Below are 54,726 nucleotides of genomic sequence, written 5' to 3' on the forward strand. Positions count from 1 at the left end.
GCGCGCTCAGTTCCACGGCGGCCTTGAGGGCTTCGTCCGTGTACTTGATCTTGTGGAATTCCTCGAAGTAAGGGCGCAGGCCCTTCACGATCTCGATGGCGTCCGGAACGGTCGGCTCGTTGACGTCGATCTTCTGGAAGCGACGGACGAGGGCGCGGTCCTTTTCGAAGAACTGGCGATATTCCTTGTAGGTGGTCGAGCCGATGCAACGGATCGCGCCTGATGCCAGAGCGGGCTTCAGGAGATTCGAGGCATCGAGCGCGCCGCCGGAAGTAGCGCCGGCGCCGATCATGGTGTGGATCTCGTCGATGAAGAGTACCGCATTCGGCATCTTCTCGAGTTCCTTCATGACGGACTTCAGACGTTCTTCGAAGTCACCACGGTAGCGGGTGCCGGCGAGGAGCGAGCCCATGTCGAGGGCGTAGATGACCGCTTCCTTGAGCACTTCGGGCACGTCGCCTTCGATGATCTTGCGAGCTAGGCCCTCGGCGATGGCGGTCTTGCCGACGCCGGCGTCACCCACATAGAGCGGGTTGTTCTTGGAACGGCGGCAGAGTACCTGGATGGTGCGGCGCAGTTCGCTGTCGCGACCGATCAGGGGATCGATCTTGCCGGCGCGGGCCTTCTCGTTGAGGTTGACGCAGAAATCGGCCAAAGCCGAGCTCTTCTTGCCTTCGGCAGCGCCACCTTCCCCATTGCCTTCACCTTCTTCGGTGCCGCGGACCTTGCGGTCTTCGGCGGGGCCGGACTTGGTGATGCCATGGGAGATGAAGTTGACGGCGTCGAGCCGGCTCATGTCCTGCTGTTCGAGGAAATAGGCGGCATGGCTCTCGCGCTCGGCGAAGATCGCAACGAGCACGTTGGCGCCGGTCACTTCCTCGCGGCCGGATGATTGGACGTGGATAACGGCGCGCTGGATGACGCGCTGGAATGCGGCTGTCGGGCGCGCATCCTGGCCGTTCTGGACGACAAGGCTGTCCAGTTCCTCATTGATGAAGTCTTCAAGATCGCTCTTGAGCGCGTCGATATCGACATCGCAGCCATTGAGCACGGCGATCGTTTCGCGGTCGTCGGTCAGGGCCAGCAAGAGGTGCTCAAGCGTGGCGAACTCATGGTTCCGCTCGCGCGCCAGGTTCATCGCCTGATGCAGAGCCTTTTCGAGTCCGCGAGAGAATGAGGGCATATGATGTTCCTATTGCTTTTCCATCACGCATTGCAGCGGATGCTGGTTCTTGCGTGCCGTATCCATGACGCGGGTCACCTTGGTTTCGGCAACCTCGTATGGATATACGCCGCACTCACCGACCCCCTTCTGGTGAACGTGCAGCATGATCTGCATGGCGTCTTCGCGTGATTTGTTGAAGACGTCCTGCAGGACCAGAACGACGAATTCCATCGGCGTGTAGTCGTCGTTGAGCAGCAGAACCCGATAAAGGTTCGGCCGTTTGGTTTTGGGACGAGTTTTTGTGACAGTCCCGGTCTCGAAGCTGTTTCCGCCGTCTCCCTTACGTCCGCCATCATCGTCCTTCGGGCCGCCCACAAGCTTTCCGAGGGGCAGCTCGAAGCCTTTGGCGGGACGGTCAGACGGCGAATGGCTGGTGGAACGTGTCATATTCATAGCGGCATTTCTGGGAGGAACCGAAGCAGCTCTTCGGACCCATTATGTAGGCAAAAAGGTCCCCGTGTTAAGGGGCACATGATCCCGAAAAGTTGAGCGCCATTATCCGGGCTTCGCCAAGAGCTTGCCGCACGGGCAAGAGAGAAGGTCGGGCGTGACCGGATTGCGACTCTGAGACAGAAATCGATGGCATTTTACGGAATGGTAACGGGGTGGGCCTATTCTGCATCAATGGCATGGATCGGGCGGGGGCCTCGATCTGCGGGCCGTGTTTCAGTTGCGTACGGGCAGTTTAGCCCGATGAGTAAAGTTGGAGTTCCGGGTTGACCTTCCAGGCCATGACCCCTTGGCGCGCTTCGTTTGTCCGCGCCATCGCTGCGATTGCCCTCGTGCTGGGCCTTTCCCTGCACCTTGCGGCCCCGGCGCACGCCATCGAAAATCTCAGGAAATATGCCGGCATCGTGGTCGACGCCAAATCGGGCGAAGTCCTCTATGAGGAAGCCGGCGATTCCAAGCGTTACCCGGCCTCGGTTGCCAAGGTGATGACGCTCTATGTGCTCTTCCAGGAATTGAGCGCGGGCAATCTCAGCCTTTCCACCAAGATGACGGTTTCCAAGCACGCGGCTTCGGCCGTGCCGACCAAGCTCGGCCTGCGTGCTGGTTCGACCATTGCCGTGGAAGATGCGATCAAATCGCTGGTGACCCTGTCGGCCAATGACATGGCCCGCGTGATCGCCGAACATATTTCGGGTACCGAGAGCAAGTTTGCCGAGCGCATGACGGCTACGGCCCGCGCCATGGGCATGCGCAACACCACCTATCGCAATGCTTCGGGCCTGCCCGATGGCGGCCAGGTGACGACGGTGCGCGACCAGGCCATTCTCGGTATCGCGATCTATCAGCACTTCCCGCAATACTACGAATTCTTCCAGACCACGGCCTTCCGCTACAACGGCAAGACCTATGGCAACCACAACCGCGTGCTGGGCTATATGGGTGCCGTCGATGGCATCAAGACCGGCTATATCAATGCCGCCGGTTCGAACCTTCTTACAGCCGCGCGCAAGGACAATCGCCACATCGTCATCGTCGCCTTCGGCTTCAACTCGGCCGGCGCCCGCGACGAAAAGGTGCGTCAGCTCGTTGCCAACTACCTGCCCAAGGGCCGTCGCGGCGACTATCTGCAGACCGCCATGGTTCCCCAGCCGGGTCGCCAGGGCAATTCGAATGTGCAGGTTGCCGTCGCCCAGCCGACGCAGCCGGTTTTCGTGATGCCCATGCCCCTGCCCGGCTTCCGCCTTGCCGAACTCGCCGCAGCGCAGAATGGTATTGCGCAGCCGCAGGTGGTCGTGGCTTCGGCAGCGCCGGTTCCGGCTGCTGCGCCCGCCGATATCGGCCTCCAGCCGGCTGTACAGGCTGCCGCGGTGCTTGCAGCGCCGACGCAGGCGCCGACCCCGGCTTATCCCAGCCAGGACATTATCGGCGCCTGGCTGAGCGACACCTATAATCTCGGCGCGCCGCCGGCTGCGCTTGGCTCGACCCGTCCTTCCGCGCCGCTGGCTCCGCCCAGCGATGTCGGTACCGGTGCGGCTCCCGCCCCGGCAGAACAGCCGATCGACCTCATGACCAGCGGCACCGTCGAAACGGCCGGCCTCGTCAATGGGGCGTGGATCGTGCAGATCGGCGCCGGCCCCTCTGAGGACAGCGCTCGCTCGATGCTTTCGGACGCAGCCGGCAAGGTCGGTGGTCTTGGTGACTTCCGCTCCTATGTCGAGCGCTTCGAAAAGAACGGCCAGGTTTTCTATCGCGCCCGCTTCGTCGGTTTTGGTGACCGTGACGATGCGACGGCCATGTGCAACCGCCTCAAGGACGCCAACATGGCGTGCCTGGCGATGCAGGGCTGATGCCCTGACGGATAGTGATGCGACGGGCCGTTCGCCTGCCGCCTCTTGTGTAAGCAGTTTGGTGCCTGTGTTTGGAGTAGCCCAATGAGCGAACGCAATTCCCTGGTGGAACTGGCCAATTTTATCGGCCGCTCCCCCCTCGCCTCGCCCGATATGAGCGCGCGCAACAAAGCGCTGTCGGGCATGACGGAACGCCTGCTGCCCAGGCAGCGGCGCTCGGTGGGCGACCTGATGAACGTGGTTCTGACCTTGTCGGCCCGTACGCGCCGCATGGTGCAGGAGCCGGTCAATATCGACCTCGACGTGTTTGCCCCGGGGGGCAAGCGCGCGCTGGTCATGCGTCTGGGCGACAAGTAGGGCGCAATCCCTGCTTATGCCTGGCAAGACCCTCTTTCTTCCCGGCGCGGGTGGCAGTGCCTCGTTCTGGCGTCCCGTGGCGGATCGCTTGGGGATCGAGGGCACGTTCTTTTCCTGGCCGGGACTCGGAAATGAAGCGCCCGACCCGGCTATCACCAGCCTCGACGATCTCGTGGCGATGGTGATCGAGCACATAGACGGTCCGGTCAATTTGGTTGCCCAATCGATGGGCGGCGTCGTGGCGATACGCGCGGCACTCGCCAAGCCGGAGTTCATTCAGAAGCTGGTACTGGCTGTCACTTCGGGCGGGTTGCCGCTTGCCGATTTTGGGGCGGCGGACTGGCGTGGTGACTACTACCGGGCCTTCCCATCGGCGGCTCGCTGGATAGGTGCGCAGGGCCTCGACCTCTCCGAGGAAATCAAAACGATCAAGGCGCCGACTCTCTTGCTGTGGGGCGATAACGATCCGATCAGCCCGGTCGCGGTCGGGGAACGGCTCAGCAAATTGCTGGCGGGATCGGAATTGCATGTGATTGCAGGCGCGGGACACGACTTGGCCCAGACGCATGTGCCTGATGTTGCCGACCTGATAGGCGCGCACCTGCGGAGCTAGGCGAAAGGGCGCCGAAGCGCCCTCCCTTGGCGCTCAGACGAGCGCGACGATCTTCTTTTTCTTCCAGACGAAGTGATACCAGGCAGCCTGCATGATCATCATGCCGGTGAAGCTGGCCGCATAGGCCACCCAGATGCCCGAGAGGCCGAGGCTGGTCTGGCTGAGCCAGACGGCGCCGGGCAGCTCGATGAGCAGGATGCCGGCCAGGGCGAGGAGCATGGGCGCATAAACCATGCCGCTGGCGCGCATCATGCCCGAGAACACCACGCCGAAGCCGAAGGGCACGATGGCCCAGAGCACGATGTGCAGGAGGTGCTGGGTCAGTTCGATGACTTCAGGATCGGTGATGAACAAAGACACCAGCCAGCCGCTCGCGAGATAGGCGATCAGCACGAGGCCGCCGGTGATGACGAGGTTCATCATCAGTGCGGTGCGGGTGATCGCCTGGAGCTGATCGATGCGGCGGGCTCCGATGGCCTGGGCCCCGAAGATAGAGGTGGCGATGCCGATCGACATGGCGGGGAACTGGACATAGTTCAGCACCTGGTTGAGCGCGCCATAGGCCGCGGTGGCGTTGGAGCCGAAGCGGTTGACGAGACCCACGATGACGATGCCGGCGACCGAGGCCACGACCATCTGCAGGCCGGCGGGGACGCCGAGCTTGAGGATGAGCTTCAAGAGACCGAAATCGGGCTTGAGGGCACGCAGCAGGTCCATGTCCGGCGCCAGCGGCAGTTTGCGGGCGCGCATATAGAAGAACAGGAAGACCAGCACGACGACGAAGCCGGCGATGAAGGCCCAGGCGGCGGCGTTGACGCCCAGCTGTGGCAGGCCCCACCAGCCCTGGATGAGGGCGGGTGTGAGGATCACACCGACGATCATCGAGAGCACCAGCGAGAAGAGCGGCGTGATGGTATCGCCGACGCCGCGCATGATCGAGGTCACGATCAGGAACAGGAAGAAGCCCGGCATGCCGAGGAACATGATGCGGCCGTAGTCGACCGCGGTCTGGCGGATGTTTTCCGGCGCCCCGAGCACGGACATGATGTCCTCGATCCAGAGGCCGCCGATGATGGCGACGACGAGGCCGAGCACGATAGCCGTGGTCATGGTGGTGCCGGTGACCTGCTTGACGCGGACAAGATTGCGCGCGCCCCAGGCCTGACCGATCAGAATGGTCGAGCCGGCTGAAAGGCCGATGATGAAGCTGATGAGGAAGAACAGAATCGGGAAGAAGGTGGCGAGCGAAGCGAGGGCTTCGACACCGATCATCTGGCCGATGAAAATGGAATTGAACGTTCCCGAAAGGGCCTGAAGGATGTTCGAGGCCATGAGGGGAAGCAGAAAGATGGCGAACCGCTGCCAGAGGGGGCGGGTGGAATGGGGATCCATAGGAACGCTCCAGGAGAACACGTCATTTGGCTATCGTCACGGCGGCAGGCCCCGAACCGGCGGAACTGAACAAATCAGATGGCCGGAGGGACCAATTCACACCCCAAAAACGAGGTGCCGGCTGGACGGGCGCTGGAGGCTTGGCAATGACACGCAGGTTGTCTACGCCGCCGCGTCAGGAGCGTCAACGCCGCGATGAGCGCCGTGTGATCAAAGATGGCGATAGGAGTCATCAGGACTTGTCATCGATGTCCCCGCACACCTCCGTGCTAGAGAATGGCGCATGACAGATATTGCAGCCAGCCCCGATTCCCGGATGGATCAGTTTCTCGCAGGCGCCCGCGCCTGCGTGCCCGTCGCCATTTCCGTGGCGGCCTATGGCCTGGTCTGGGGCGTGCTGGCGCGGGGCGCCGGCCTCAGCCTCTTCGAAGTCATCATGATGAGCGCACTGGTTTTTGCCGGCTCAGCGCAATTCGTGGCGCTCGATCTCTGGACGACGGCGCCGGCTGCGTTGCCGATCGGCGCGCTGGTGCTGGCAGCCCTGATCGTCAACCTGCGCTATCTGCTGCTGACGGCGACGCTGCGGCCACTCTATCCGGCCAAGGGCCTTCTGGGTGGCGCGTTCAGCATGTATCTGGTGACCGACGAAAACTGGGCCATGACAGTTGCCGCCATGGCGCGTGGACAGGGTTCGGTTGCCTTTCTGATGGGCGGCGGTGCGCTCGCCTGGATGGCCTGGATGTGCACCAATCTCGTCGGCTACGGGCTCGGATCGGCTATTGACGATCCGGCGCGATGGGGGCTCGACTTTGCCTTTACGGCGACGTTCCTGGCACTGCTGCTGGGCATGTGGAAGGGGCGCGGCGACCTCGTGCCGTGGCTTGTGGCGGCGCTGGCGGCCATTGTGACGTCGTGGCTTGTCGAGGGAAGCTGGCACATTTTGGTGGGTGGCGTGGTCGGCAGCCTTGTCGGCGCCTTCCTGGAGACGCGGAAAAATGCTCACAAGTCCTGAGGCCGTCGCGGCCATTCTCGGCATGGCTCTGGTGACCATGGCGATCAAGGCCAGCGGCTTTTTGCTAGCCGACCGCCTGCCCCGGGACGGCTTTGCGGCCGCCTGGCTGCGGCACATTCCCGGCGCGGTACTGGCGGCGTTGGTGGCGCCGGCCGTGGTGACCGGCGGCGTGGCCGAGGCCATTGCTGCGGCAGCGACGGCAGCGGTCTTCATCGTCTCGAAAAACCTCTTTGCGGCCATGGCGACGGGCGTTGCCACGGTTTACGTCGTGCGCTTGCTGGTCGCTGGATAAACACGACCAGGCAGTTGCCAGCCGCACCGCTCTAGGCTAGGAACCGTGCCCGTGCCCCTCTGGCGGAATGGTAGACGCAGAGGACTCAAAATCCTCCGCCGCGAGGCGTGCCGGTTCGAGTCCGGCGGGGGGCACCATTTCACTCCTACATCGCTGCCAGTACTACGCTTTCGGTCCATGGTCCCCGGCGTTCACTTTCTTTTGAGCGACCCGTTGGCCGGTTGAAGCTCTTGCGATAACAGACTCTCCGCGCGGCCGCGTCTGGCCCGGAGATTTCCCATTATGACCACCCCCAAAAGGCGTTCAATTCGTGCGCGCCTGAGCTACGAGTTTGACAAATCCATGTCGGCGGGCCCCGTAGCCCTGATCGGCTGGCTGGCCCTGCTGTCGCTGGTGGTGATCATCGTGGCCTCGGTCGTGCTCGTGCTGTTCCAACTGGCGCCCGAGGGCGGGCAGCCGGTGGACTTCCTCGAGGCCGCCTGGGAATCGCTGATGCGCTCGATGGACGCCGGTACCGTCGCGGGCGACACGGGCTGGAGCTTCCGGATGGTGGGGCTCTTGGTCACCATTGCCGGCATTTTCATCTTCTCGACGCTCATCGGCGTGCTGTCTTCGGGCATCGAGGGCAAGCTCGACGAGTTGCGCAAGGGGCGCAGCCAGGTGCTCGAGAAGGACCACACGATCATTCTCAACTGGAGCCCGTCGATCTTCGACGTGATCTCCGAACTTGTCGTGGCCAATCGCAGCCGGCATCGGCCGCGCATCGTCATCATGGCCAATCGCGACAAGGTGGAGATGGAAGACGAGATATCGGCCAAGGTGGCCGATCTCGGGAATACGCGCATCATCTGCCGTAGTGGCGACCCGACGGACCTTTACGATCTTTCGCTGGTGACGCCGCAATCGGCGCGATCGATCGTCATTCTTTCGCCCGAGGGCGAGGATGGCAGCATGGATGATGCCGATAGCAGCGTCATCAAGACGATCCTGGCGCTGGTGCATGACCCGCGCCGCCGGGCGGAGCCGTATCGCATCGCCGCGGAAATTCGCGATACGGCGAATGTCGAGGTGGCACGCGTGGTTGGCGGGCGCGAGGCGCAGCTGGTGCTGGCGGACGAGTTGATTGGCCGCATCGTCGTGCATTCGAGCCGGCAGGCCGGCCTCTCGGCGGTCTATTCCGAACTGCTCGATTTCGAAGGGTGCGAGATTTACACGCTCGAGCAGGCAGGGCTGGTCGGCAAGACCTTTGGCGAGAGCCTGATGGTCTATGACACTTCCACGCTGATCGGCATTGTCGCGGCGGATGGGTCGGTGGAGCTCAATCCACCCATGGCGCGGCGTATCGTGGCCGGTGATCGTGCCGTGATCATTGCGGAAGACGACGCGGCCATCCAGATCAAGGCGCCGGGCGCCCTGCCCGACCAGACGCAGATGCGGTCTTCGACCCGTGCCGCTGCGCAGCCGGAGCGCGTGCTACTGTTGGGCTGGAATCGGCGCGCGCCGATCATTGCCTATGAACTCAGCCGCTATGTCGAGCCGGGTTCGGTGCTGACCATTGCTGCGGATACGCCGACGCTGGAAGACGATGTCGCGGCGCTTTCGGTAGCCAATACCAATCTGCAGATCTTTTTTGGCCGCACGGATATCACCAGCCGCAAGGCGCTGGAGGGGCTCGATATCGCCAGCTATGACCATGTGCTGGTGCTGGGCTATTCGGACCTGCTGGCGCCGCAGCCAACCGATACGCGCACGCTGGTTACACTGCTGCATTTGCGAAAAATCGCCGAGACGACCGGGCGCCGCGTGAAGGTGGTTTCGGAGATGGTGGATGTGCGCAATCGCGAGCTGGCTGAGGTCACGAGGGCGGACGATTTCGTGGTGTCCAACAAGCTCGTCAGTCTGATGCTGGCGCAGGCTTCGGAGAACGACGCACTGACGGCTATCTTTGACGATCTTCTGGATGAAGAAGGATCGGAACTCTATATGCGCCCGGCCGGCGACTATGTGGCGTTGGGCGTGCCGGTGAGCTTCTATACGATAACCGAGGCGGCCCGGTTGAGGGGCGAAGTGGCGATTGGCTATCACCGGCCGCGGCCGGATGCAGCGGCCAATGGCATTCTCATCAATCCTGCGAAGTCGGCTGCCGAAGTCTATTCGGAGCAGGATCGGCTTATCATCCTGGCGCGCGAGTGACGCGCCAGGATTTTTAGGCGAGGCTTAGTCTGCCTGCACCGTCATGAAGGTGTCGACGATGTAGTCCCAGCTCGCATCGTAGCGGGCGAATTCCTGCGGGCAGCGCAATGCGCGGGCGGCTGGCAGGATGTTCAGGGCGTCGGTTTTCTTGAGCCAGTCCATGACCTTATCCTGATCGAAGGCCTCCGGGTTCTTGTCGATGGTCTCGAAGACCATGACCATGCCGGGGGCCAGGATGGGTGCGTAGGTATCCATGTCGGAACCAAGGACCAGGCACATGACGTCGTAGTAGCGCTGCTGGCCGAGGCTGTGCTCATTGGCCAGAATGGAGCGCGAGATGTCTTCGGGTGCGAAGGAAAGCTGCTTGAAGAAATAGGCGCCAAGAAGCGCGATGCGGGAGGGGCGATCCTCGAAGGCATCGCCCTCCTCGTCGGCCCCGATCAGGGTGAGCGCTGCGAACTGATCGACTGCATCTTCCTCGCGGCCGGTGATCGGCAGATCATAGAGCGCCGTCAGCCCATGGCCGAGTTCGTGGAGGAGCACGAAAAGAGTCGTCCCGCTGAGAACGGTTTCCTGGTCGGCCCAGCGGAAAAACTCGCCATCCTGGCCTTCGAGGTATTCGTAGGACTGGTTGTAGTCGGCGATCAGCTCGTAGCAGAAGGTGATGCTCTGCTCGCTGGGGCTCCAATATGCATTCGAATAGCCGCAATCGGTGAAGGTGACCGGGACATCAACCGGCAGCGCGATCTGGTCGGCGAGTTCATCGAGAACGTCGGCGAAAAGCCCGTCCTTCTCGAACTTGGTACGGACGAGGCCGATCTCGCGAATATTGCTCGGCTCAAAGGTAAGGACGAAGCGATGTTCACCGAGGACTGGTCCGGCGGCTGCGCCTGGCGTCAGCGCTTCGACCTCCACGTCTTGCGGAAACGCAACGATGTCCTGCGCGAGCGCCGGGGTAGCAACCAGGCCAGTCAGCAGGCTGAAAAGTGTTAGTGAACGCAAAGTACGCCCCTCTTCCTAAAATCTACGGGCGCACCATAGGGATGGACCGAGGGATGAAAAGGGAAAGCCGGGGTCAGCGTGAAGGCTTTCTTTATGAGGCGGCACAAAGGTTTAGATCGCCTGGCGGGCGGACCGGACCAGTTTGCCTAGAAAACCGGGGTGACAGGCTTGGGGAAGTTGAGCTGATCAAAGCGGCGCTGGAGCTGGATGTCGTCGATCTTCCGCTCGATCGTGTTGATTTCGACCTTGTACTGATACTGCTCGGCCGTCTGCGCCAGCTCGCGCTGCATGCAGATCAGCCTCTGCTGGTTGGCTTGCAAGGCGGCCGCGGTGTCGCCCGCCATCGGCGCCGGGCAAGCGGCCGAGGCCGGCACGATGGCGCAGGCGGCAAGCAGGATGGCGAGGGGCAGGCGTTTCGTTTTCATGACCTCAAGATGGGCGCTTGGTGTGTCGGGTGCAAATCACGACAGAGGGACTGTGCGCTCTAGTTGCCCGACAGACTTTGCGCTGCGCCCAGGCTTGGATCGAGGAACTGGCCATTGCTGCTGGGCTGGGTGACGACGGCGCCACCATATTGCTGCTGCATCTGCATCTGGCGCTGTGCTGCGTCATAGCCCTCGACATCGACACCGATGACCGAGGTCATGAGGTTGGGGCCGGTGCCGGGCTTGAAGGCTTCCTGGATGCCGGCTTCGCCTTCGAAGGCTTGCACGCCGGAACTTGGATTGATCCAGGCGGTGGTCATGCCGGCGGGCGTGTTGAACGGCGTCGGCGGTTTGCCGGCCATGGCCTTGGCCATGAAATTGGTGAAGATCGGCACTGACATGCCGCCGCCGGTCGAGGCCGAGCCCATGGAGCGCGGCTGGTCGTAGCCGATATAGATGCCGACTGCCAATTCGGGGGTGAAGCCGACGAACCAGGCGTCCTTGTAATCATTGGTGGTGCCGGTCTTGCCGGCGACCGGACGATTGAGGGCGCGGGCGGCGGTGCCGGTGCCGCGCTGGACGACGCCTTCCATCATGGAGGTGATCTGATAGGCGGTCATCGGATCGAGAACCTGGGGGCGGTTGTCGAGGATGCGGGGTTCGCCCTGCCCGTGCCAATCCTCGGCGGAGCAACCTTCGCAGATGCGCTCGTCGTGGCGATAGACCGTGTTGCCGTAGCGATCCTGGATGCGGTCGATGAGGGTGGGCACGATCTTGCGGCCGCCATTGGCGATGGTCGCATAGGCCGAGGTCATGCGCATATTGGTGGTTTCGCCAGCGCCGAGGGACATGGCGAGGACCGGCTGCATGTCGTCGTAAATGCCGAACATGCGGGCGTATTCGGCAATCAGGGGCATGCCGATATCGCGGGCTAGGCGCACGGTCATGACATTTCGGCTGCGCTCGATGCCGCGGCGGAGAGTCTGGGGACCGTAGAATTCCTGGGCGTAGTTTTCGGGGCGCCAGATGGAGCCGTCGCCATTGCGGATTTCGACCGGTGCGTCGAGGACGACGGAGGCCGGGGTGTAGCCGTTGTCGAGCGCGGCGGCATAGACGATGGGCTTGAAGGACGAGCCGGGCTGGCGCAGGGCCTGGGTGGCGCGGTTGAACTCGGATTCGGCAAAGGAGAAGCCGCCGACCATGGCGAGGACGCGGCCGGTGCGCGGGTCCATGGCGACGAGCGAGCCTTCGACTTCGGGCACTTGTTCGAGGGTAAAGATGCCGTCCTTGCCCGCGACCGGGGAGACGTAGACGACGTCGCCGACCTTGACGAGGTCCTGCACGGGCTTTGACAGCCAGCGGATTTCGGGGCCGGACAATGTGCCTTCGACGCGTGCGGGGCTAGAGGCACCGTCGACGTCGTTTTCGGGGCGGAGGCCAATGCGGGCTTCGTTACCGGAGACGGCGAGCACGACGGCGAGCTGCCATTCGGGCACGTCGCTCAGCGGCTTGATCTTGGCGACGTCGAGACCCCAATCCTCGCCCAGCTCGATGCTGGCGACGGGGCCGCGGAAGCCGCGGGTGTGGTCGTATTCGATCAGGCCATCCATGAGGGCGCGGCGGGCGTATTCCTGGAGGCGCGGCTCAAGCGTGGTGCGGACCGAGAGGCCGCCACCATAGAGCTGGTCTTCGCCATAGAGCTTTGCCAGCTCGCGGCGCACGTCTTCGGTGAAGTATTCGGCGGCGTAGACCCGGCTGCCGGAGGCGCGCGGGATGACGTTGAGGGGGGCTTCCTTGGCGGCAGCGGCTTCCTCTGGGGTCGCATAGCCGTTTTCGACCATGCGATCGATCACCCAGTTGCGGCGCTCAATGGCGGCCTGCGGGCGACGGAAGGGGTGGTAATTGTTCGGGCCCTTGGGGAGCGCGGCGATGTAGGCGGCTTCGGGCAGTGTGAGCTGATAGAGCGCCTTATCGAAATAGTTCAGGGCCGCGGCGGCGACGCCGTAGGAATTGAGGCCGAGGAAGATTTCGTTGAGGTAGAGCTCGAGGATCTTGTCCTTGGTGAAGGTCGACTCGATGCGGATCGCAAGGATCGCTTCCTGGATCTTTCGATCCCAGGTCTGCTCCGAAGTCAGCAGGAAGTTCTTGGCGACCTGCTGGGTGATGCTGGAGCCGCCGCCCTGGATGGAGCTGTTGCCGTCCATGCGGGCAAGGAGATTGTCGCGCAGGGCGCGGACGATACCGTCGATGGCGATGCCGTTGTGGGAGTAGAAGTCCTTGTCTTCGGCCGAAAGGAAGGCGTGGACGAGGAGCGGCGGGACGGTTTCGATCGGCTGGAAGAGGCGACGTTCCCTAGCGTATTCGGCAAGGAGCGTACCGTCTGCCGCGTGGACGCGAGTGGTCACTGGCGGCTGGTAGTCCTTGAGGACCGTGTAGTCAGGCAATTGCGCGGAGACGGCGGCAAGGTACACGGCGGCAGCGGCGACGCCGCCAAGCGCCACGAACATGCCGAAACCGAATAGCCAGCCAAGCAGACGAAACATACGATCAGATACTCCACGCCATGAGGGGGCGGTGTGCCCTGCCCCGATTCACGACGGTATTTTCAACAATAGCAGAGCGGGCGCGGGCGCTTAATCACTTTGCTTAGGGCTCGGCTTCGACGCTGTCGAAATAGGTGGAAATGCCGCGGGCAATGGCTTCGGCGGTACGGTTCTGCCAATCGGACTGGGTCAGGTTGGTGATGTCGTCGACATTGGAGAGGAAACCCAATTCGATGAGCACCGAGGGCACATCGGGAGCTTGCAGCACGAAGAAATCGGCCTGGCGCACCGGGAAGCGGCGCAGGGCGACGCTGGGCTCGAGCTGGTGCACGATGGATTGCGCGGCGACATAGGACTGCTTGCGCATTTCGCGGCGCATCAGATCGAGGAGGATGTCTACGACCTCGGGCGCCATTTGCGGCATGGCAAAGCCGGCGATGACGTCGGACTTGTTTTCGGTGTCGGCGAGAACCTTGTCGAGCACATCTGTGGCGTTCTCATCGCGTGTATAGACGCTGGCGCCGCGAATCTCGGGCTGCTGAAAACTGTCGGCGTGAATGGAGAGGAAGATATCGGCCTTGTTGGTGCGGGCGAGATCGACGCGCTCTTCGAGGCGGAGATAGGTGTCGTCTTCGCGCGTAAGGGCGACGTCGAAACGGCCGGATTCGACGAGAAGCTCCTGCAGGCGCAGAGAGAAGGCGAGGACGATGTCCTTTTCGCGCACGCCATTGGGGGCTTCGGCGCCGCTATCGATACCGCCATGGCCGGGGTCGATGACGACGAGCGGGCGGGTAGCGATGGGGAGCTCGGAGCCGCCGGCCGGGGTGGACTCGGCTGTCGTTTCGGCGACCACTGCCGAGGTTTCCTTATCGCGCTCGACATTGGCGGCGAAGGTTTCGGCGTCGGCGGGGATGATGTCGACGACGAGGCGGGCGGGCTGGTCTTCGAAGGGATCGAGGACATAGGCCTGCTGCACCTGGGCGGGCGCCGACAGCGTGAGGGTGGTGCGGATGCGGTCGGAGGCGGCCTGCTCTACGAGGTAGGACTCGATAAGCGTTGTCTCGGACGGGGCGCCGCTCGGCTCGGGCACCGAGAAGGTACCGGCGCGCACATCGATGGCGAGGCGATTGGGCTCGGACAGCGAAACGAAGGAGAATTCGGTTTTCGAGGCGAGATCGATGACGAGGCGCGCGCGGTCTTCACCAACGGTGACGCGCACATCGATGACGTTGGGCAGGCCGACCGGAATGGCGGCGGGCGCGGCTTCCTGCGCGTGGAGCGTAGGGGCCGAGGCAAAAGCCAGGAAGAGCCCAAGGACGAGCGAGCGGATGACGCGTAGATTCAAAACTGGTCGGGCCCCATGCGTATGGCAAAACCGTGTCACATGCCCTTCGGGCGATTCTGCGGCATTTTCGGCTTATGCGATGATTTGCAACAGGGCGCAAAGAATGGCACCCGGCAAAAAGCCCGATATTCCTCACATTTAGACTTTCCTGTTGCCAATCTGGCGCAACCACCATACACGCTTATATGAAGGCGCAGGAGTTTCGCGAGCGCCAGCGAGAGGGTTCAGAATTGCCCTTCGCGCCGCTGCGGACCCCCAGCCGGCCAGTGTGCCACACAAGCACCTGCCCGGAATGAAAGCGGCGATTTTCAGCGCCTTCGCAAACGAATTTCGGTCCCTCACAGGGATCGGACGGTGGCGGGTCTTTGGGACCGGCCATCCAATAGGAAGAGGTCATATGGCCCGCAGGCGGACAAAGCGCGACGCGATCGATACGAACGATTGCCGTTTTGCTTCGCCCTTTCTCCCGGCCATGACCGAATTTGCCGGTGCGCAGAACGTGAGAGGTTCGCGCCCGATTGTTTTCAACACATTCGCCCCGCAACGCGCCGAGCCAGGTTCTCCGGTTCGCCGGCTGACGCCCTTTGGCGCGCGGGTGCGCGGAGTTTACTATGGCAACCAAGAGAATGCTGGTGGATGCCATCCACCCGGAAGAAACACGGATTGTTGTTACAGCCGGTAATCGGCTGGAAGAGTTCGACTTTGAATCGGCGTCCCGCCGCCAGTTGCGGGGAAATATCTTCCTCGCCAAGGTGACGCGCGTCGAGCCGTCGCTACAGGCGGCCTTCGTCGAGTATGGCGGCAATCGCCACGGGTTCCTCGCTTTCAGCGAAATCCACCCGGACTACTACCAGATCCCCGTCGCCGACCGCGAAGCCCTGCTGCGCGATGAAGAGCACGAGGAAGACCACCACGAGGAAACGGAAGACGCTGTCTCCGTGCCTGAAGGTGTGGCTGAAACGGAAGCAGAGGCAGATCCTCAGGACACCGAGGAAGAGAGCCATATCGAGCAGGCTCCGGCCAATACCGAACCGGTCGAGTCGATCGGCGGGGCGGATACGCTCGAGGAAGTGCCGGAGCGTCGCCAGCGCAGCCAGCAGCGTCGTCACCAGTACAAGATCCAGGAAGTGATCAAGCGCCGGCAGGTGATGCTGGTGCAGGTGGTCAAGGAAGAGCGCGGCAACAAGGGCGCAGCTCTCACCACCTATCTGTCGCTCGCCGGCCGCTATTCGGTGCTGATGCCCAATACCGCTCGTGGCGGTGGCATTTCGCGCAAGATCACCAATGCTGCTGATCGCAAGCGTCTGAAAGAAATCACCTCGGACCTGGAAGTGCCGCAGGGCATGGGCGTGATCCTTCGTACCGCGGGCGCGACGCGCACCAAGGCCGAAGTGAAGCGCGATTTCGAATATCTGATGCGCCTGTGGGAAAGCGTGCGCACGCTGACCCTGCAGAGCCAGGCCCCGTGCCTCGTCTATGAAGAAGGCTCGCTGATCAAGCGGACCATTCGCGATCTCTATAACAAGGACATCGACGAAGTGTTGGTGGCTGGCGACGCGGCTTATCGCGAAGCCAAGGACTTCATGAAGATGATCATGCCGTCCCACGCCAAGAACGTGAAGCCGTATGGCGAAGAGCAGCCGCTGTTCTCCAAGTATGGCATCGAGTCCCAGCTCGACCAGATGTTCTCGCCGGTCGTCACCCTGCCCTCCGGCGGCTATATCGTCATCAACCCGACCGAAGCGCTGGTTTCGATCGACGTGAACTCGGGCCGCTCCACCAAGGAGCACAATATCGAGGACACGGCGCTCCAGACCAACCTCGAAGCTGCCGATGAAGTGTCGCGCCAGCTTCGCCTGCGCGATCTGGCCGGCCTGATCGTCATCGACTTCATCGACATGATGGAGAACCGCTCCAATCGTGCCGTCGAGCGTCGCCTCAAGGACGCGCTGAAGGACGATCGCGCCCGCATCCAGGTGGGCCGTATCTCGCATTTCGGCCTCATGGAAATGAGCCGCCAGCGCATTCGCTTCGGCGTTGTCGAAAGCTCGACCCACAAGTGCCCGATCTGCGACGGCACGGGTCTGGTGCGTTCGACGGAAAGCCTGGCGCTGATGATCATGCGCCACGTGGAAGACCATGTGCTGCGCAAGCAGGGCCAGTCGATCAATGTGCGCGTGCCGACCGACGTGGCGCTCTATGTACTCAACTACAAGCGCGACACGCTGACTGCGCTCGAAGCGCGTAATTCGCTTTCGATCACCATCACGGCCGACAGCAAGCTGACCGGACACCAGTTCTCGATCGAGAAGGGTGAGACCCGCGTCTCGTCCTATGTCGACCAGCGCGCCGCCAGCCATGTGCGTGTCGACAGCGCCGTGATCGAAGAAATCGACGAGGAAATCGTCGAGGAAGAAGAGATCGAAGAAGAAGCCACCGAAGCCCGGCAGGACAATGCTGGCGAAGGTGACGGCAATGGCCGTCGCCGTCGTCGCCGTCGTCGCCGTGGCGGCGCCAATGGCGAGCGCAACGAGGAACGGGCGCCGGTTCAGGCACGCGAGAGCGATGCCGAGGCTGGTGACGAAGACAGTTCTGACGAAGGTGGCGAGGCCGAGGGCGAAGACGCGCCGACCGCTGACGCTGATGGCGAAACCCGCCGTCGCCGTCGCCGTGGCCGCCGCGGTGGTCGCCGCAACCGTCGGGACCAGGAAGGCGAAGTCGCAGCCGATGGCGGCGAGGCCGCTGCACCGGCGGCTGGTGATGCCGAGCAGGTTGCCGTCGTTGAGGCGGTGCTGGCTCAGGCTGAGGTTGCCGAGGAAGCTGCGCCTGTAGCTGAGGCAGTGGAAGCCGCGGCGGAAGAAGCTGTGGCCGAAAAGCCGAAGCGCAAGCCGCGTGCTCGTAAGGCGAAGACGGCTGATGCCGAAACGCCGGTGGAAGTGACGGCTGAAGCTCCGGCGGTGGAAGCACCGGTCGCTGAAGAGGCTGCCGAGAAGCCCAAGCGCAAACCGCGCACGCGGAAGAAGGCTGAGCCTGTGGCGGAAGAAGCTGCAGCGGTCGTCGAGGCTCCGGCCGTAGCGGCACCAGAGGCCCCTGCCCCGGTGGCAGAGCCGGTAGCCGCCGAAGCTTCGGAGGCGCGTCCGAAGCGCCAGAAGAAGGAGCTGCCCCCGGAAGGCGTGGTGGTTTCTTCGAGCGCGAAGCCGGCTGAAGAGGCTGCGCCCGCCGAAGGCGAAGGCGAAGCTGAGCCGGACAAGAAGAAGAAGGTCGGCTGGTGGCAGCGGCGCCTCGGTCTCGGCTAGGATTTTTGAGGGCGGCCTTCGGGCCGCCCTTTTCGTCTCATGTCCCGCGCCGCTCGCCTGCTCGATCTCCTGCAATTGCTTAGAAACCGCCACCAGCCGGTGGCGGGACCGACCTGGCGCGTGAGTTAGGCGTGTCTATCCGAACGCTCTATCGCGATATCGCGACCTTGCAGGCGCAGGGGGCCGATATTCAGGGCGAGCCGGGGCTGGGCTATGTGCTGCGGCCGGGATTTACGCTGCCGCCGCTGATGTTTTCAGCCGATGAGATCGAGGCGATTGTGTTGGGATCGCGCTGGGTTGCGGCGCGGGCGGATGACAACAGGCTTAGCGCTTCGGCGAAGCAGGCGATGAGCAAGATATTGGCCGTATTGCCGGCTGATCTGCGCGATCGTGCCGAGGCGACGAACCTGCTGGTGGCGCGGATCGGGCTGGAGCCGGCGCAGGTGGATGCCGGACAGATACGACTTGCCATTCGAAACGAGCGCAAGCTGGTCATTCGCTATGATGACCTCAATGGCGCGGCGACGGAGCGGGTGATCTGGCCGTTCATGATCGGCTTTTTCGAGAAGGTGCGGATTGTTGCTGCCTGGTGCGAGATGCGGCGGGATTTTCGCAGTTTTCGGGTGGATCGGATCAGCGCTATGACGGTGTCCGAGGAGCGTTATCCGAAGCGGCGGGCGGTGATGCTGAAAGAGTGGCGGGAGCGCGAGGGAATTGCGCCGCCGTGAGCCACTGCCGGAAACTGGCAGTCCCGGCTGTTAGGTTTTCTCCATCAAAAGGAGAACGCCATGCGCACCCTCAATTACATCCTGTTGGCCGTCGCTGACCCTGCTGCAAGCAAGCAGTTCTATTCAAACCTGCTGGGGCTCGAACCGGTTCAGAACTCGCCGACCTTCGTGCTCTATGTGTTGCCCAATGGCATGAAACTGGGGCTCTGGATCAAGGACGAGATCGAGCCAAGACCGCTGCCGGTGGGCGGGGTCGAGGTGACGTTCAGCGAGGATGACGACGCAGCGGTTCAAGCGACCTATGCGGACTGGTCGGGCAAGGCGAAGGTGCTGCAGGAGCCGGTGGCAATGGATTTCGGGTTCACCTTCGTGGTGGAAGACCCCGATGGGCACCGGATCAGGGTTTTCGCGCGAGCCGCAGACCCACGGTGAATTTCTTGGGCGCGGCTTTGGCCGCGCCTATTTTGTTGGACGGTAGCGGTAGACCACGTCACCTTCGTCTTGCAGCGGGGCGTTGTCGTCGCGGGTGCCGCCGAGGCGGGCGGAGACGGCCATGGAACGGTGGTTATCCGGATCGAAGTAGCTGACGAGGGTCGGCAGGTTCAGCGTTGAAAAGGCCCAGTCGCGCAGGGCTTCTGCGGCTTCGGTGGCGTAGCCGTGGCCTTCGAAGCCGTCATAGAGGAGCCAGCCGAGTTCCTTTTCGGGGAAGAGCGGGCCGTGATTAATGCCGACCTGGCCGACGCAAATGCCGGTTTCCTTGACGTCGATCATCAGGGCGCCGTGGCCGTAGAGGGACCAGAGGGCCACATCGTGGCAGAACAGGCCCCAGGCGACGCGGTGATCGAATGGGCCGCCCATGTAGATGGAGCGAGGCGAGGCCATGAGGGTGGCGTAGGCCGGGAAATCGTCCATGCGCGGGGCGCGGAGGATGAGGCGTGGTGTTTCGAGCGTCGGGATGATCATGATCCGGCTGCCAGGAAGGTTTTAAGGCGGTCGAGGGCGAGATCGACCGTGTCGCGTGTGCCGGCATAGCTGAAGCGGACGAAGCCGTGTCCGTTGACGCGGTCGAAGTCGACGCCGGGGGTAGCGGCGATGCCGGCCTGCTCCAGCATCGATTCACAAAAAGCCAGGGAGTCGTTGGAAAACCTTGATATTCCGGCATAGGCGTAGAAGGCGCCATCGGCTGGTGAGGCGATGTCAAAGCCGAGATTTTGGAGGCCGGCGGTCAGGGCGGCACGGTTGGCGGCGTAGCTGGCTTTTTGCTCTTCGGAATAGTCGCGCTCGTTGAGCGCTGCGGTCGCGGCGATCTGGCTAAGGGTTGGGGCGGAGATGAAAAGGTTCTGCTGCAGGATTTCGGCGCGGCGGATGAGGGCTTCGGGGAGCACCATCCAGCCGATGCGCCAGCCGGTCATGCAGTAGTATTTGGAAAAGCTATTGATGACGATGGCGTCCGAAGTCAGTTCAAGCGCCGACACCGAGGGGCCGCGATAATCGAGGCCATGGTAGATTTCGTCGGATATCAGGGTGACGCCGAGGCGGCGGCAGGTGTCGATGACGTCGGCGAGGCCGGCACGATCGATGGCGGCGCCGGTGGGATTGGCGGGGCTGGCGAAGAGGAGCCCTTCGAAGGGCTTTTCGCGATAGGCGGATTCGATGTCGGCGCCCGTAAGATGCCAGTTATTGGCCGCGGTGACGGGGATTTCGGCATATTCGAAGCCGAGGCCGATGAGGGTGTTGATGTAGGCGGGGTAGCCCGGGCGGGTGATGGCGATGCGGGCGCCGGGGCGGAAGGCGGTGTGAAAGGCGAGGATGAAGCCGGCCGACGAACCCATTGTGGCCAGAATCATTTCCGGATTCACGGAGACGCCGTGCTGCTCGGCGTAGTAGTGCGAAAGGCCCTCGCGGAGATCTAGGCGACCCTTGGCGCTGGTGTAGCCTTGCGGATCGGGCAAGGCGTAGGCGACGGCCTCGATGACTTTTGGTGCAGGCGGGTGGCCGGGTTCGCCCAGTTCCAGATGGCAGATGGTGCGCCCCTGCCCTTCGAGCACCTTGGAACGGTTGAGAATGTCCATGGCGAGAAACGGCATGAGGCCGTCGGCTGCGGGGGTCATAGGCGGCTCCTGTTGGTCCATCGGGACTAGCCGGAAGCGTGGGTTCACTCAACAACAATTGAAGCAGCGCTTTAGACTGCGGCAATTGTCCGGTGCCAGATTGGGCGGAGGTCTGCTAGAAGGCCCATGCGCAGAATCTCTGGGAGCATCCGTCCGATGAATCGTCTGTCTATCGTGCTGGCCGCCGTGGCGGGAATTCTCGCGGGGGCGTTGGGCTATTCCCAGCTCAACCGGCCGGAGCCGCAGACAGATACGGTCGCGGTGCGCGCCATCGTCGAGAGCGTTCTCTCCGAGCACGAAGCGACTGCCAGCGCTGCGCCGCAGGCGGTGGCAGCGATCGACCCGGCGGTGCTCAATCCGATGATCGAAGATTTTCTGATGAGCGACCCCAAGCTGCTCCAGCGGCTGTCGGTGGCGCTTGATGAAACGCTGCGCACCGAGGAAAGCGCCAAGGCGCAGGTCGCGATCACCGAAATGCGGGACAAGATCTTCAATGATCCCGGCCAGGTGGTCTTGGGCAATCCGGACGGCGATGTGACGCTGGTCGAGTTCTTTGACTACAATTGCGGCTATTGCCGCGCGGCGCTGCCGGATCTGGCAACGCTCTTGGCGGAAGATCCGAACCTGCGGGTCATTCTCAAGGAATTCCCCATTCTCTCGAATGAATCCATTGATGCGGCGCGCGTGGGCGTGCTCGTCGGGGAAGCCGATGTCGATTACTGGGCTTTCCATGAGACGCTGTTTTCGAGCCGCGGCAAGGTGGACAAGGCCGTGGCGCTGGACGCCGCTGGTGCGCTGGGCTTGAGCAAGGTTGATCTGGAGCTGAAGATGGGTGAGCCGAGCGTGGCCAAGACTATCCAGACTTCCTACGAGATCGCGCAGGCGCTGGGGATTACCGGGACGCCGACCTATATCATCGGCAATGAGATCATTCCGGGTGCCATTGGTGTCGATGATCTGCGGACGCGCATTGCGAATATGCGGGCCTGCGGCCAGTCGGTGTGTAGCTAAGGTCCCTTTTCTCGAACTCTCAGTCTGTCGTCACCACCGGGCTTGTCCCGGTGGTCCATGCGGAGGTGAGATGGATTGCCGGGACAAGCCCGGCAATGACGACGAACACGAGAGCTGGAGTATCGGCAGCCAGCTGACCGCCCGAATCTCGCCCGACTCTGTCGCTAGACGCGCGGAAAGCACCGAGGAGGCTCGCCTTTTCGGTGCAATTCGTGTAACCGCCCTTGCACCGCCGGAAAGAGCCGGTGCACAACGAAAAGACTATGGCAAAGCACGTTCTCGTCCTCAACGGCCCGAACCTCAACATGCTCGGCAAGCGCGAGCCCGGAATCTACGGCGCTCAAACCCTGGCCGATGTGGAGGCCATTTGTAGGGCCGCCGGCGACGAATTCGGCCTTTCCATTGATTTCCGCCAATCCAATCACGAAGGCGAACTGGTCACCTGGATCCAGGAAGCGCTCGGCACGGCCGACGGCATCCTGATCAATCCCGGCGCCTATTCGCACACTTCGGTGGCAATCTATGACGCCTTCAAGGCCGTCTCGTTGCCCGTGGCGGAAGTTCATATCAGCAACATTCATCAACGCGAGGCCTTCCGACACCACTCTTACGTGTCGGCAGTCGCCTTCGGCGTCATTTGCGGCTTTGGTACGCTGGGGTATAGATTGGCCCTGGAAGCCATGGCTCAGAAACTCGCATAACGCTTCGACTGGAAGCCGGGAGACCGACAAGAATGACCAAGTCATCGCAGGTGGATCAGGACCTGATCCGCGCCATCGCCGAACTGCTCAACAAGGAAAATCTCGCCGAGATCGAGATCGAGCAGGAGGACCTCCGGGTCCGCGTCACCCGCTCCTATCCGGTTGAAGCACCGGCCTATGCCCCTGCCCCGCAGTATTATGCGCCGCCCGCCGCGCCGGCTGCTCCTGCTGCCCCCGCTTCGGTCGTTCCGGCTGCCGCTCCTGCGAGCAAGGAAGACCTGACCTCCAACCCCGGCACCCTGACCTCGCCGATGGTTGGCACCGCTTATCGTTCGCCTGAGCCAGGCAAGCCGGTTTTCGTCGATGTCGGCACCAAGGTCACCGAAGGCCAGACGGTCCTCATCATCGAAGCGATGAAGACCATGAACCAGATTCCGGCGCATCGCTCGGGCACGGTGACCCGTGTTCTCGTGAACGACGCGCAGCCGGTCGAATATGGCGAGCCGCTCGTCGTCATCGAGTAAGGGGGACTTTCACGTGTTCCAGAAAGTCCTGATCGCCAATCGCGGCGAAATCGCCCTGCGCATCCTGCGCGCCTGCAAGGAACTGGGTATCCAGACCGTTGCGGTGCACTCGACGGCTGACGCCAATGCCATGCATGTGCGCCTTGCCGACGAAAGCGTCTGCATTGGCCCGAATGCGGCCAAGGACAGCTATCTCAATATCCCCTCGATCCTCGCGGCCTGCGAGATCACCGGGGCGGATGCCGTGCATCCGGGCTATGGTTTCCTCTCGGAAAACGCCCGGTTTGCCAAGATTCTCGGCGAGCACAATGTGACCTTCATCGGTCCTTCGGCGCACCACATCGAAATCATGGGTGACAAGATCACCGCCAAGAAGACGGCGGTTGAGCTGGGCATTCCCGTGGTTCCGGGTTCGGCCGGGGCGGTCGAAACCGAAGCCGACGCGCTCAAGACCGCCAAGGAAATCGGCTATCCGGTGCTGATCAAGGCGACGGCCGGTGGCGGTGGTCGCGGCATGAAGGTGGCGCACAGCGAGAAGGACGTGCTGGTCGCATGGTCGACCGCGCGCTCGGAAGCCAAGGCGGCCTTCGGCAACGATTCCGTCTATATGGAAAAGTACCTCGGCAAGCCGCGCCATATCGAAGTGCAGGTGCTCGGCGATGGCCAGGGCAATGCCGTGCACCTCGGCGTGCGCGACTGCTCGTTGCAGCGTCGGCACCAGAAGGTTTGGGAAGAGGCCGGCGGCCCGACCATTACCGTGGAAGAGCGTGATCGCATCGGCGAAATCTGCGCCGCGGCCATGCGCAAGCTGAGCTATTCGGGCGCAGGCACGATCGAGTTCCTCTACGAAAACGGCGAGTTCTATTTCATCGAAATGAACACCCGCCTGCAGGTGGAGCACCCGGTCACCGAGCGCATCACCGGCATCGACATCGTCTATGAGCAGATCCGCGTCGCCTCCGGCGAAGCGCTCTCGATGACGCAGGACAAGGTGCAGTTCTATGGCCATGCCATCGAAGTGCGCATCAATGCCGAAGACCCGCAGACCTTTGCGCCCTCGCCGGGCACGATCACCTTCTACCACCCGGCTGGTGGTGTCGGCGTGCGCGTCGATTCCGCGGTCTATCAGGGCTACAAGATCCCGCCCTATTATGACTCGCTGATCGGCAAGCTGATCGTTTATGGCCGTACGCGCGAGGAATGCCTCAAGCGCCTGAGCCGTGCGATCGACGAATTCGTGGTGGATGGGGTGAAGACCACCCTTCCCCTGTTCCAGCGGTTGATCAAGCAGCCCGATATCATTGCCGGCAACTATGATATTCACTGGCTGGAAAAGTTCCTGGCCGAGAACAAGGCCTGACAATTTAAAGGGGCGCTTTGCGCCCCTTTTTCATTTTGCTGACTGAGCATGGCCCGCCCTACCGATCCCTTTGACATCGAGGTGACGCCCGAGCTGATCGTTCGGGCTTATCGCGCCGGCATCTTTCCCATGGCGGAAGATGCGGCGGATGAGGACCTGTTCTGGGTGAGCCCGGAAATGCGCGGGATCATGCCGCTCGACGGCTTTCATGCGTCGAAGAGCCTGCGCAAGGCCATGCGGAAATCGGGTTGGGATATTCGCGTCGATACCGATTGGGACGGGATCATCGAGGGCTGCGCGACCGTTGGCGAGGATCGTTCCACCACCTGGATCAATGGGACGATCCGGGCGGTCTATGGCGAGCTCTTCCGGCGCGGGGTGGCGCATACTGTGGAAGCCTGGGACGGGGCCGATCTCGTGGGCGGGCTTTATGGCCTGGCCATTGGCGGGGCGTTCTTTGGGGAATCCATGTTTCATCGGCGGACCGATGCCAGCAAGATGGCCATGGCGCATCTGGTGGAGCGGTTGAATGCCGGCGGGTTCCAGCTGCTCGATACGCAGTTTGTGACGCCGCACCTGGCCTCGCTTGGGGGTATCGAGATCGAGCGCGCGGATTATGAGGACCGGCTGGCGCAAGCGCTGGCGGTCAAAGGGAATTGGGGAGCTTGGGATGAATCCGCGTGAGCGACTGCCACTGCAATTGAAGGCTTTGCAGGCGCGGGAGTGGGAGCCGATCACTATCGGGGAGTCACAGGCCTCGGTGTGGCGTATTCCGATGGGTGAGAGTGCGCTGTTTCTGAAGGCCGAGCCGACGCAGGGGCCGACCGAGCTGGCGGACGAATTGCTGCGGCTCGACTATCTCGCAGAGATGGGTTTTCCGGCGCCGCGCGTGGTCGATCATGTCATGGCCGACGACTTCAACTGGCTTCTCATGACCGCGGTAAAAGGCAGGGATTTGACCCACCTCGGGGATGAACCTCAGGTTTTGATTCAGGTGCTTGCGGATGGTTTGAAGCGACTGCATGCGCTTGATCCGGCAAATTGTCCTTTCGATCATAATCTTACGAAGCGGCTGGCTGATGCCGAAGCCAATGTCTTGGCGGGGCGGATCGACGAGACGGATTTTGACGATGAGCGCGATGGCTGGACGGCGCAGCAGGTGTTCGACTGGCTCGCGAACAATCGGCCAGACGAGACCAATCGGGTGGTGACGCATGGCGATGCTTGCCTACCGAATTTCCTGGCGGATGGGACGCGGTTCGGCGGTGTGGTCGATTGCGCGAGGCTGGGCGTATCGGATCGCTGGCAGGACCTGGCGCTGGCGTGCCGGAGCATGGAGTTCAATGGCGGCGAGAACTACGTTGCCGATTTCCTCGCCGCCTATGGGGCGGAGTTCGATGCGGAGCGCTACGCGTTTTATTGCGCGATGGACGAGCTGTTTTAGGGCAATGCTAGAGGCTCTCGATCTGTCCTAAATCTCGATGTCATCCCCGCGAAAGCGGGGATCTCTGTTTGCGACGGGTCCCAAAACGGAGGTTCCCGCTTTCGCGGGAATGACACCGTGGTGGGGTCTAGATTTCGCGCACCTAGTCTTTCAGCTTGAAGGCCAGGGTCGTCACCCAGTCTTCCATGTTTGGCACCTCGGCCGGGTCGGATTCGTAGATTTCGAGCCGGCAGGCGAAGTGGTCGCCGTCGGGCTTTTCTTCCATGTCGAATTTCTGCTGCGTCAGGTTTGCCCAGCCGATCAGCATGCCGGTGACGGTGATCAGCTTGTCGGGGTGGCCGGTCCAGCTCAGGCCGATGAAATTGCCGGCGGGGAGCGTGCCGTTCTTCACCTGCCCCTCTTCGGGGCCAAGGGATTCGACGGCGATGCCCGCTTCGACATCGAGGGTGTCTTCCATGTTGATGCGGCGATAGTTGTAAAAGGCCTCGCCAGTGGGCTTGAGTCCGTGCTTTTCGAGGTGTGCGAAGAGCTGCGGAAAGCCTTCGCGGGCCGGCTTCTGCATCTGCTGCATGGTCACCGTGAAGGGCACGTAGATATAGGGCTGCGCGGCGCGCTGCTCGGTTTTGGGCAGGGTCAGCATGGGCGGTTCTCCTGTTCTGCGTTCAATCGACCTGGGCGCCGCCGGTTGCATTGGCGAGGGTGGCGGTCATGCTGGAGGCGAGGTCGCTGGCGAGCAGGACCACCGCGTCGGCCACCTGCCCCAGCGAGGAGATGCGGCGCAGCGGGGTATCCTTGGCGACTTCGGCGTGCATTTCCTCGAAAGTGATGCCCTTTTCGCGGGCGTGGATCAGCCAGGCCTCGCGCACGCCGGCAGCGTCGGGCGAACCGGGGGAACGGACCCAGCAACAGCGGACGCCCTTTGGGCCGTTCTCGGCGGCGAGATGGCGGAGGTAGTGTTCCACCGCAGCGCAGGCGATGCCGAAGCCGCCCATTTCGGTATAGGCCTCGCGTGCGGCATTGGCGGTGATGCCGAGAATGGCGCCGCCGCCGTTCTCGCCCATGTGCCGGGCCGTGGTGGCGCCGATATTGAACCAGGATTTCAGGCCCCGCTCGACCGGCATGATGAAGCGATCGTATTCGAGATCGATGATCGGCGTGCCTTGCGCATCGCCCCAATCGATGGCGCTGAAGACGACGTTGACGGGGCCACCTTTGCCGATTGCGTCTTGTAGATGCGCTTCAACCGAGGCGCGATCCAACGCGTCTACGGTGCCGACGTGAACGGTGCCGCCTTTGGCGCGCAGCTCTTCGGCAAATGCCTCCAGCCGTTCGCGGCCGCGGGCGGCCAGATGGACCACCGCCCCCTCGCGGACGAAGGCGCTTGCCACCGCGCCACCGACGGCGCCGCTGCCGCCATAGACGATGGCGGTCTTTCCCTTGAGCAGCATAAATTGTCCCTCCCATGCGCAGCCGCAGCCGCCTCCTGCCACGACGGGCGAGGAAGGGAGATTTAGACAGGCTTTTGGAGAATTATCGCTGGTCGGGCGGCGGGACGTTGGTGCTGGTTTTGCACTCGATCAGCCAGACGTCGTAAACGGGGTGATCGACGGCGTTGAGGGCCGGGCTATCGGCGAACATCCAGCCGGTGAAAATGCGCTTGGCGGTGCCGTCCAGCGAGCGCTGGTCGACTTCGAGGAAGGCCGAGGTGCGCTGCAGGGTGTCGGTGGCGGGGCGGTCGTAGCAGGCGCGTGGCGTTATCTCGAGGGCGCCGAAGAGGACGGTTTCGTCGATATAGACGTCAAAGCGCGTGATGCGGCCGGTGATCTTGTCGAGGCCGGCTAGGGTCGCGACGGGATGAGCCATGGGTTGCGCGCTGGCGGGCGCAACAGCAAGCGCCAGCCCGAGGAAGGCCAGCGCAGCAAAAAGGCGGGAGAGGAAGCGCAGAGGCATGGGCCCTTATTCGGGCGACCAGGCCTGATAATCGCCGGTGACGCGCGGACGCTCGCCGCTCTTGAGCAGGCTGCCATCGGGGCGATAGGCTTCCGCCGTGCCGGTGAGATTGGCCTGATGCGGCTTTTCCCAGGCGCGCGGCTTGTAGTTTGCGTCGGTTGGGACAACGTCGGTGCGGTAGTGCATCCAGCCGTGCCAGCCGGGCGGAATGGCCGACGCGTCAGCGTAACCGGCATAGGTTACGTAGCGGCGGTTGGCCTTCTTGTCCTGATAGTAGCGGTTGCCGAATTCGTCGGAGCCGACATAGTTGCCGAAGCGCTTGATCCAGAGGCGCGTTCCCCAGGTCTGGCCGCGCCACCAGGCGAAGATTTCGGTGAGGAATTGCTTGGTATCAGACTTGGCCACGAGACGATTCCGCTCAACAGGAACGATTTGTCTGGCGGTTTATCATGCTCGCCGCGAGGAGCCTAGACCAAAGCGACGCATTTTGGCTGCAACTTGGCGCGAGCGCGGGCGGGAATGGCACGGGAGGAGAATGGGGTGAGGCTTTCTGCTTTTCTCAGAGTCTATTACGCCTATGCCTTCCTGTTCGACTTCATCTTTGCCTATGCCGTCTATACGGCGCTGTTTTCGCTCGAAGGGCTGAGCACGAGTGAGATCGGCGTGCTGCTGGCCTTCTGGTCGGCTTCGGCGATCGTGCTGGAAATGCCGTCGGGGGCGCTGTCGGATCATTTTGACCGGCGGGTGTTATTGGTGTTCGCGCCGCTGGCGAAGGCCGGGACTTTTGTGCTTTGGGGGCTCGCACAGGGCGATTTCTGGATCTACGGCGCAGGCTTTCTGCTCTGGAGCCTTGGGCAGGCGCTGCAATCAGGTTCGCGCGAGGCGCTGCTCTATGAGCGGATGGCGGCCGAGGGACGGACAGACGAATTCGACAAGGTGCTGGGGCGGGACAATGCCGCCGAAGGGCTGGGCATTGGGCTTGGCACGCTGTTTGGCGGGTTTGTCGCCTATTGGAGCTTTGAGTGGGCCATCTGGCTCTCTATTCCCCCGCTGTTGGTTGCTGCCATTCTGGCTTTCTGGCTGGAGGATGTGCGGCGCAATGGGGTCGCCGAGGACGATGGCGATGTGGAGGGGGGCTACTTCACTCATTTCGTCCACGCCTGGCGCGAGTTCCGCGAGCGGGCGGAGTTGCGCTTTGTCACCACCTATATAGCGACCGGCCTGCTGGTCTTTGAGGTGCTCGAAGAGTTTGACGAGCTTTACTATCTCGCCGTGTCGCTGCCGGTCTGGGCCTGGGGCATCGTGGCGGCGGGCGTCGAGGCCATTTTTGCGCTGGCCAGCATTCATGCCTATCGACTGGCGGGGCGTCCCTGGCTCGCCTGGACACTGCCGGCTCTGGGCGGGGTTTTGCTGATAGCGGCTTCGCAGGGACGGACAGCGCCTTATGTACTGCTTCTTGCCGCCGGCTACATCGTGGTTGCGCCAGTGACGGTGCTGGCCGAGGCGCGCTTTCAGAAGATCATGGAAGGCAAGAGCCGGGCGACGACGACTTCGGCACTGGTGATGGCCGAGAATGTCGTGGGCATCGTGGCGACGCTGGTGTTTGGGTTTCTGGCGGATTGGGTCGGCATCCTCCCGGCCTATGGATGGGCCGGACTGGTCATGGCGCCTTTTGTGTTCTGGGTGATTGCGCGGCAGAGGCGGGGTTTTCGGGCGACGGATTAGCCACCTATTTCCCGTCACAAGACAGGTTTAGGCTGGGCCATCGGCCAGCGAGAGGAGACAGCCATGACCGTACGTCTCAATCCCTATATCAACTTCCGCAACAATGCCCGCGAAGCGCTTGCCTTCTATCACTCGATCTTTGGTGGCGAGCTGAACCTGTCGACCTATGCCGAGGGCGGCATGCCGCATGATCCGGCCGAGGCGCAGAAGATCATGCATGGGCAGCTCGACGCGCCCAATGGCATGACGCTGATGATTTCGGATGCACCGGCCAGCATGCCAATCCCCGACGAGAGCAATATTTCGGTGTCGTTGAGCGGGGACGACGAAGCCACCTTGCGCGGCTACTGGAACGGTCTTTCAGCCGGCGGGCAGCCTATGATGCCGCTCGAAAAGGCGCCGTGGGGTGATACGTTCGGCATGCTGGTCGACAAGTTCGGCGTGAGCTGGATGGTCAATATCGCCGGCCAGCCGGGCTGAGCACGCAAGGCGGGCCTTCGGGCCCGCCCTTCCCCAGATCACATTTCATCACGCAGGCGAACTCGCGCACTGCCGAGGCGTTGTGCCGTCATCTCGCACAGATAGGGAGACGAGAAATGGCGCAGATGCATCACCGCGGCGGGCTGGTGCCGCAGGAAACCAATTTTGACAATGCCGACCAGGCAGGCATTGCCCAACCCTATAGCCAGAGCGAAATCGAAGACCTGCTCTATGGCGACGACCGGCCGGTCGACGAACGGTTGGCGCGGCTTCGCGAGATGCGCGAAGAAACGGCCATTCGCGAAAGCGGCGACTGGGGGGATGAAGACCCCGCGGCCATGCTGGAGGAAATCGATCGGGCCATTGAGGAACTGAGCGGAGACCGCGAAGCCAGCGATGCCAATTTCGGCATCGAGGACACGATGCTGGATGACCCGTCAAATCACTCCCATGCCCTTTCGCCCGATGACGAGGATGCGCTGCGGGAGCTTTCCGGCGAAGCGCAGGACGATGGCGAAGACAGCTTTTACGAGGAAGACGAAGACGGCCCAGCAGATGATGACCACTGGGCCGGCAGCGAAGAATTCCGGCACTAGAGCGCATGTCCTTGTCCTGACGTCGGCGACCTCAGGAGACTGCTCTAGGGCGTCTGGACACCCTTTGTAGCGAGATAGATTGAGTAGACCGAGGTGGTGGCGGTGATGAAGAGCCGGTTGCCCCTCGGACCGCCAAAGGTGAGATTGGCGACGCCTTCCGGGACGTTGATGCGGCCGAGCAGCGTGCCGTCCGGGGCGTAGCAGTGAACGGCGGGGCCGCCGCTGGTCCACACGTTGCCGTGGACGTCCACACGCATACCGTCTGGAATGCCGCTCGCGAGCGTGCAGAACTCGCGGCCATTGGCGAGGGTTTTGCCGTCGATCACATCAAAAACGCGGATGATGCGCGGGTGGTCCAGCTTATGGCTGGAGCCGGAGTCGGCGACGTAAAGCCGCTTTTCGTCGGGCGAGAAGGCCAAGCCATTGGGTTGCAGGAAGTCTGTCGCGACGGCGGTCAGGGTGCCGCTGTCTGGATCGAGGCGGTAGACGTTGTGCGTTGCCTGTTCGGGCTCGGCCTGGAAACCTTCATAGTCCGAGAGGATGCCGTAGGTGGGGTCGGTGAACCAGACGCTGCCGCTTGAATGCACCACGACATCGTTGGGCGAATTGAGGCGCTTGCCCTCAAAACGGTCGGCGAGGACGGTGATTGTGCCATCGTATTCGGTGCGCGTGACGCGGCGTTGGCCGTGTTCGCAGGAAACGAGGCGGCCCTGACGATCGCGAGTATTGCCGTTGGAAAAGTTGGAATCGGCACGATAGACGGAAACCGTGCCGTCGGGCTGGTAGCGCATCATCCGATGATTGGGGATGTCGCTCCAGAGGAGATAGTCGCCATCTTTGAACCAGATCGGCCCTTCGGCCCAGCGGCAGCCGGTATAAAGCTGCTCAAGTTGGGCACTGCGGATGATGAGATCGCGAAAGCGCTCATCGATGACTTCGTGGACCGAGCCCGACATTTTCTTCCCCTCCAGCGGCAGGAAAGATGTGCCCTGCCAAGACCCTGCCGCAAATGTGGCGGACAAGGCAGGGGCGACCATAATTGGGGGTTTTGCGCGCGGCAATGCCGAAGCAGAGCGGATTAACCTCACATCAGGCTCGCCGTGAGACTTTGGCGGCAATCGGCCCCACGAGCCCAAAAAGGATTCCAATGAAAACCTCGTTTCTTCGTATCGCCGCCATCGGTGTTGCCCTATCAGCCACGATTGCCATCGCCGGATGCTCGATGATGGGTGGCGGCGCCGCGCCGACGGCCCTTGCCTCGGGCCTGACGGCCCGCATGGACCAGCCGAACGCGCGCCTTGATCGGGCGCAGGCCATCAATCTCGTCAATGCCTATCGCTCGACGCGTGGCGTGCCCGCGCTGGCGGCAGATGCCGGTCTCGATGGGACGGCGCAGGCGCTGGCCAATCAGTATGCGCAGACTGGTACTGCTCCGGCGACGCCGGCTGGCATGACCGTGATGAAGCTCAGCGCGGGGTATGCGACCTTCGCGGATACGTTCTCGGGCTGGCGCAATAGCCCCGCCGATGCAGCGGGTCTCGTGGCGCAGGGCAGCAAGGCGGGCCTTGGCGTGGCCTACAATGCTGCATCCAGCTACGGGGTCTATTGGGTGCTCGTCGTTGCCAACTGAGCCCGAACTGATCGACGCCAGGGGGCTGAAATGCCCCCTGCCCGTTCTGAAGTTGGAAAAGAAGCTGGAAGGATTGGCGCAGGGCAGCCTGCTTAGCGTTCTCGCGACCGATCCGATGGCTGCGATTGATATTCCACTCTACTGCCGGCAGCGCGGGCATGCCTGCGAGGCCAGCACGGAGGGCGAGGTGCTGCGGTTCGAGATCGTGGCTGGGTAGAGCCCCTACCGTCCAACTTTGCGCAGTGTCATCCCCGCGAAAGCGGGGATCTTTGTTTCAAGTCAGGGATTCCCGCTTTTCGCGGGAATGACGCCGTGACAGAGTGGGCAACTGACGCGATGCCTCAAGATTACCTGAACACCGGCCGGGGGCGCGGATAGGGAATGCCGGGGTTTCCCGCCAGTTCGAGGCCGGGACGGAGGCTGGCTTCGGTGGCGGTGTTTTCCGCGACGTCCTGAACCGGGAAGGCCGGGATGTGGGCCGGACGCGGGCGCGGCAGGACGATGCCGGTGCGCATGCGGCCAAGATCGGTGGCGACGTGCTCCACCGCGGCAATGGTGTCGGTGAGATAGCTCGGCTGGCCCTTGAGCCCCATGGGGAAGACTGCTTCCTGGGCTTTCACATATTCTGCTGCGCCCTTGCCGCAGATATTGGGGCGCATATCGACCGGCGCGGCGCCGACGGCGTTGGCAAGAGCAAGGACGTTCTGGCCGGTGCCCGATGCGGAGCCCGAAAGGCCCTTGAGGAGGAGTTCGGCGGCGCGCTCGTTGCGATCGCGGCCCGAGGAGCCGCCGAGAACCACCGCCATGAGGCGGCGGCCGTTGCGGTCGACATCGGCGACGAGGTTCAGGCCCGAAGCACAGACATAGCCGGTCTTCATGCCGATGGCGCCGGCGAAGGTTGTCAGGATTTCGTTCTGCGATTCCAGCTTCTGGCCGTTGATGCGAACGACGCTGGTGCGGAACATCTGCATGTATTGCGGAAAGCTCTGCTCGATATAGAGCGAGAGAATGGCGAGGTCGCGGGCCGTCGTCACCTGGCGCGGGTCGTGCAGGCCGTTGGAGTTGACGAAATGGGTTGCGGTGAGGCCCATGCGCTGGGCGACGTCGTTCATCTTGGCGACGAAGCTGGCTTCATTGCCACCGATGGTTTCGGCAATGGCAACGGCCATGTCGTTGGCCGACTTGACGATGAGAATGTAGAGCGCGTCTTCGAGCGAGACGGAGGTGTCGACCTTGAGACCGGAGCGGCTTGGGGCCTGGCTCAGCGCATATTTGGAGAGCGTGACCGGCGTTTCCAGCGTCACCGTGCCCTTGGCGATCTCCTCGAAGGCAACATAGGCGGTCATCAGCTTGGTGAGCGAGGCCGGGTGCCAAGGCTGGCCGGCATCCTCGGCGTAGAGAACCTGCAGGGTATCGCGATCGACGAGGAGGAGCGGGGTCGCCCATGCCGGCACCAGGCTTGCGCAGCTCAGGACAAGGGCAATGGCGATACGACGCAACAACAGCACGGGGAATCTCTTAAGCAGGTCTTACGGGGGCGCGGCCACTCTTAGCAGCGTCCTTCTGAAGCCTCAAGAAATGGGGCAAAGTTTGACACGACCGTGAATGGGCTGCTGACGCAGATTGTCGCGGAGAAGCGAAATCGTGAGGCTCGAACCACTAAGGGATTACGCCATGACCACTTTCGTTACCATTCTCACGCCCGGCTATGCCGATTGGGAAACCGCGCTGCTCAATGCCGCAGCCCGCAGCTACTATGGGATTAACACGCTTTTCGCGACGCCGGACGGCGAGGAAGTCGTGTCCTCGGGCGGGCTGAAGGTGACGCCGCATATGGCGGTGGCGGATATCAATGTCGAAGAAATCGATGCGCTGCTGGTGAATGGCGGCACGATCTGGAGCACGCCTTGTGCGCCGGATATTGCCGATGTGTTGCGAAAGGCACACGCCGCCGGCAAGACGGTGGGCGGGATTTGTGACGGGACACTGGCGCTGGCGCGGGCGGGGTTGCTCGACGAGGTGGCGCATACGTCCAACGGGCCGGAGAGCTTGCCGGATACGGGCTACAAGGGCGTGGAGCACTATCGGGATCAGCCGCAAGCGGTTTTGGCCGGCAAGATCATTACGGCGCCGGGCACCGCGCCCGTCAGTTTCATGGGCGCGGTGTTTGAATCGCTCGGGATGCGCAATGGCGATATGGATTTTTATCTCGGGCTTTATGGCACCGAGCATAAGGCGGCGTAGAGGCCAACTTGAGTGACGTTCTCTCGGCTGGCGTCACCACCGGGCTTGTCCCGGTGGTCCCCAGCGGAGGCGAGATGGATTGCCGGGACAAGCCCGGCAATGACGATGGAGGGGAGAGTGACACTCCCTCGCCTTCTTAGACGGCCAGCATCAGGATCGTGTCGCGTTTGATCGTCGCCGTCAGCGGCAGGTCGGAGGAGGACTGGCCGACGCGGAGGGTGAAGTCGCCGGATTCGACCAGCCAGTGCTTTGCTTCAGTGCGGAAGAAGGCGAAGGAGCGGGCGTCGAGGGTGAGCGTAACCTGGCGGCTCTCCCCGGGTGCGAGGGCAACCTTGGCGAAGGCTTTCAGTTCCTTGGCGGGACGGGGCGACGAGGATTCTGTGTCGGAGACATAGAGCTGGACGACGGTGGAGCCGGCACGGGCGCCGGTATTGGTGAGTGTCACTGTCGCGGTAACGTTGCCGTCGGCTTCGAAAGCGCTGTCGTCGACGGTGAGGTCGCTGACAGAGAAGGTCGTGTAGCCCAGCCCAAAGCCGAAGGGGTAGAGCGGGGTCATGCCGAGGCGGTCGTAGTGGCGATAGCCGACGAAAATGCCTTCTTCGTAGCGCACCTTGCCTTCGAGGCCGGGATAGACTTCGCGGTCCTGGCTGTGAGCCGGGTTGTCGGACCAGCGCACCGGAAAAGTCTGCGGCAGGCGGCCGCCGGGTTCGGCGGCGCCGGTGAGGACGTCGGCGATGGCGTTGCCGGCTTCCTGGCCCGGGTACCAGGCCTGGAGAACGGCGCGGACCGAGTTGATCCAGGGCATTTCGATGGGGCCGCCGGTCTGGAGGACTACGACGGTGTTCGGGTTGGCCTGGGCGACGGCGGCGACAAGTTCGTTCTGGCGACCGGGGAGTTCGATGCCGGGGAGATCGCTGCCTTCTGTGTCCCACTCGCCATTGCGGCCGATGAAGACAACAGCGACATCCGAGTTGCGGGCGGCGCGGACGGCTTCGGCAATGTCGGCGTCGCCGAGCGGCAGGCCGATGCCGCAGGCGAAGGCGGCGAGGCCGAGGGTGGCAAAGTCCTTGGTGGCGAATTCGATCGTCACGTTGTAGTTGCGGCCGGCTTCCAGGTCGATGGTGCCGACGACTTCGTCGCAGCCCTCTTCGAAGAAGGTGCGGCCCTTGGTCCAGTTGGTCCAGGCATCGGCGACAAGCTTGCCGTCCACGAAAACCTTGGCGAAGCCGGCGGAGTAGATGCCGACGCGGTGGGTGCCGGATTTTTCTGGCGTGTAGGTGGCGCGGACGCGGGCGGAGAAATGCAAGGGGTCGACCTTGCCGTCGGCGACGTTGCCGATCCAGAAGGCCTGGGCGTCTTCCTGGGTGCCGATATGGACGGGCTCCCCGGCGAGCTTTTCATTGGCGAAGTATTCGACGGTGAGCGTGCCGCGGAGGAGCGGTTCGAAGCGGTCATTGCCGCAGCCGACTGCGTAGGTCAGCTGGTCCTCGCCGAGCTGGGCGACGAGGCCCTCCCATGGCGAGACGCGATAGTGAGCGTTTAGCTGGGCGCTGCCGCCGCCCATGATCTGGGCGCGCTTGGCATTGGGGCCAATGACGGCGATGCGGCTTTCGGGCTTTAGCGGCAGGGCGCCGTTGTTCTTGAGGAGAACGGCGGCCTCGGCGCCGGCGCGGCGGATCAGGGCGCGGTGCTCGGGGCGGTCGTTGGCCTGTTCCTGATGGGGGCGGTGATCATCGAGCGAGCCGACGCGCTCCATCAGGCGCAACATGGCGGTTACGCGTTTGTCGAGCGTTTCGGCTGAGACTTCGCCTGAGTTTACGACATCGATGAGCTTTTGGCCGCGGTCGCGGGCTGGGCCGGGCATCTCGAGGTCGAGGCCGGCATTGACGGTTTCGGCGGTCGAGTGTGAGCCGAACCAGTCGGACATGACGATGCCGTCATAGCCCCATTCGTTGCGGAGGACGGTGGAGAGGAGCCAGTTGTGCTCGGAGGTGAAGGTGCCGTTGAGGCGGTTGTAGGAGCTCATCACGCCCCAGGTGCCGGCCTTCTTCACCGCCCATTCGAAGGGGATCAGATAGATTTCGCGCAGAGAGCGCTCGTCGATCTCGCTCGACATGGTCGTGCGCTCGATCTCGCTTTCATTGCCGACGAAATGCTTGATGGTGGCGCCGATCCCCTGCCCTTGCAGGCCCCTGATGTAGCCCACTGCCAGTTCGGCGGAGAGGAAGGGGTCTTCGGAATAGCACTCGAAATTGCGGCCATTGGTGACCGAGCGGTGGATGTTGACCGTGGGCGCAAGCAGCATATGCGCGCCCTTGGATTTGACTTCGTCGGCGAGGGCAGCGCCGATTTCCTCGACCAGTGGAACATTCCAGGTGGCGCCGATGGCGATGCCGACCGGGAAGCTGGCAGATTTGACGCCGCCGATCAGCGAGCCACCACCGCGGGCGCCGTTGGGGCCATCGGTAACGCGCAGCTTGCCGATGCCGAGGCGCGCGATGGCGGGAACGGACCAGAAATCCTCGCCGGAGAGAATGGACACCTTCTCCTCAAGCGTCATTTCGGACAAAAGCTGCTCGATGCGATTGGTCACCGTATTCTCCTCCGGGCGCACTCTTGGCGCGAAGAAAGACAGGCCCCGCGTGGGCCTGTCAACCGTTCTACCTGTGATAAATCTACTCAGCGCGGCGCGATTGGCGCTTTTCGCAGGCGGCCCCAGAGGACGAAGAGCGAGAGGGCCAGCAGCACGAGATTAACCGGCAGAACCTGGAATTCGCCGCGCATGCTGTGAAGGCCGATGGCGAGAACCTGGATGGCGGAAAAGCCGAGAGCGGCGAGTGGCGTCAGGAATGGCGCGATGCGCGTCGCGGCAGGGAGGATGATGCCGATGGCGCCTGCTACTTCCATGGTGCCGATGAAGCGGGTGAGCAATTCGGGATAGTCGCCGGCATAGGACATGCCCGAGGCGACCAGAGCATCGATTGGCTGGGTGAGCTTCATGAAGCCAGCCATGATGTAGACGGCTGCCAGAACAGCCTGGGCCACCCAGAGCCCGATATTCCATTTGTTCATAGGTCGTTTCCCCCTGCGGACGACGTGTCGCACTAGTCACAACTAGTAACTGTGTTTATATTAGTGCCCAAGTACCCGACACAAGGAGGCACAGCCATGTCACTGACCGATACATCCAAGCACGCAAACTGCTCTGCGATGTCCGATGTGCTGAGCCGCATTGGCGACAAGTGGAGCGTGATGGTTGTGGGTATGTTGAGCCGCAACGGCACGCTGCGCTTCAACGAACTCAAGCGCATGATCAATGGCGTTTCGCAGCGCATGCTGACGCTGACGCTGCGCAATCTCGAGCGCGATGGGCTCGTGAGCCGCACGATCTATCCCGAGGTGCCGCCGCGGGTGGAATATAGCCTGACCGAAATGGGCAAGACCCTGCAGGAGCCGATCAACGCGCTCTGGGACTGGACGGCGGAAAACCACCACTCCATCATCGATGCGCGTGATATCTATGATCAGCGGCAGCATGCCGTTGAAGCGGCGGAGCCACGCAAGATTGCCTATGCTCGCGGGCAGTAGGTAGCGGGCTAGCTTCCCAACCTCACAACACACCGTCATTGCCGGGCTTGCCCCGGCAATCCATTTGGCATGCGCGTGTGGCGGCATGGCCCTAGGCTATTCCAGAAATCAGCTTTCGGACGGCGCCATGTGCACGAAGCGATTGGCGTCGTTCCCGCGCGTTCCGGCTTCGAGCACTTCGCGGCGCGCTTCGGCGCGGCGGCTGAAAGGCAGGTTCAGGGCGGCGACAAGCGCGCGGTATTCCTGGCGGGCGCTCGTGTGAGACATGGACGGGACGCCACCGAGCAGTTCGTCGTCCAGGGGATCGAATACGGTCATGCCGGTCGCAAAGAGCGAGCGGAAGATGACGCGCTCGGCGATGCCATCGGAGACGCGGCAGCCGAGGCGCATGGCGATGCGCTCGAGCATGGTTTGCACCTGCCGCATGTTTCGCGACGAGAGCATGGAAATGCGGTTGCGGACCAAGACCCAGTCGATGGTGCGGCCGTCGATTGCGAGGCGCTCGGAACGGGCGCGCTGCACGAGACGAGCATAGTGGCTGAGTTCGCGCGGCTCGCCAGTCACCGGATCGACATGGGCCATGACGTTGAGGTCGATGAGGCTGTCATTGACCGGGGTCACCAGCGTATCGGCCAGCGAATGAGCGAGGCGCGTCAGGTTCGTGTCGAAGCCCGGCGTGTCGATGACGATGAATTCGCTCGACTGCTCAACCTCGGCAATGGCCTGGCGGAAAAGGTCGAATTCGACGCGGTTGTTTTCCTTGAGGGAATCGCCGCGGGCCAAAGGCAGGTGGAAATGGGTCGTGTGCGGCAGGCTGAGGCCGCGCTGGCGGGCCCAGTCACGCCGATTGCGCACATAGTGGGTCAGCGTCTGCTGGCGGCTGTCGACGTCGATCGAGGCAACCTTGTAGCCCTGGTAGAGCAGGTAGATAGCCAGATGAAAGGCCGTGGTCGATTTGCCCGACCCACCCTTCTCATTGCCAACGACGATAACATGCGCCGCCTGCCGAACCATCACGCCCCCAAATCAGTCGTCGGATTCTCGACTCTTCACGCCTTATGCACAAGTGGGGCGAAGATTAACAATCGTTAAACGATTAATGCAGCGCGATTGCAGGTTTACAACAGGCCGAGGCGAGCCAGTTCCGCAGCGATCTCGACGGAGTTCTCGACGTCATTGGCCGCGATATCGGGCGGGGCATCCTTGGGCTCAAGGTAGCGCCAGCCCTGGAATGGACGCTTGGGGTATGGAATCGTGCGGATGAGCTCGGGCGACATGATGATGTCGCAGTAGTTCTTGCCCTCAGCGTCGGTAAAGGGCGCCAGGCGCTGAATCACCTGCCGGCAGACGATGGACCCGGCGATCACCCAGTAGATCGACCCCTTGCCTTCCATTTCAGCGACGCGCTTGGGCATCATGCGGGTGCGATGCACATGCACGTCCTCGCCGTAATCGGCATCCCACCAATGGGCGCGTTCGTCGCGGTAGCTTTCCAGTTCTTCGAAGCTGGAAACGCCGACGCAGAGTTTGACCATGTGGATCATGCGATAGTTCCGGGGGCAATACGGCCCTGAATGACGTCGATCTCGTCGTTGTCGACGATCCACGGCTCGTGCCGGGCCAATGCGAGCCAATCCTGAAAGGCGGGCAGGCTGTAGATGGCTTCGACATAGCCGGCGGCCGTGTCGGAAATGGGCAGTGCATAGGTGCGAATGCGCGTCGCGACCGGGGCAAACATGGCATCGGCGGCGGAAAAACTGCCGAAAAGGAACGGGCCGCCGGAGCGCGACAGAAACTCACCCCACAGCTGCTCGATTCGGTGCAGGTCCTGGCGCACGAGGTCGGAATCGACCTTGCCGGGATGGGACGAGCGCAGGTTCATCGGGGCATTGCTGCGCAGGGCCGTGAAGCTGGCATGCATTTCGGAGGCTGCGGAACGCGCCAGGGCCCGATCGCGACGGTCGGCCGGCCAGATCTGTTTTTCGGGGAACTTGTCCGCCAGATATTCGATGATGGCGAGGGTCTCGGGAATGACGAGATCCTCGTCGATCAGAACCGGCACTTTTCCGGTGGGTGAGCGGGCCGCGAGCACATCGCGCCAGCCCTCGCCGGAGAGCATCAACACCTCGTCTTCAAAGGGCAGATCGAAGTGGCGCAGCACCAGCCAGGGGCGTAGCGACCAGGAGGAATAGTTGCGGTTTCCAATGAGCAGCTTCATGCGAAAAACCTTACTGCAAAAGGAAGGGCGCCCTGTGGCAAAGGGCGCCCTTCCCTAAATCTTTTCGGTGCAGAATGCCAGCTAGACGCCGGCGACCACCGAGATAACGAGCCCCATCGAGAGAAGAGCTACGAGGGCCCAGCTAATGGAATGCCAGGCCAGGGTCTTCGGTTGACTGCGCATTTTGCCGCTCCTTGTCAGCCGTCCATTCCGACCCGCTCAGGACGCTGCGAGGGGCCAGTCAGCAAGCGTTAACTGTGTCACGTAACCTTTGCAAGTGACCCATCTGCAACAGTGCACAACCGGTTTTGGATCCTAGAAAAGTCCGAACCAGAGGCCAGCAATGCCCAAAAACGCGAAGAATCCAATGACATCGGTGATGGTCGTGACGAAGACCGCTGAGGCGATGGCGGGATCCGCCTTGAAGCGATCGAGGGTGAGCGGAATTAATATTCCTGCGGTGCCGGCAACGACGAGATTGATGATCATGGCCATGGCGATGACCGCGCCGAGCTGCACATTGTTGTAGCGCACCCAGGTGACGAGGCCGATGAGAATGGCGAAAATGACGCCATTGAAAAAGCCGACCACCATTTCGCGGCGAATGAGGCGGCGAAGGCGACCGCCCTCGAGTTCGCGCATGGCGATGGCGCGCACGGTGACGGTCATGGTCTGGGCGCCGGCATTGCCGCCCATGGAGGCGACGATGGGCATGAGCACGGCGAGTTCCACCATGTGCTCGATGGTGCCGTTGAAAAGGCCTATGACGAGGGAAACCAGAACGGCGGTGACGAGATTGACGGCGAGCCAGGGGCGCGGCTGCGGACGGTATCCAAGGTGGTGTCGGACACGTCTTCGTCGCCCACACCGGCGAGGAGTTTGATGTCCTCGTCGGCTTCTTCGGTGATGACGTCGACCATGTCGTCGATGGTGAGGACGCCCACGAGGCGCCCGTTTTCATCCACGACGCCGACTTCCACGAGGTCATAGCGTTCGAAGGCGCGGGCGGCCTCTTCCTGGTCCTCGTCGGCTCCGACCAGGACCAGATTGGTATTCATGATCGATTCGATCCTGGTGGCGCGTTGCGCGCGCAGCACCCGATCGAGCGGCAGCGTACCGAGAACTTTGTAGCCGGCATCAACCACGTAGAGCTGGAAGAACTCGTCCGGCAGGTCGCGTTCGGCGCGCAGGTAGTCGATCATCTGTCCCACCGTCCAGAAGGGCGGGATGGCGATGAATTCGGTCTGCATCCGCCGGCCGGCGGAATCCTCGGGAAAATCGAGGCTGCGCTTGAGGCTCAGGCGCTCGAAGGTCGGCAGGGCCGAGAGAATCTCGTTCTGGTCTTCCTCTTCGAGGTCCTCCAGAATCGCCACCGCGTCATCGCTGTCGAGACCGGAAACGCCGCGGGCGATTTCAGCGTTAGGCAGCGCCTCCATCAGTTCGAGGCGGATGCTCTCATCGACCTCGGTCAGCGCGGAATAATCGAATTCATCCCCAAGCAGGCGCACCAGGGCCAGGCGCTCGTCGTGATCGAGCAATTCGAGCACGTCGCCGACGTCGGCCGTATGCAGGGGCTCCATGACCAGAGCCACGTCTTCTGAGCGACCGGCGGCAAGGAAGGCCCGTAAGCGTTCGAGCCAAAGCGAACTGATGCGATCGTCCGCATCGCGGAACGCGCTGGGGTCCATCTCGGCCTCCGTGCCGAGTTCGGTCTCGAAATCGCTGCTCATAGGGAGCCCTTTGTGTGTCCTGGGGGTTTCAGGGGCAAGGCAAGCAGTAGCCAATCAGCAATAAAGGCGCCAGACTGCGTCTGCGAAGTTTTCTTCCAATTTTGCAACGGGCAAGACGATGCTGCCGGTGCGACCAAGGGATGGAGATGGTCATGTCGAGCCAGGACGCTTTCGATGCCGCCTTCGACCGGTTAGTGGCGCTAGCGGAGGCCAGGGGTCTGGCGCGTGTCGCCCGGTCGACGAGCTATGGCACCCCTGCCCTCAAAGTCGAGGACCGAACCTTCGTGCGGCTGCTCGACGAAGAGACCATCGTTCTGCAGTGTCCCCTCGAACAGAAGGTGCTGCTGATGGAGATTTCTCCGGCAATCTATTTCGAGACCGACCACTATGTCGGCTATGACGCGGTGCTGGTGCGGCTGGCAGCCATCGACGACGAAGAACTGAGCCTGCGGCTGGAAGATGCCTGGCAGTTCAAGGCACCAATGGGCCGGAAACCGCCCGAGAAGAAGGACACCTAGCCGATGACAAGCACGACTCATCTGACCTGCGCCTGCGGGAAGCTCGAAATTGTTGTTACCGGCGAGCCCTTCATCACCACGGAATGTCACTGCAACAGTTGCCGTGACGCGGGTGAGCGCATGGCAAAGCTCCCTTTGGCGAGGCCCATGATGGAGGAGAACGGGGGTACGCGTTTCGTGCTCTATCGCAAGGACCGATCCGAAATCACCAGGGGCAAGGACCTGCTGCGTGGCTATCGGCTGAGTTCGACGGCCCCGACGCGCCGCGTAGTCGCGGCATGCTGCAACAGCCCGCTCTTTCTCGAATTCAAGGGCGGGCACTGGCTCAGCCTCTATTCGAGCCTCTGGCCGGAAGGACAGGCGCCAAAACCAGAAATCCGGACTGTCACAGGCGACCGCGGCGCGGATGTCGTGCTGGACAACGCGATTCCGTCCGGCACCTGGCAGACCATGGGTTTTTACGGGAAGCTCCTCACGGCCTGGATCGCCATGGGTTTCAAGGTGCCCAATATCGAGATCAAGGAAGAAGCGGTGATCTGAGGCCCAGAAAACAAAAAAGCCGCCCGCAGGCAGCTTTTTGTTTCTCCCCCGGAGGGAGAATGGTGCGGTCGAGAAGACTCGAACTTCCACGCCTCGCGGCACAGCGACCTCAACGCTGCGCGTCTACCAATTCCGCCACGACCGCACATCTGTGGTAGAAGCTTCAATCGCCGAAGCGCCTGAAGCGAGTGGGGATGTAGCAAAGGACTTGGCGAACCTCAAGCACCTAAATCGAGATTTCTTTCAAGCCTGTGGAGAGACGCAAAAAATCAGCCGTGCTTGTAGACCTTTTCCGTGACGAGCACGCGAAGCTGCCCATCCTCGACATTCACTTCGCCGCGGGCGATGAGCGTATGGTTGGCATAGATGGAGAGCGGATCGTTCTCGCCCTGCTCCAATTCGATCACAGCACCGCGACCCATGCGCAACAGGTGGTGGATCGGCATGGTGGTTGCACCGAGTTCAACGGTGATATCGACTTCAATATTGTCGAGGGTGTTCATAAATAAGGGTCTTATGACAGGGCCGCTCGCGGAATGCCGGGGGCTTCGTGAATTAAGGATTGCTCAGGCTTGGTTATGGAAGTCTTAACAACGGCCAATGAGGCGTGCCAAATTCGTTCGAAATTGCATCGAGCCGATCGGAAACCGGTCGATTGGGTGCAGTTCGAAGGGCTCATGGACTACGAGAGCACGCTCGCCGCGATGGAGAATCGCGCGGCTCTCGTTGCCGCAGGTGAAGCGCCCGAGGCGGTGTGGCTGCTCGAGCATCCACCGCTCTATACGGGCGGCACGTCGGCGCAGCCTGAAGACCTCATCGATCCACGCTTTCCCGTCTACCCGGCAGGACGCGGCGGACAATATACCTATCATGGCCCTGGCCAGCGCGTGGCCTATGTCATGCTCGACCTGACCCAGCGCGGGCGTGATATCCGCTGTCTCGTGAAAGGGCTGGAGCAGTGGGTGATCGACACGCTTGAGGCGCACAATATCAAGGGGAGAGCGGCGCGAGGGTCGCGTCGGGGTGTGGGTGCAGCGGCCTGACAAGGGCTTTGGGCGCGAGGACAAGATCGCGGCCATCGGCGTGCGGGTGCGCAAGTGGGTGACCTTCCACGGCATTTCGCTCAATGTGGACCCGGATCTCGGGCACTATGATGGGATCGTGCCCTGCGGCATTACCGATCAGGGCGTGACCAGCTTTGAAGATCTGGGGCAGCTCGTTTCCATGGCGGAGGTCGATTCCGTGATGCGCAGCACGTTCGAGACCATTTTCGGCCCCACTACCTATGCGTCCGCTGCACTTGCCAGCGTCGCATGAGCCTCTAATTCTGAGCAAATCCCGAATCGAGGAGCCCGGCATGACCACGGACGACCTGAAACGCCTTCTCACCCGCCAGACGCTGTTCCGGCTCGACGCCATCCTGTCGCCCCGCCTCGTGCCGATTCTCTATGCGCTGGGCCTGGCTTCCATCCTGCTCTGGGCCGTCAGCCATTTCTTCTTCCGCTTCGGCAGCAGTTTTGGCGATGGGCTCTGGGGCCTGCTTGAAATTGCCGTGTTCGGGCTTGCCGGCATTGTAGCGCTGCGCATCGGCTGCGAAGCGTTGCTGGTTTGGTTCAAAGCTCATGAAGCGGCCGGGGAAACCGTCAACCGTTCGCGCTATTCGGCTTCGCTGCTCGACGAAGTGCGCGACGCTATTCGCGACCTTGCCGAGCATGGCGAGGAAACGGACTATGCCGAGGCTGATGAGTATTACACCCCTGCGACCGAGCCACCGCCGCAGATCACGCCCGAAGGCGACAGCGTGAGGCGCGAGCCCTCCAGCACGGCGGGTGAGCCCTTCAAGCCAAAGCGGACCGCAAAACGGACGCCGCCGACTTCGCCAATCACCTGAAACAAAAAGGCCGCCCGGATCACTCCAGGCGGCCTTTTTGTTACTCGGTGAGCAATCAGCTCTTGTTGACGCTCCAGGCGCCCGGACCGGCAAAGATCAGGTAGAGGAAGACGAAGCAGAACAGGATTGCTGCGTCGCCGCCATTGTTGGCGGGGAAGAAATTGACCGGGGCGTGCGCCATCCAATAGGCGACGGCCATGGTGCCGGAGGCGAGGAACGCGGCAGGACGGGTGAAGAAACCGATGGCGATCAGCACGCCAGTGACGATTTCGATCAGGCCGGAAATCCAGAAGATCGAGAAGGCGGGCGGTGCGAATTCGGCAGCGGGGAAGCCCAGGAGCTTCTGCGTGCCATGGGCGAGGAACAGCAGGGCAGTCATGATGCGCAGCACGGCGAGGGCCTGCGGCGCGTAGGCGGAGAGACGATCGGACATTTAAACACTCCCGTGTGCGGCGCCGAACTGACGCCAGAAGGAGACGCCTAACTCAGACTTCCGGTTCCAAAAAGTGAACATTTGGTAACGCACTGTTCGCTGTTTGTGATGTTCAAGAGTGCGTGTCCACCGCCTGGCGAAGGTCTGCCAAGCCCCGCGCGAGGGTCAGTCACATTGCGTAACCGTCAAACTTTCTGTATGACGCGCCATCCAACGCAATTCCGGACCTTCGCACGCGCATGACTCAGGCGCCCAAAATCGGTTTAGTCAGCCTCGGCTGCCCCAAGGCGCTCGTCGACAGCGAACGCATCATGACGACCCTGCGCGCGCAGGGCTATTCGTTCAGTCGCGACTATGCCGGCGCCGATATCGTGCTGGTCAATACCTGTGGTTTCCTCGACAGCGCCAAGAAGGAAAGCCTTGAGGCGATCGGCGAAGCGCTCAACGAAAACGGTCGCGTGATCGTTACCGGTTGCCTCGGCGTAGAAGAAAGCATGATCCGCGAGACGCACCCGAACGTGCTCGCGATCACCGGCCCACATCAGTATGAAGACGTCGTCTCGGCCGTGCATGACCACCTGCCGCCGGTGCCGAACAAGTTTGTCGACCTCGTGCCGGAGAGCGGGCTGAAGCTGACGCCGCGGCACTATGCCTATTTGAAGATTTCCGAAGGCTGCAACAATCGCTGCTCGTTCTGCATCATTCCGCAGATCCGTGGCGATCTGGCATCGCGCCCGGCCGCCGGCATTCTCTCCGAAGCCGAAGGGCTGATCCGTTCGGGCGCCAAGGAACTGCTGGTGATCTCGCAGGACACCAGCGCGTACGGTCTCGACCTCAAGTATGCGACCTCGAAGTATCGTGGCCGCGATGTGAAGGCGAAGTTCTACGACCTCGCCAAGGAACTGGGCGAGCTGGGTGCCTGGGTGCGTCTGCACTATGTCTACCCCTACCCCCATGTCGATCCGGTGATGGAACTGATGGCCGAAGGCCTCGTCCTGCCCTACCTCGACATTCCGTTCCAGCATGCTTCGCCGAATGTGCTCAAGGCCATGCGCCGCCCGGCACATCAGGAAAAGACGCTCAATCGCATTCTCGACTGGAAGCGCCAGGTTCCTGACCTGACCGTTCGCTCCAACTTCATCGTCGGCTTCCCGGGCGAGACCGAGGAAGATTTCGAAATGCTGCTCGATTTCATCGAGGAAGCCGAAATCGACCGTGCCGGCTGCTTCAAGTATGAGCCCGTCACCGGCGCCACCGCCAATGAACTCGAAGGCGTCGTGCCCGACGAGGTCAAGGAAGAGCGCTTTGCCCAGCTGATGGAAGTGGCGCAGAACGTCTCGTTCCACCAGCTGCAGAAGAAGGTCGGCCGGACCATCGACGTGATCGTCGATGACGTGCAACCCGAGCAGAACCGCGCCATCGCCCGCTCCAAGTGGGATGCGCCTGAGATCGACGGCCAGGTGATCGTCGACAATGCCACCGGCATCAAGATCGGCGATATCGTCTCGGTCACCGTGACCGACAACGACGAATACGATCTCTTCGCCGAGCCGGCGAAGGCCTGATCCACCGCGACCTCCACAACATCCCCGCGAAAGCGGGGATTCTTTGCGTGACGTCATGGAACTGAGCACAGCGACGAGCGGCGGGACAAAGTCCCGTTGGGGAACGGCCGGCGGCGTTGCGGCCGTGTTCATCTGGTCGATGACGGCGCCGATCGTCGCTTCCGCTGTTGGTGTTGATCCGTTCCTCTATGTCGGGCTCGGCGATGGCGTCGGCGCGCTGGTGTTCATCGCCATGTGGATTCTGCGCCGCCAGAATCCGCTGCCCGAGCTCAGGACGGTTCCCGTCTGGCTCTATGCGCTGGGTGTCATCGGCATTGGTGGCCACAACCTGACCTGGGTGGCCGCGCTGCAGCAGGCGCCACCGCTCGAGGCGACGCTGATCATCTATACCTGGCCGCTGCTGGTGGTCATTCTCACCACCATCTCGCTGGGACAGCGGTTCCGCTGGTTCCACGCGGTTGCGGGTGTCTTGGGGCTAGCGGGTATTGTCACGCTGCTGCTCGGCAAAGGGCTCTCCGTCGGAGGCTTCCACCTGATGCCGGGGCATTTCTGGGCCGTCATTTCGGCGGTCACCTGGGCAGTGTTTTCGGCCATGGCGGCGCGCTATCCGGCGAGCAGCAGCAATTTCCTTGGCGTCATCTTCGGTGCGAGTGCCCTCATCAACGGTGCGGTCTGGCTCTTCGCCCTTGGGGCGCCGCCGGCGCCGGTTTCGAGCGTCCTCATCGTGGCGTCGGCCTCGATCTTCTTCGCGCTGGCCTATGCGATGTGGGATTTTGGGATGAAGCAGGGCAATGCGCAGCTGATCGGCGTGGTCAGTTTTCTCACCCCGGTGTTGACGGCAGTCTATCTCGTTGCGCTCGGGATCGCCGATCTGACGCCCTATCTCGTGCTGTCGCTGCTGCTGGTGGTTTCAGGCATCGGCGTTGCCAAATATGGCGAGAAGCTGCGTCCTGGGGCCTGAGGCGCCGAAACAAAATCGCGCCTTAGCGGCGGGGAGCGCAACGGCTTTCCCCTGCTTTCCCAGCCTGTAAATTAGTCATCCGAGCCAATCATTTAGCGCTTTACGACCAAAAAGCGACGTCGCATCACCTGTGACCAATGCCTTCGCTTTCACGGAAATAGCGTCACAATGAACAAGCTTCTCCTGTCTGCCGTTGCGGCGCTCGCTCTTGCCAGCGGCCCGGTTCTGGCCCAGCCCACCGACATTCTCAACGCCTCCTACGACATCGCTCGCGAACTGTTCGAAGCCGAGAACGCTGCCTATGCGGCGACCGGTGCGACCGTGACGATCAACCAGTCGCATGCCGGCTCCTCGGCCCAGGCCCGCGCCGTTCTGGAAGGCCTGCAGGCCGACGTCGTCACCTTCAACCAGGTGACTGACGTGCAGAAGCTGGTCGAAGGCGGTTACGTCTCGGAAGACTGGACCAGCGACTTCCCGAACAATGCCGCACCCTTCTATTCCTTCCCGTCCTTCCTCGTGCGTTCGGGCAATCCCAAGGCCATCAAGGATTGGGGCGATCTCGCCGCTGAAGGCGTGCAGGTGATCTTCCCGAACCCCAAGACTTCGGGCAACGGCCGCTACACCTATCTCGCCGCCCGCGCCTGGGCGACCGAGGCCTATGCCGGCGACGAAGCCAAGATCGAGGAATTCCTCACCAAGCTTTTCGCCAACGTTCCGGTCTTCGAAACCGGCGGCCGCGCCGCTACCACTGCCTTCACCGAGCGCCAGCTGGGCGACGTTCTGGTGACTTTCGAGGCCGAAACCCTGGCCGTGGTGAAGCAGCTTGGCGCCGACAAGTATGAAGCCGTCGTTCCCTCGGTCAGCTTCCTGTCAGAATTCCCGGTGGCGGTCGTCGACAAGGTCGTCGATGCCCGCGGCAGCCGTGATCTCGCCAAGGCCTATCTTGATTTCCTCTTCACGCCAGAAGGCCAGGAAGTGGCTGCTGCCAACTTCCACCGCCCGCAGGACGCAACTGTTGCCGCAGCCCACGCCGCGACCTTCCCGGAAATCCGTCTCGTGACCGTCGAAGACGCCTTTGGCGGCTGGGACAAGGTTGCGGCCGACCACTTCGCTGACGGTGGCCTGCTCGACAAGGTTTTCGTGAACCAGTAACGGCCCCGGCCAAACCAGTTTTTGCGGCGCGACTTCGGTCGCGCCGTATCGTATTTCGAGGAACGCATGGCACAGCATCGCAGCAAACACCTGCTGCCCGGTTTCGGGCTGTCCATGGGCATTTCGCTGTTCTATCTCACGCTCATCATCCTGCTGCCGCTCGCTGCCATGTTGCTCAAGGTTGCGGGCATGGGCTTTCCCGAGTTCTGGCGGATCGTCAGCTCGAACCGGGCGCTGGCGGCCTATCGGGTGACATTCAGCTCGGCCTTCATTGCCACGATCATCAACGGCGTGGTCGGGCTGCTGCTGGCCTGGGTGCTTACGCGCTACCGCTTTCCGGGGCGGCGGATTCTCGATGCGCTGGTCGATCTGCCTTTTGCCTTGCCGACAGCGGTGGCGGGGCTCGTGCTGGTGACACTCTTTGCTGATACCGGCTGGTATGGGCAGTTCCTTGAGCCCAATGGCATCAAGGTCAACTACACCCAGCTTGGCATCATCGCTGCCATGACTTTTACCTCCATTCCCTTCGTGGTGCGGGCCGTGCAGCCGGTGCTGGAAGAGGTCGATGTGGACTTCGAAAGCGTGGCTACGACGCTGGGCGCTTCGCGCTGGCAGGTTTTCACGCGGATCATCTGGCCGACCATCCTGCCCGCGTTCATTGGCGGCTGCGTGCTCTCCTTTGCGCGCTCGCTGGGCGAGTTTGGCGCCGTCGTTTTCATCGCCGGCAACCTGCCGGGGCTGACGGAAATCGTCTCGCTGCTGATCTTCATCCGGCTCGAAGAGTACAATTATGAAGGCGCGGCGGCGCTTGCCTTCGTGCTGCTGGTGGTGGCCTTCCTGACGCTGATCGCCACTAACCTGCTCGCCGCCTGGCAGGTACGCTATGTCGAGAGGCAGACCTGATGAGCCTCTCGGCCCAGCGCAGTATCGGCGCAAATGTCCTTATCGGGCTTTCCTTTGTCTTTGTGGCCCTCGCACTGGTCGTGCCTCTGGCGCTGATCTTCAGCTTCGCGCTGCGCGAAGGTCTCGGCGCCTATTTCGACGCCATCCTGAAGCCCGATACGCTGCATGCGATCTTTCTTACGGTGATCACCGCGGTAATCGTCGTGCCGATCAACATGGTGGTTGGCGCGGCGCTGGCGTGGCTCGTGACTCGCTTCAAGTTTCGCGGGCAACAATTGCTGGTCGCGATTATCGAGCTGCCGGCCGCCGTCAGCCCTATCGTGGCGGGCATTGTCTACCTGTTTCTCTATGGCAATCAGGGGCTGTTGGGGCCGCTGCTGCAATCGATCGGGTTGCAGATCATGTTCACCCCGCTCGCCATCGTGCTGGTCAGCCTCTTCGTGACGGCGCCGTATGTGGCACGCGAATTGGTGCCGCTGATGCGGCAGCAGGGGACGGATGACGAGGAAGCGGCTCTGTCGCTGGGCGCCAATGGCTGGCAGATGTTTTTGCGCGTCACGCTGCCCAATATCCGCTGGGGACTCGTCTACGGCGCTGTGCTGACCAATGCGCGCGTGATGGGCGAATTCGGCGCCGTTTCGGTGGTTTCCGGTTCGATCCGCGGGCAAACCAATACCTTGCCGCTGCAGATCAACCTGCTCTTCAACGATTTCAATATCGCCGGCTCCTTCGCGGCCGCCTCGACGCTGGCGCTGATCGCGGTGATCACGCTGGTGCTGAAATCAATGCTTGAGAGCTGGGAACGCCGCTAGCGGCTTTGACGCTGGTTCTGATAGGTTTTGAGGACAGACGCGGAGCGGCGCGCGCTGCCCGGCAAGAATACGCTTGAGCCGAAGCCTTGGCGCCCCTAAGCGAGGGGCAGGATTTGCAATGCACACGACTCATATCGTTCCCCTGCCCCATCGCCCTGCCCTGGAACTGGGCCCGCGCCCGCTCATCATGGGCATCCTCAACGTCACGCCGGACAGCTTTTCGGATGGCGGGCTGCACAACACGCTCGACCAGGCAGTGACCCATGCCCGCGCCATGCTGGACGAAGGTGCAGATATCATCGACATCGGTGGCGAAAGCACGCGGCCGGGCTCGGAAACCGTGGCGGTGCAGGAGGAGTTGGATCGCGTCATCCCTGTGATTGATGCGCTGCGCGGCGCTGGGATCACGGCGCCGATTTCCATCGACACGTACAAGCCGCTGGTGGCCGACCAAGCCATTCAGGCCGGGGCCGATATCATCAATGATGTCTATGGGTTGCAGGGGCCGCCAGAGATGGCGGAGGTGGCTGCGCTTTATGGCGCGCCGGTGATCGCCATGCACTGGGACAAGAGCTGGGACGCGCAGACGCTGCCGCTGCCGGCGATGGTCGACTATTTTGCGAGGACGCTTGCCATTGCTGATGCAGCGGGGCTGGCGCGGACACAGCTGATCCTCGATCCGGGCTTCGGGTTTTCCAAGACGCTGGCGCAGAATTATCAGATCCTGCGGCTGCTGCCGGAGCTGGTGGAGGCCTATCCCGAGCATGTCGTGCTCGTTGGCACATCGCGAAAATCGATGATCGGCAAGCTGTTGAACAATGAACCGGGCGAGCGGCTGCCGGGGACAATTGCCACCACCGTGCAGGGCTATGAGCGCGGCGGGCATATCTTTCGCGTGCATGACGTTGCCGCCAATCGCGATGCCTTGCGCGTGGCGCAGGCGACTCTTTACGGCCCCTAAATCTTAGGACCATCTCAATGACCGCACCTTTTACGGGCGACCGCATCATTCTTCGCGATCTCGGCTTTTACGGCTTCCATGGCTTCTTTGCCGAAGAGGAGCGGCTGGGCCAGCGCTTTTTCGTTGATCTCGAATGTGGGGTCGACCTGACCGCGCCGGGCGAGACCGACGCCATCGGGCACACGGTTTCCTATGCCGACATCTACGATGTGGTGAAAGCGACCTTTGAAGGCCAGCGGACCAAGCTGATCGAGGCACTGGGGCAGAACATCGTCACGGCGCTGTTCGCGCGTTTTGACGATATCAACTGGATCATCATCCGCATTCGCAAGCCCGAGGCCCCCATCGCCATGGTACGGGGCGAAGCGGCGGTCGAACTGCATCGCGTGAGGCCGGCGTGATGGCGAAGGCGTGGCTTAGTCTTGGCGCCAATATCGGCGATCCGCCGGCGCAGCTCGCCGAAGCCATTCGGCTGCTCGATGCGCATCCGAATATTGAAGTGGTCAAGCAATCGTCGGTGATTGCGACAAAGCCCTGGGGTAAGACCGATCAGCCGGATTTCGCCAATATGGCGGCCGAGGTCGAGACCGATCTCGAGCCTATCGACCTGCTGCATGTGGCGCTCGATACCGAGCGCGAAATGGGGCGGGTGCGGCACGAGGTTTGGGGACCGCGGCTGATCGATGTCGATATCATCGCCTATGAACGGGTGGAGATGCAGACGGGGCGGCTGACCCTGCCCCATCCGCACGCGCATGCGCGCGATTTTGTGCTGGTGCCGCTGCGCGAGATTTCGCCCGAGACGGCGGAGTGGATCGCGACGCGGGCTTAGGCCCGCAGCGCGTCCACGACAGCAACGGCAGTGTCGAATTCCACGCGGCGCTTGGCGCGGCGGGTCATGGCTTCTTCGTCTTCGCCCCAGAGGCGAATCTGGTGGTCTTCATCGACATGGGCGGCGGTCCAGACCTGCTCGGCGCTAAGCAGCTGATGCAGCAGGGCGATGGCGAGGAGGCCGGAACCGGTGATGCCGGTGATGGAGACGAGAGCCGTCAGCGAGAGAAGCCCCTGCCGTTCGAGCGCAGTGTCGAGCTTGGTCAGCGTCGCGACCGGCTGGGGCTGGTGGATGATGCCGATAGTGGGCTGGAAGGCAACGTCGAAATGGCGGGCCAGCGTCACCAATGCGCCATCCCAGTGCAGTTCCTGGTCGTCGACCAGTTCCTGCGGGGTATCGGCGCGGTAGAGCAGCAGGTCGTTGCCGGCGAATTTGCCGATCTCGGCGCGGAAGGCCGGGACGTTTTCGTCGCCGCTTTCGACTGCTGAGTTGATCAGGCGCACCATGGGCATGGTGGTGGGGTCGATGTACTTTTCCTGCGCAGCCCATTCGCCGGCCATGGCCTGGGCGATGGAGAGCGCGGGGACGATCACAGGCAGCTTGCGGCCCGGCGTGCGGGTCTGCTTGCCGTCGAGCGTAACGGCATAGCCGCCTTCGACGCGGGCGACGTCGACTTCCTTGTAGAAGCGCTTGGGCAGTTCGACCTGATTGATGTGTTGCGCCTGACCGTAGCCAAACTCCTGATTTTTCAGGGCATCTTCCAGCTGATCGCGCATGTCAGTGTTCCAGTACTTTCTTGATGGCGAGAGGCAGGGCGGCATAGGTGTCGACCAGCAGATCCGCGCCGGCAGCAAGCAATTCATGGGGATCGTGGTGGCCCCAGGTGACGCCGATAGCCTTGGTGCCGGCGGACTTTCCCATCTCGATATCAAAGGTGGTGTCGCCGATGATGACAGTGTCACGGGCTTCGGCGCCCGTCTCGGCCATGGCGCGGAGCATCATGCCGGGATGGGGTTTTGACGGGTTATGATCCGGCGTCTGCAAGGTGACAAAGTGCCCGGCGATACCGTGGAGCTGGGTCAGGCGATGGACGCCATTGAGGCCCTTGCCGGTGGCGATGCCGAGCAGGGTATCGGGCCAGGTGGCAAGGAAATCGAGGGCTTCGCGGGCGCCGGGAAAGAGGCCTTCGCGGCCTTCGGCCTGCACAAGCGAGGCGCGGTAGCGGCTGCGGTAGTCGTCGGCCAGCTTTTCGGCCAGCGGAGTTACTTCGGTGCCGAGCAAGGTGGCGATGGCGACCGGTAGCGACAGGCCGATGACACGGCGCGATTGCGCCGTGGTCGGAGGTGTCAAACCGGCGGCCTCAAAAGTCGTGGTCATGTGTTCGACGATCAGGGCCTCTGTGTCGATCAGCGTCCCGTCCATGTCGAACATGATCAGCTTCATGCATTGTCCTCAGGGTCGGTATCCTGCACGTCGAAGCGTTCAGCATCGAAGCCCAGGGCATCCCAGCTTTCGCGCATGTGCGGCGGCAAAGGCGCTGAAATATCAAGGCGTTTGCCATTGCGCAGCGGCAGGGCAATGCGGCGGGCGTGGAGGTGTAGGCCCTCGCCGAGGCCGGGTGCCGGCATCCAGTTTTCGATGTTGAAGTAGCGGGGGTCGCCGATGATCGGCGTGCCGAGCTGGGCCATGTGGACGCGGAGCTGATGCGTGCGGCCGGTGACGGGCTTCAGCGTAACCCACGCAAAGCGGCGGCTGGCGGTGTCGGTGGTCGAATAGTAGCTCGACGAGTGGACCGCGCCGGGGGCACCGTTTTTCACCACGACCATCTGCTCGCCATCTTCGGTGGCGCGCTTGGCGAGGAAGCAGGAGATTTCGCCCTGGCGCGGCGTAGGATTGCCGGCGACGAGGGCCCAGTAGATCTTGCGGGCCGAGCGCGACATGAAGACCTTGCCGAAATGCGTTGCCGCAGCGGCGGTCTTGGCGACGACGAGACAGCCGGAGGTATCGCGGTCGAGGCGGTGCACGAGGCGCGGGGCTTCGCCGAGCTTGTTGGGCAGGCTCTTAAGAAGGCCATCGAGGTGGCGCACGGTGCCGCTACCGCCCTGCACGGCAAGGCCGTGGGGCTT

57 protein-coding genes, 2 tRNA genes and 3 pseudogenes (1 of these 62 only partly in view) are annotated in these 54,726 nt (G+C 62.4%); 35 read left to right on the plus strand and 27 right to left on the minus strand.

Going from position 1 to position 54,726, the window contains the following annotated elements:
• Both NVV77_RS20405 and clpS read right to left on the minus strand, forming a co-directional pair.
• The coding region (locus tag NVV77_RS20405) for a Clp protease N-terminal domain-containing protein (RefSeq protein WP_295416274.1) at positions 1-1,183 on the minus strand (1,183 nt) is incomplete at its 3' end.
• A gap of 9 nt (positions 1,184-1,192) precedes the next feature.
• Positions 1,193-1,618: an ATP-dependent Clp protease adapter ClpS gene (gene clpS, locus NVV77_RS20410; RefSeq protein ID WP_295416276.1), complete on the minus strand. Its 426-nt coding sequence runs from the start codon at positions 1,616-1,618 to the stop codon at positions 1,193-1,195.
• 323 nt (positions 1,619-1,941) lie between these two features.
• Between clpS and NVV77_RS20415 the strand changes: the two genes are divergently transcribed.
• From NVV77_RS20415 to NVV77_RS20425, 3 genes are all read left to right on the plus strand, one after another.
• Positions 1,942-3,522, plus strand: coding sequence for a D-alanyl-D-alanine carboxypeptidase (locus NVV77_RS20415; protein WP_295416278.1), 1,581 nt, complete (start codon positions 1,942-1,944; stop codon positions 3,520-3,522).
• Positions 3,523-3,606: 84 nt separating this feature from the next.
• Positions 3,607-3,879, plus strand: a complete 273-nt coding sequence (locus NVV77_RS20420) for a hypothetical protein (RefSeq protein ID WP_295416280.1) — start codon at positions 3,607-3,609, stop codon at positions 3,877-3,879.
• Positions 3,880-3,895: 16 nt separating this feature from the next.
• Entirely contained in the window at positions 3,896-4,492 is a 597-nt protein-coding gene (locus NVV77_RS20425; protein ID WP_295416282.1) for an alpha/beta hydrolase, read from the plus strand.
• A 33-nt stretch (positions 4,493-4,525) separates the two neighbouring features.
• Here the strand turns inward: NVV77_RS20425 and NVV77_RS20430 are convergent, their stop codons facing one another.
• Entirely contained in the window at positions 4,526-5,884 is a 1,359-nt protein-coding gene (locus NVV77_RS20430; protein WP_295416283.1) for an MATE family efflux transporter, read from the minus strand.
• Between the two features lie 283 nt (positions 5,885-6,167).
• Here NVV77_RS20430 and NVV77_RS20435 point away from each other — a divergent pair, with 283 nt between their 5' ends.
• The 4 genes from NVV77_RS20435 (at position 6,168) to NVV77_RS20450 (ending at position 9,381) form a co-directional block, all read left to right on the plus strand.
• Entirely contained in the window at positions 6,168-6,896 is a 729-nt protein-coding gene (locus tag NVV77_RS20435) for an AzlC family ABC transporter permease (RefSeq protein WP_295416285.1), read from the plus strand.
• Positions 6,880-7,188 (plus strand): AzlD domain-containing protein, encoded by a 309-nt coding sequence (locus NVV77_RS20440; RefSeq protein WP_295416286.1) that lies wholly within the window; start codon positions 6,880-6,882, stop codon positions 7,186-7,188. Before NVV77_RS20435 ends, NVV77_RS20440 begins: the two co-directional genes overlap by 17 nt.
• A gap of 53 nt (positions 7,189-7,241) precedes the next feature.
• Positions 7,242-7,325: transfer RNA gene (locus NVV77_RS20445), tRNA-Leu, on the plus strand.
• Between the two features lie 145 nt (positions 7,326-7,470).
• The gene (locus tag NVV77_RS20450; RefSeq protein ID WP_295416288.1) at positions 7,471-9,381 is read left to right on the plus strand and encodes a hypothetical protein; all 1,911 of its coding nucleotides are present in this window, start codon (positions 7,471-7,473) and stop codon (positions 9,379-9,381) included.
• 24 nt (positions 9,382-9,405) lie between these two features.
• On the opposite strand, the gene NVV77_RS20455 is transcribed toward NVV77_RS20450, so the two are convergent.
• The 4 genes from NVV77_RS20455 to NVV77_RS20470 all read right to left on the minus strand — a co-directional run bounded on the left by NVV77_RS20455 (position 9,406) and on the right by NVV77_RS20470 (position 14,696).
• Positions 9,406-10,383 carry a DUF4344 domain-containing metallopeptidase gene (locus NVV77_RS20455; protein ID WP_295416289.1) on the minus strand — a complete coding sequence of 326 codons (978 nt, stop codon included), beginning with the start codon at positions 10,381-10,383 and terminating at the stop codon, positions 9,406-9,408.
• 146 nt (positions 10,384-10,529) lie between these two features.
• Positions 10,530-10,808 carry a hypothetical protein gene (locus tag NVV77_RS20460; RefSeq protein WP_295416292.1) on the minus strand — a complete coding sequence of 93 codons (279 nt, stop codon included), beginning with the start codon at positions 10,806-10,808 and terminating at the stop codon, positions 10,530-10,532.
• 59 nt (positions 10,809-10,867) lie between these two features.
• Positions 10,868-13,351, minus strand: a complete 2,484-nt coding sequence (locus NVV77_RS20465) for a penicillin-binding protein 1A (protein ID WP_295416295.1) — start codon at positions 13,349-13,351, stop codon at positions 10,868-10,870.
• A 103-nt stretch (positions 13,352-13,454) separates the two neighbouring features.
• Complete coding sequence (locus tag NVV77_RS20470) at positions 13,455-14,696, minus strand: N-acetylmuramoyl-L-alanine amidase (protein ID WP_295416298.1); 1,242 nt, start codon at positions 14,694-14,696, stop codon at positions 13,455-13,457.
• 611 nt (positions 14,697-15,307) lie between these two features.
• Here NVV77_RS20470 and NVV77_RS20475 point away from each other — a divergent pair.
• The 3 genes and pseudogenes from NVV77_RS20475 to NVV77_RS20485 all read left to right on the plus strand — a co-directional run bounded on the left by NVV77_RS20475 (position 15,308) and on the right by NVV77_RS20485 (position 19,152).
• Complete coding sequence (locus tag NVV77_RS20475; protein WP_295416301.1) at positions 15,308-17,992, plus strand: ribonuclease E/G; 2,685 nt, start codon at positions 15,308-15,310, stop codon at positions 17,990-17,992.
• A 39-nt stretch (positions 17,993-18,031) separates the two neighbouring features.
• Positions 18,032-18,720 (plus strand): annotated as a pseudogene (locus NVV77_RS20480) (helix-turn-helix transcriptional regulator).
• 60 nt (positions 18,721-18,780) lie between these two features.
• Positions 18,781-19,152 (plus strand): VOC family protein, encoded by a 372-nt coding sequence (locus NVV77_RS20485; RefSeq protein WP_295416303.1) that lies wholly within the window; start codon positions 18,781-18,783, stop codon positions 19,150-19,152.
• Between the two features lie 27 nt (positions 19,153-19,179).
• Here the strand turns inward: NVV77_RS20485 and NVV77_RS20490 are convergent, their stop codons facing one another.
• Both NVV77_RS20490 and NVV77_RS20495 read right to left on the minus strand, forming a co-directional pair.
• Entirely contained in the window at positions 19,180-19,683 is a 504-nt protein-coding gene (locus NVV77_RS20490; protein WP_295416306.1) for a GNAT family N-acetyltransferase, read from the minus strand.
• On the minus strand, positions 19,680-20,831 hold the full coding sequence (locus tag NVV77_RS20495; protein WP_295416309.1) for an aminotransferase class I/II-fold pyridoxal phosphate-dependent enzyme: 1,152 nt from the start codon (positions 20,829-20,831) through the stop codon (positions 19,680-19,682). The genes NVV77_RS20490 and NVV77_RS20495 overlap by 4 nt, the downstream gene beginning before the upstream one ends.
• A 156-nt stretch (positions 20,832-20,987) precedes the next feature.
• On the opposite strand from NVV77_RS20495, the gene NVV77_RS20500 reads away from it, so the two are divergent.
• The 6 genes from NVV77_RS20500 to NVV77_RS20525 all read left to right on the plus strand — a co-directional run bounded on the left by NVV77_RS20500 (position 20,988) and on the right by NVV77_RS20525 (position 25,871).
• On the plus strand, positions 20,988-21,842 hold the full coding sequence (locus NVV77_RS20500) for a DsbA family protein (RefSeq protein WP_295416311.1): 855 nt from the start codon (positions 20,988-20,990) through the stop codon (positions 21,840-21,842).
• A gap of 263 nt (positions 21,843-22,105) precedes the next feature.
• Positions 22,106-22,543, plus strand: a complete 438-nt coding sequence (gene aroQ / locus NVV77_RS20505; protein ID WP_295416313.1) for a type II 3-dehydroquinate dehydratase — start codon at positions 22,106-22,108, stop codon at positions 22,541-22,543.
• A 32-nt stretch (positions 22,544-22,575) separates the two neighbouring features.
• A complete protein-coding gene (gene accB, locus NVV77_RS20510; RefSeq protein WP_295416316.1) occupies positions 22,576-23,067 on the plus strand; it encodes an acetyl-CoA carboxylase biotin carboxyl carrier protein in 492 nt (163 codons plus the stop codon).
• Positions 23,068-23,080: 13 nt separating this feature from the next.
• The gene (gene accC / locus NVV77_RS20515; protein ID WP_295416319.1) at positions 23,081-24,427 is read left to right on the plus strand and encodes an acetyl-CoA carboxylase biotin carboxylase subunit; all 1,347 of its coding nucleotides are present in this window, start codon (positions 23,081-23,083) and stop codon (positions 24,425-24,427) included.
• Between the two features lie 48 nt (positions 24,428-24,475).
• Positions 24,476-25,111: a leucyl/phenylalanyl-tRNA--protein transferase gene (gene aat / locus NVV77_RS20520; protein ID WP_295416322.1), complete on the plus strand. Its 636-nt coding sequence runs from the start codon at positions 24,476-24,478 to the stop codon at positions 25,109-25,111.
• The gene (locus NVV77_RS20525; RefSeq protein ID WP_295416324.1) at positions 25,044-25,871 is read left to right on the plus strand and encodes an APH(3') family aminoglycoside O-phosphotransferase; all 828 of its coding nucleotides are present in this window, start codon (positions 25,044-25,046) and stop codon (positions 25,869-25,871) included. The genes aat and NVV77_RS20525 overlap by 68 nt, the downstream gene beginning before the upstream one ends.
• A 142-nt stretch (positions 25,872-26,013) precedes the next feature.
• Here the strand turns inward: NVV77_RS20525 and NVV77_RS20530 are convergent, their stop codons facing one another.
• The 4 genes from NVV77_RS20530 to NVV77_RS20545 all read right to left on the minus strand — a co-directional run bounded on the left by NVV77_RS20530 (position 26,014) and on the right by NVV77_RS20545 (position 28,226).
• Positions 26,014-26,511 (minus strand): GyrI-like domain-containing protein, encoded by a 498-nt coding sequence (locus NVV77_RS20530; RefSeq protein WP_295416327.1) that lies wholly within the window; start codon positions 26,509-26,511, stop codon positions 26,014-26,016.
• Between the two features lie 22 nt (positions 26,512-26,533).
• The gene (locus NVV77_RS20535; protein WP_295416329.1) at positions 26,534-27,319 is read right to left on the minus strand and encodes an SDR family oxidoreductase; all 786 of its coding nucleotides are present in this window, start codon (positions 27,317-27,319) and stop codon (positions 26,534-26,536) included.
• An 82-nt stretch (positions 27,320-27,401) separates the two neighbouring features.
• Complete coding sequence (locus tag NVV77_RS20540; RefSeq protein ID WP_295416332.1) at positions 27,402-27,821, minus strand: DUF2155 domain-containing protein; 420 nt, start codon at positions 27,819-27,821, stop codon at positions 27,402-27,404.
• 6 nt (positions 27,822-27,827) lie between these two features.
• Entirely contained in the window at positions 27,828-28,226 is a 399-nt protein-coding gene (locus NVV77_RS20545) for an NADH:ubiquinone oxidoreductase subunit NDUFA12 (protein ID WP_295416335.1), read from the minus strand.
• Positions 28,227-28,361: 135 nt separating this feature from the next.
• Here NVV77_RS20545 and NVV77_RS20550 point away from each other — a divergent pair, with 135 nt between their 5' ends.
• The 3 genes from NVV77_RS20550 (at position 28,362) to NVV77_RS20560 (ending at position 30,622) form a co-directional block, all read left to right on the plus strand.
• A complete protein-coding gene (locus NVV77_RS20550) occupies positions 28,362-29,546 on the plus strand; it encodes an MFS transporter (protein ID WP_295416338.1) in 1,185 nt (394 codons plus the stop codon).
• A gap of 63 nt (positions 29,547-29,609) precedes the next feature.
• Positions 29,610-30,026, plus strand: a complete 417-nt coding sequence (locus NVV77_RS20555) for a VOC family protein (protein WP_295416341.1) — start codon at positions 29,610-29,612, stop codon at positions 30,024-30,026.
• A 116-nt stretch (positions 30,027-30,142) separates the two neighbouring features.
• The gene (locus NVV77_RS20560; RefSeq protein ID WP_295416344.1) at positions 30,143-30,622 is read left to right on the plus strand and encodes a hypothetical protein; all 480 of its coding nucleotides are present in this window, start codon (positions 30,143-30,145) and stop codon (positions 30,620-30,622) included.
• Positions 30,623-30,666: 44 nt separating this feature from the next.
• On the opposite strand, the gene NVV77_RS20565 is transcribed toward NVV77_RS20560, so the two are convergent.
• On the minus strand, positions 30,667-31,578 hold the full coding sequence (locus NVV77_RS20565; protein ID WP_295416346.1) for an SMP-30/gluconolactonase/LRE family protein: 912 nt from the start codon (positions 31,576-31,578) through the stop codon (positions 30,667-30,669).
• Between the two features lie 191 nt (positions 31,579-31,769).
• Here NVV77_RS20565 and NVV77_RS20570 point away from each other — a divergent pair, with 191 nt between their 5' ends.
• Both NVV77_RS20570 and NVV77_RS20575 read left to right on the plus strand, forming a co-directional pair.
• Entirely contained in the window at positions 31,770-32,252 is a 483-nt protein-coding gene (locus NVV77_RS20570; RefSeq protein WP_295416349.1) for a CAP domain-containing protein, read from the plus strand.
• The gene (locus tag NVV77_RS20575; RefSeq protein WP_295416352.1) at positions 32,242-32,469 is read left to right on the plus strand and encodes a sulfurtransferase TusA family protein; all 228 of its coding nucleotides are present in this window, start codon (positions 32,242-32,244) and stop codon (positions 32,467-32,469) included. The genes NVV77_RS20570 and NVV77_RS20575 overlap by 11 nt, the downstream gene beginning before the upstream one ends.
• A gap of 130 nt (positions 32,470-32,599) precedes the next feature.
• On the opposite strand, the gene NVV77_RS20580 is transcribed toward NVV77_RS20575, so the two are convergent.
• Positions 32,600-33,760: a D-alanyl-D-alanine carboxypeptidase family protein gene (locus NVV77_RS20580; RefSeq protein ID WP_295416354.1), complete on the minus strand. Its 1,161-nt coding sequence runs from the start codon at positions 33,758-33,760 to the stop codon at positions 32,600-32,602.
• Between the two features lie 166 nt (positions 33,761-33,926).
• Here NVV77_RS20580 and NVV77_RS20585 point away from each other — a divergent pair, with 166 nt between their 5' ends.
• Positions 33,927-34,496, plus strand: coding sequence for a DJ-1/PfpI family protein (locus NVV77_RS20585; protein ID WP_295416357.1), 570 nt, complete (start codon positions 33,927-33,929; stop codon positions 34,494-34,496).
• A 136-nt stretch (positions 34,497-34,632) separates the two neighbouring features.
• Here the strand turns inward: NVV77_RS20585 and NVV77_RS20590 are convergent, their stop codons facing one another.
• Together NVV77_RS20590 and NVV77_RS20595 are read right to left on the minus strand one after the other, a co-directional pair.
• Positions 34,633-37,056, minus strand: a complete 2,424-nt coding sequence (locus NVV77_RS20590) for a glycoside hydrolase family 3 protein (RefSeq protein WP_295416468.1) — start codon at positions 37,054-37,056, stop codon at positions 34,633-34,635.
• Positions 37,057-37,175: 119 nt separating this feature from the next.
• Positions 37,176-37,568 (minus strand): DoxX family protein, encoded by a 393-nt coding sequence (locus NVV77_RS20595; protein ID WP_295416360.1) that lies wholly within the window; start codon positions 37,566-37,568, stop codon positions 37,176-37,178.
• A gap of 96 nt (positions 37,569-37,664) precedes the next feature.
• Between NVV77_RS20595 and NVV77_RS20600 the strand changes: the two genes are divergently transcribed.
• Positions 37,665-38,084: a helix-turn-helix domain-containing protein gene (locus NVV77_RS20600; protein WP_295416363.1), complete on the plus strand. Its 420-nt coding sequence runs from the start codon at positions 37,665-37,667 to the stop codon at positions 38,082-38,084.
• Between the two features lie 108 nt (positions 38,085-38,192).
• On the opposite strand, the gene NVV77_RS20605 is transcribed toward NVV77_RS20600, so the two are convergent.
• From NVV77_RS20605 to mgtE, 4 genes and pseudogenes are all read right to left on the minus strand, one after another.
• A complete protein-coding gene (locus NVV77_RS20605) occupies positions 38,193-39,098 on the minus strand; it encodes a division plane positioning ATPase MipZ (RefSeq protein ID WP_295416366.1) in 906 nt (301 codons plus the stop codon).
• A gap of 104 nt (positions 39,099-39,202) precedes the next feature.
• The gene (locus NVV77_RS20610) at positions 39,203-39,628 is read right to left on the minus strand and encodes a DUF1489 domain-containing protein (protein ID WP_295416369.1); all 426 of its coding nucleotides are present in this window, start codon (positions 39,626-39,628) and stop codon (positions 39,203-39,205) included.
• Positions 39,625-40,302 carry a glutathione S-transferase family protein gene (locus NVV77_RS20615; RefSeq protein ID WP_295416372.1) on the minus strand — a complete coding sequence of 226 codons (678 nt, stop codon included), beginning with the start codon at positions 40,300-40,302 and terminating at the stop codon, positions 39,625-39,627. Before NVV77_RS20615 ends, NVV77_RS20610 begins: the two co-directional genes overlap by 4 nt.
• A 315-nt stretch (positions 40,303-40,617) precedes the next feature.
• Positions 40,618-41,990 (minus strand): annotated as a pseudogene (gene mgtE / locus NVV77_RS20620) (magnesium transporter).
• Between the two features lie 194 nt (positions 41,991-42,184).
• On the opposite strand from mgtE, the gene NVV77_RS20625 reads away from it, so the two are divergent.
• Entirely contained in the window at positions 42,185-42,550 is a 366-nt protein-coding gene (locus NVV77_RS20625) for a hypothetical protein (RefSeq protein ID WP_295416375.1), read from the plus strand.
• 147 nt (positions 42,551-42,697) lie between these two features.
• The gene (locus NVV77_RS20630) at positions 42,698-43,090 is read left to right on the plus strand and encodes a hypothetical protein (protein WP_295416378.1); all 393 of its coding nucleotides are present in this window, start codon (positions 42,698-42,700) and stop codon (positions 43,088-43,090) included.
• 60 nt (positions 43,091-43,150) lie between these two features.
• Here NVV77_RS20630 and NVV77_RS20635 read toward each other — a convergent pair.
• A tRNA-Leu gene (locus NVV77_RS20635) sits at positions 43,151-43,235 on the minus strand.
• Between the two features lie 124 nt (positions 43,236-43,359).
• Positions 43,360-43,593, minus strand: coding sequence for a FliM/FliN family flagellar motor switch protein (locus NVV77_RS20640; RefSeq protein WP_056308177.1), 234 nt, complete (start codon positions 43,591-43,593; stop codon positions 43,360-43,362).
• Between the two features lie 174 nt (positions 43,594-43,767).
• Here NVV77_RS20640 and lipB point away from each other — a divergent pair.
• Both lipB and NVV77_RS20650 read left to right on the plus strand, forming a co-directional pair.
• Positions 43,768-44,407, plus strand: a pseudogene (gene lipB / locus NVV77_RS20645) (lipoyl(octanoyl) transferase LipB).
• Positions 44,408-44,447: 40 nt separating this feature from the next.
• Positions 44,448-44,981, plus strand: coding sequence for a DUF4282 domain-containing protein (locus tag NVV77_RS20650; protein ID WP_295416383.1), 534 nt, complete (start codon positions 44,448-44,450; stop codon positions 44,979-44,981).
• Positions 44,982-45,036: 55 nt separating this feature from the next.
• Here NVV77_RS20650 and NVV77_RS20655 read toward each other — a convergent pair whose 3' ends face one another.
• Positions 45,037-45,414, minus strand: a complete 378-nt coding sequence (locus NVV77_RS20655; RefSeq protein ID WP_295416385.1) for a DoxX family protein — start codon at positions 45,412-45,414, stop codon at positions 45,037-45,039.
• A gap of 239 nt (positions 45,415-45,653) precedes the next feature.
• On the opposite strand from NVV77_RS20655, the gene rimO reads away from it, so the two are divergent.
• From rimO to folK, 8 genes are all read left to right on the plus strand, one after another.
• Positions 45,654-46,979 (plus strand): 30S ribosomal protein S12 methylthiotransferase RimO, encoded by a 1,326-nt coding sequence (gene rimO / locus NVV77_RS20660; protein ID WP_295416388.1) that lies wholly within the window; start codon positions 45,654-45,656, stop codon positions 46,977-46,979.
• Positions 46,980-47,034: 55 nt separating this feature from the next.
• Complete coding sequence (locus tag NVV77_RS20665; protein WP_295416390.1) at positions 47,035-47,940, plus strand: DMT family transporter; 906 nt, start codon at positions 47,035-47,037, stop codon at positions 47,938-47,940.
• Between the two features lie 168 nt (positions 47,941-48,108).
• A complete protein-coding gene (locus NVV77_RS20670) occupies positions 48,109-49,092 on the plus strand; it encodes a sulfate ABC transporter substrate-binding protein (RefSeq protein WP_295416393.1) in 984 nt (327 codons plus the stop codon).
• Between the two features lie 66 nt (positions 49,093-49,158).
• Entirely contained in the window at positions 49,159-49,995 is an 837-nt protein-coding gene (gene cysT, locus NVV77_RS20675) for a sulfate ABC transporter permease subunit CysT (RefSeq protein ID WP_295416396.1), read from the plus strand.
• Positions 49,995-50,807, plus strand: a complete 813-nt coding sequence (cysW, locus tag NVV77_RS20680; protein WP_295416399.1) for a sulfate ABC transporter permease subunit CysW — start codon at positions 49,995-49,997, stop codon at positions 50,805-50,807. The genes cysT and cysW overlap by 1 nt, the downstream gene beginning before the upstream one ends.
• A 118-nt stretch (positions 50,808-50,925) precedes the next feature.
• Entirely contained in the window at positions 50,926-51,768 is an 843-nt protein-coding gene (folP, locus tag NVV77_RS20685) for a dihydropteroate synthase (protein WP_295416401.1), read from the plus strand.
• Between the two features lie 17 nt (positions 51,769-51,785).
• Positions 51,786-52,169, plus strand: coding sequence for a dihydroneopterin aldolase (folB, locus tag NVV77_RS20690; RefSeq protein WP_295416403.1), 384 nt, complete (start codon positions 51,786-51,788; stop codon positions 52,167-52,169).
• On the plus strand, positions 52,169-52,600 hold the full coding sequence (folK, locus tag NVV77_RS20695; protein ID WP_295416471.1) for a 2-amino-4-hydroxy-6-hydroxymethyldihydropteridine diphosphokinase: 432 nt from the start codon (positions 52,169-52,171) through the stop codon (positions 52,598-52,600). Before folB ends, folK begins: the two co-directional genes overlap by 1 nt.
• Here the strand turns inward: folK and NVV77_RS20700 are convergent.
• The 3 genes in view from NVV77_RS20700 to NVV77_RS20710 are tightly spaced (at most 1 nt apart) and all read right to left on the minus strand, a layout consistent with a single transcriptional unit that may run on beyond the window.
• The gene (locus NVV77_RS20700) at positions 52,597-53,376 is read right to left on the minus strand and encodes an ATP12 family chaperone protein (protein ID WP_295416405.1); all 780 of its coding nucleotides are present in this window, start codon (positions 53,374-53,376) and stop codon (positions 52,597-52,599) included. The genes folK and NVV77_RS20700 overlap by 4 nt on opposite strands.
• Position 53,377: 1 nt before the next feature.
• Entirely contained in the window at positions 53,378-54,043 is a 666-nt protein-coding gene (locus NVV77_RS20705) for an HAD-IA family hydrolase (RefSeq protein ID WP_295416408.1), read from the minus strand.
• On the minus strand, positions 54,040-54,726 hold the 3' portion of the coding sequence (locus tag NVV77_RS20710; RefSeq protein ID WP_295416410.1) for an RluA family pseudouridine synthase. The gene runs 303 nt beyond the window's last position; only the last 687 of its 990 coding nucleotides appear in the window; its start codon lies beyond the right edge, outside the window — the gene reads right to left on this strand; the stop codon is at positions 54,040-54,042. The genes NVV77_RS20705 and NVV77_RS20710 overlap by 4 nt, the downstream gene beginning before the upstream one ends.

This window comes from Devosia sp., from assembly GCF_024707125.1.
Taxonomy (GTDB): domain Bacteria; phylum Pseudomonadota; class Alphaproteobacteria; order Rhizobiales; family Devosiaceae; genus Devosia.

Coding starts and splice junctions, on each gene's coding strand:
- clpS (WP_295416276.1), bottom strand. CDS start 1,618: ATGAATATGACACGTTCCACCAGCCATTCGCCGTCTGACCGTCCCGCC.
- NVV77_RS20420 (WP_295416280.1), top strand. CDS start 3,607: ATGAGCGAACGCAATTCCCTGGTGGAACTGGCCAATTTTATCGGCCGC.
- NVV77_RS20425 (WP_295416282.1), top strand. CDS start 3,896: ATGCCTGGCAAGACCCTCTTTCTTCCCGGCGCGGGTGGCAGTGCCTCG.
- NVV77_RS20430 (WP_295416283.1), bottom strand. CDS start 5,884: ATGGATCCCCATTCCACCCGCCCCCTCTGGCAGCGGTTCGCCATCTTT.
- NVV77_RS20435 (WP_295416285.1), top strand. CDS start 6,168: ATGACAGATATTGCAGCCAGCCCCGATTCCCGGATGGATCAGTTTCTC.
- NVV77_RS20440 (WP_295416286.1), top strand. CDS start 6,880: ATGCTCACAAGTCCTGAGGCCGTCGCGGCCATTCTCGGCATGGCTCTG.
- NVV77_RS20450 (WP_295416288.1), top strand. CDS start 7,471: ATGACCACCCCCAAAAGGCGTTCAATTCGTGCGCGCCTGAGCTACGAG.
- NVV77_RS20460 (WP_295416292.1), bottom strand. CDS start 10,808: ATGAAAACGAAACGCCTGCCCCTCGCCATCCTGCTTGCCGCCTGCGCC.
- NVV77_RS20465 (WP_295416295.1), bottom strand. CDS start 13,351: ATGTTTCGTCTGCTTGGCTGGCTATTCGGTTTCGGCATGTTCGTGGCG.
- NVV77_RS20475 (WP_295416301.1), top strand. CDS start 15,308: ATGGCAACCAAGAGAATGCTGGTGGATGCCATCCACCCGGAAGAAACA.
- NVV77_RS20485 (WP_295416303.1), top strand. CDS start 18,781: ATGCGCACCCTCAATTACATCCTGTTGGCCGTCGCTGACCCTGCTGCA.
- NVV77_RS20490 (WP_295416306.1), bottom strand. CDS start 19,683: ATGATCATCCCGACGCTCGAAACACCACGCCTCATCCTCCGCGCCCCG.
- NVV77_RS20495 (WP_295416309.1), bottom strand. CDS start 20,831: ATGACCCCCGCAGCCGACGGCCTCATGCCGTTTCTCGCCATGGACATT.
- NVV77_RS20500 (WP_295416311.1), top strand. CDS start 20,988: ATGAATCGTCTGTCTATCGTGCTGGCCGCCGTGGCGGGAATTCTCGCG.
- aroQ (WP_295416313.1), top strand. CDS start 22,106: ATGGCAAAGCACGTTCTCGTCCTCAACGGCCCGAACCTCAACATGCTC.
- accB (WP_295416316.1), top strand. CDS start 22,576: ATGACCAAGTCATCGCAGGTGGATCAGGACCTGATCCGCGCCATCGCC.
- aat (WP_295416322.1), top strand. CDS start 24,476: ATGGCCCGCCCTACCGATCCCTTTGACATCGAGGTGACGCCCGAGCTG.
- NVV77_RS20525 (WP_295416324.1), top strand. CDS start 25,044: ATGAGGACCGGCTGGCGCAAGCGCTGGCGGTCAAAGGGAATTGGGGAG.
- NVV77_RS20530 (WP_295416327.1), bottom strand. CDS start 26,511: ATGCTGACCCTGCCCAAAACCGAGCAGCGCGCCGCGCAGCCCTATATC.
- NVV77_RS20535 (WP_295416329.1), bottom strand. CDS start 27,319: ATGCTGCTCAAGGGAAAGACCGCCATCGTCTATGGCGGCAGCGGCGCC.
- NVV77_RS20540 (WP_295416332.1), bottom strand. CDS start 27,821: ATGCCTCTGCGCTTCCTCTCCCGCCTTTTTGCTGCGCTGGCCTTCCTC.
- NVV77_RS20555 (WP_295416341.1), top strand. CDS start 29,610: ATGACCGTACGTCTCAATCCCTATATCAACTTCCGCAACAATGCCCGC.
- NVV77_RS20560 (WP_295416344.1), top strand. CDS start 30,143: ATGGCGCAGATGCATCACCGCGGCGGGCTGGTGCCGCAGGAAACCAAT.
- NVV77_RS20565 (WP_295416346.1), bottom strand. CDS start 31,578: ATGTCGGGCTCGGTCCACGAAGTCATCGATGAGCGCTTTCGCGATCTC.
- NVV77_RS20570 (WP_295416349.1), top strand. CDS start 31,770: ATGAAAACCTCGTTTCTTCGTATCGCCGCCATCGGTGTTGCCCTATCA.
- NVV77_RS20585 (WP_295416357.1), top strand. CDS start 33,927: ATGACCACTTTCGTTACCATTCTCACGCCCGGCTATGCCGATTGGGAA.
- NVV77_RS20590 (WP_295416468.1), bottom strand. CDS start 37,056: ATGACGCTTGAGGAGAAGGTGTCCATTCTCTCCGGCGAGGATTTCTGG.
- NVV77_RS20595 (WP_295416360.1), bottom strand. CDS start 37,568: ATGAACAAATGGAATATCGGGCTCTGGGTGGCCCAGGCTGTTCTGGCA.
- NVV77_RS20600 (WP_295416363.1), top strand. CDS start 37,665: ATGTCACTGACCGATACATCCAAGCACGCAAACTGCTCTGCGATGTCC.
- NVV77_RS20605 (WP_295416366.1), bottom strand. CDS start 39,098: ATGGTTCGGCAGGCGGCGCATGTTATCGTCGTTGGCAATGAGAAGGGT.
- NVV77_RS20610 (WP_295416369.1), bottom strand. CDS start 39,628: ATGATCCACATGGTCAAACTCTGCGTCGGCGTTTCCAGCTTCGAAGAA.
- NVV77_RS20615 (WP_295416372.1), bottom strand. CDS start 40,302: ATGAAGCTGCTCATTGGAAACCGCAACTATTCCTCCTGGTCGCTACGC.
- NVV77_RS20625 (WP_295416375.1), top strand. CDS start 42,185: ATGTCGAGCCAGGACGCTTTCGATGCCGCCTTCGACCGGTTAGTGGCG.
- NVV77_RS20630 (WP_295416378.1), top strand. CDS start 42,698: ATGATGGAGGAGAACGGGGGTACGCGTTTCGTGCTCTATCGCAAGGAC.
- NVV77_RS20640 (WP_056308177.1), bottom strand. CDS start 43,593: ATGAACACCCTCGACAATATTGAAGTCGATATCACCGTTGAACTCGGT.
- NVV77_RS20650 (WP_295416383.1), top strand. CDS start 44,448: ATGACCACGGACGACCTGAAACGCCTTCTCACCCGCCAGACGCTGTTC.
- NVV77_RS20655 (WP_295416385.1), bottom strand. CDS start 45,414: ATGTCCGATCGTCTCTCCGCCTACGCGCCGCAGGCCCTCGCCGTGCTG.
- rimO (WP_295416388.1), top strand. CDS start 45,654: ATGACTCAGGCGCCCAAAATCGGTTTAGTCAGCCTCGGCTGCCCCAAG.
- NVV77_RS20665 (WP_295416390.1), top strand. CDS start 47,035: ATGGAACTGAGCACAGCGACGAGCGGCGGGACAAAGTCCCGTTGGGGA.
- NVV77_RS20670 (WP_295416393.1), top strand. CDS start 48,109: ATGAACAAGCTTCTCCTGTCTGCCGTTGCGGCGCTCGCTCTTGCCAGC.
- cysT (WP_295416396.1), top strand. CDS start 49,159: ATGGCACAGCATCGCAGCAAACACCTGCTGCCCGGTTTCGGGCTGTCC.
- cysW (WP_295416399.1), top strand. CDS start 49,995: ATGAGCCTCTCGGCCCAGCGCAGTATCGGCGCAAATGTCCTTATCGGG.
- folP (WP_295416401.1), top strand. CDS start 50,926: ATGCACACGACTCATATCGTTCCCCTGCCCCATCGCCCTGCCCTGGAA.
- folB (WP_295416403.1), top strand. CDS start 51,786: ATGACCGCACCTTTTACGGGCGACCGCATCATTCTTCGCGATCTCGGC.
- folK (WP_295416471.1), top strand. CDS start 52,169: ATGGCGAAGGCGTGGCTTAGTCTTGGCGCCAATATCGGCGATCCGCCG.
- NVV77_RS20700 (WP_295416405.1), bottom strand. CDS start 53,376: ATGCGCGATCAGCTGGAAGATGCCCTGAAAAATCAGGAGTTTGGCTAC.
- NVV77_RS20705 (WP_295416408.1), bottom strand. CDS start 54,043: ATGAAGCTGATCATGTTCGACATGGACGGGACGCTGATCGACACAGAG.